This is a genomic window from Geodermatophilus aquaeductus (assembly GCF_900182545.1).
Classification (GTDB): Bacteria; Actinomycetota; Actinomycetes; order Mycobacteriales; family Geodermatophilaceae; genus Geodermatophilus; species Geodermatophilus aquaeductus.
Genome location: NZ_FXTJ01000006.1, coordinates 225,953 through 282,655, shown reverse-complemented (window position 1 = coordinate 282,655; position 56,703 = coordinate 225,953). Strand labels below are relative to the sequence as shown.

The following is a 56,703-nucleotide window of genomic DNA, read 5'->3' as shown; positions in this document are numbered from 1 at the left end:
CGAGGCGTAGCTGACGAGCTCCTCGAACGGCCAGCCCATGTTGGACAGCAGGTCCTGGCCGATCTCGGCGCCGTTGACGCTGACCCGCATGTCCAGGGCCAGGAAGCCCTCGTCGTCGCGGTGGGGCTCGAGCTCGTCGGCCGTCACCAGCCACGGGCCGAGGGTGGTCGCCGAGTCCTTGCCCTTGGCCGGCCCCAGCTTGACCGCCATCTCGCGGAACTGGAGGTCACGGGCCGACCAGTCGTTGAGGACCGTGTAGCCGAAGACGTGCTCGCGGGCCTGCTCGGGGGTGAGCGAGGAGCCGTCGCGACCCACCACCACGGCGACCTCGAGCTCGAAGTCGAACCGCTGCGACCCCGGAGGCACCGCGACGTCGTCGTGAGCGCCGACGAGCGCGTAGGGGTTGGTGAAGTAGAAGGTCGGCGCCTGGTACCACTCCGGCGGGACCGCCTCGCCGCTCGGCGCCACCATGCCCTCGACGTGCTCCTCGAAGGCGACGAAGTCGCGCACCGTCGGCGCCTCGAGCGGCGGCAGCAGGCGCACCGAGTCCACCGGCACGGCCGGGCCCTGCAGGGCCGCCGTCCCGGCCTCGAGCGCGGCGGGCAGCCCCGCCCGGACGAGGTCGAGCACCGTCGTCCGGGCGGGGAGCGCGTGCAGCCCCGTGCTGCCGTCGGGGAGGTCGCTCACGACGCCGGCGGAGACGACCCCGCCGGCCTCCCAGGTGGCGAACCGCATCAGACCGGCGGGGCCACGAAGAGGCCCTTGTCCGGGTCGTTGAACGACTTCTTCGCGACGAACTCGTTCATCGCGTTGGCGGTGCCCCACTGGTCGCTGACCTCGGGGTTGGAGAAGTCGTAGACGTGCGGGTGCCAGGTGTCCTCGTCGAGCTCGTCGAGCTCGGTCGTGTACTCGACGGTGTTGCCGTGCGGGTCGAGGAAGTAGCTGAAGGTGTTGTTGCCGGCCAGGTGGCGGCCGGGACCCCAGATCTTCTCCACGCCCTGGCGCAGCAGCCGGCCGGTGCCGCGCATGTACTCGTCGATGCCGCGCAGCTCGAAGGAGGCGTGGTGCAGCGAGGGGTGCGGACCGCGGGCGATCGCCATGCTGTGGTGCCAGGCGTTGGTCCGCATGAACCACATCATGTTGCCCATGCGCGGGTGCATCAGCGTGTCCGACAGCGCGAAGGCCAGGTGCTTCTCGTAGAAGGCGAGCGTGCCCTCGGGGTCGGCGGAGTTGACCACCACGTGGGAGAGGCGGACCGGGATCGACTCGCCCTCCTCCACGGCGCGGTGCTGCCGTACGGCGACGTCGGAGCTGACCTCGATCGTGCGGCCCTCGTTGTCGAAGAACCGGAAGCCGTAGCCGCCGCCGGGGGTCTGCAGGTCCGTCGGCTCGTGCACCAGCGTCACGCCGTCGCGGGCCAGGTTGCCGGCGAGGGTGTCGACGTCGGCGCGGTCCTTGGCGCCGAAGCTGATGAGGTCGATCCGCTTGTCGGTGGACTCGCGCAGCCGGACGACGTACTGCTCCGGCGAGCCCTCGGCGGCGAGGAACGCCAGCCCGCTGTCGGTGTGCTCGGTGCTCAGCCCCCAGGTGCCGGAGAAGAACTCGAGCTGCTTGGCGAAGTCGGGCACGGCGAGGTCGACGTGCCGCAGGTGGGTGATCAGGCGCTGGGTCATGGTGTCTCCTGCGGTTCAGGCGGGCTGGCTGGTCAGCTGGGCGATCGAGCGCATGAGGCTCGGGATGTCGCCCTGCACGTGGTCGAGCTGCCACTGGGCGAGCTGGTTGGAGGCGTCGACGACGGTCCGCGCGCGCTCGCACCGGCGGGCGTGGAACGCGTCCCAGAGGTCCTGGTCGAGGGCGGACCGCTCGACGAGCAGCTCGGCGAGGACGACGGCGTCCTCCAGGGCCATCGCCCCGCCCTGGGCGATGGTGGGCGGGCAGGTGTGCGCGGCGTCGCCGATCAGCACCACCCGGCCGCGGTTCCAGGGCTCGTCGAGGACGTGCGTCTCGAACCAGGTGTAGTTCACCCGGCTCGGGTCGGTCAGCGTCTCGCGGATCTCGTCCCAGGGACCGTGGTAGGCCCGGGAGAGCTCCCTCATCGTCGCGAGCTGCTCCTCGGGGGTCAGCGCGCTGCGGTCCTGGGCGTCCTCGACGATGTAGGCGTAGAGGGAGTCCTCGCCGGTCGGGCAGTAGCCGGCGATGTAGGAGGGGCCGCCGTAGTAGAGGTCGGTCCGGGTGACGCTCGCCGGCCGCGGGCCGAACGCCCGCCAGATACCCATGCCGACCGACCGGGTCTCCAGGTTCACCCCGAGCGCGCGGCGGGTCCACGACCGGACGCCGTCGGCGCCGACCACCAGGTCGTACCGGCCGGTGGACCCGTCGGCGAAGGTCACGTCCACGCCGTTCGCGTCCTGGCCCACCTCGTTGTGGGTGGCGCCGAAGCGGACCTTGACGCCGACCTCGGTGGCGCGGTCGAGCAGGATCCGGGCCAGCTCCGGGCGGGGCATGCCCATGGCGGCGGGCAGGTCCGGACCCCCGGTCTTGGCGTCGGGGATCTCGGCGACCACGGTGCCGTGCGGGTCGGGGGCGCGGATGCCGGTGACGTCGAAGGCGTAGCCGGCCGCCTGCACCTGGTCCCACACCCCGAGGGCGCGCAGCTCGCGCAGGGCGTTGCCCTGCAGCGTGATCCCGGAGCCGAGCGCGGCGGTGTCGGGCTTGATCTCGACCAGGTCGACGGCGACGCCGGCCTGCGCGAGGTGGATCGCGGTCGCGGCGCCGGCCAGGCCGCCGCCGACGACGAGGACGCTGTTCACAGCGGGCATGTCGGACTCCTACTTGACGGCGATCGGGTTGACGGGGGCGCCGACGGCGCCGGTCACGCGCAGCGGGGCCGCGGTGAGCCAGAAGTCGTACTGGCCGTCCTCGGCGCAGTCCGCGGCGAGCGCGTCGAGGTCCCACATCTCGCCGATGAACAGGCCCATGTTCGGGATGGCGACCTGGTGCAGCGGCTGGAAGGCGACGTCGAACTCGTTGGGCCGGACCTCGAAGCCCCAGGTGTCGGTGGCGACGCCGGCGATCTCGCGGCCGTGCAGCCAGTCGGCGGTGGTGAAGGACAGGCCGGGGGCGGCGCCGCCGGCGTAGTCGCCCCAGCCACGTCCCTCGGCGATGTCGCGCCGCGCGCGGGCGAGCCGCCCGGTGCGCACCACCAGCAGGTCGCCGCGGCCGACCGCCGACGACGCGCCCTGGGCCTCGATGGTGGCGTCGAGGTGCTCGGCGGTGATGGCGAAGCCGTCGGGCAGCTCCCCGTCGGTGCCGATCGCCCGGCCGACGTCGAGCAGGACCCCGCGGCCGGCGATCAGGTCGGCGACGGTCTCGATGCCGGTCACCGAGTCGCCCATGCTGGTCACCACCTCGCCCGCGCGGCGGCCGTTCCAGGCCATGCCGTGGTCGAAGATGTGCCCGAGGCCGTCCCACTGCGTGGAGGCCTGCAGCGGCATGACGATGTAGTCATCAGCGCCGCCGATGCCGTGCGGGAAGCCCTGCACGCCACGCTCGGCGTCGGTGCCGGTGTCGGTCATCGTGTGGACGGGGTTGTTCCGCCGCCGCCAGCCCTTCTGCGGGCCGTCCATGTCGAAGGACTGCGACAGCGAGAAGCTCGCGCCCCGGCGGACCAGCGCCGCGCCCTCGCGCCGCTTGGCGTCGTCGAGGAAGTTCAGCGTGCCGAGCACGTCGTCGGCGCCCCACCGGCCCCAGTTCGAGCAGCGCTTCGCGGCGGCCGCGATGGCGCCCTCCGGATCGGTGCGGTCCAGCCGGTCAGGGGTCTCGTGCATGCCCTCGACAGTGGGCCAGCCCACAGGGGTGAGGGAAGAGCGAATGCCTGATGACCGGCATCAGCGATGTCTATACGGTGCGATCGTGAACCTCGCGAGCCTGGACCTCAACCTGCTCGTGTCGCTCGACGCGCTGCTCCAGCAGCGCAGCGTCACCCGGGCCGCGGCCCAGATGGGGCTGAGCCAGCCGGCCCTCTCGGCGTCGCTGGCCCGGCTCCGCCGCCACTTCGACGACGAGCTGCTCACCCGGGTCGGCAACGAGTACCGCCTGACGCCGCTCGCGGTCCAGCTCCGGGAGCTCGCGCGGATCGCCCTCTCGGGCGTCGAGCGGGTGTTCTCCGCCCAGCCGGAGTTCGACCCGGCGTCGTCCACCCGCGAGTTCACCCTGCTGGTCAGCGACTACGTCGTCACGGTGCTCGGGGACACCGTGGCCGGCCTGCTCGCCGAGGAGGCGCCGCACACCCGGCTGCGGCTGAGCCAGCACTCCCCGGCGATCGTGGACCGGGCGGAGCAGGCGCTGCTGTCGGCCGACCTCCTCTTCCTGCCGCCCGGGTTCCTCACCGACCTGTCCCGCCGTGACCTCTACCGCGACGAGTGGGTCTGCGTGGTGGCCGCCGACAACCCGGTCGCGGACGGGGGCCTGACCGTCGACGACCTGGAGACCCTCCCGTGGGTGGCCACCTACCACGGGCCGACGGCGTCGACCCCCGCCGCGCGCCAGATGCGGATGCTGGGGATCGAGCCGCGCGTCCAGGTGGTCACCGAGAGCTTCCTGACCGTGCCCGCGCTGGTCTCCGGCAGCGACCGGATCGCGCTGCTGCAGCGCAAGCTGGTCGAGCTGCTGCCCCTCAACACCGGCATCCGGGCGCTGCCGTGCCCGTTCGACGCCGGACCGCTCATCGAGGCGATGTGGTGGCACCCCGTCTTCGACGACGACCCGGAGCACACCTACCTCCGCGACCTGGTCGCGCGGGCCGCCGACCTGGCGGTGGGCGGGCATCCGATGGGTATCGATCCCGTCGATGGGGGGCAGTAGAAGAAGTGATTTCCGCCCGGGGTGCGGCGTCCTGACACTCCTCCTCCAGTGATGCCGGTCACCGGGACCGGCACGCCCGTCGATGGAGACGCCCGTGTCGGAGAACGTCCTGAGCCCTGAGCGGCCGGCCGAGGAGCCGCTGGCCGGCGAGATCGCCGTCGATCCCGCCACGGGACGGCCGGCCGGCCGCGCACAGGCGCTGGTCCTGCTGCTGTCCAGCTGCCTGGCCGTCCTGGGCGCCGTGCTGCTCGCGCCCGTGCTGCCCCGCATCCAGGACGCCTTCGCCGGCACCCCCGGGGTCGAGGCGCTGGCGCCGATCGTGCTCACCGCGCCGGCGCTGGTCATCGGCCTCACCGCGATGATCGCCGGCCGGATCGTCGACCGGGTGGGCCGCAAGCGCCTGCTCGTCGGCGCGCTCGTCGTCTACGCCTTCGTGGGCACCGCGCCGCTGTGGCTGCCCTCGCTCGAGCTGATCGTGGCCAGCCGCGTGCTCCTCGGACTCACCGAGGCGGCGATCATGACCTGCTGCACGACCCTGCTGGCCGACTACTTCCACGGCTCCCAGCGGGAGCGGTACTTCGGCCTCCAGGTGGTCTTCACCACCGTCGCCGCGACGGTCTTCTTCGGGATCGGCGGCGCGCTGGGCGCGGCGGACTGGCGGACGCCGTTCTGGCTGTACGCGGTCAGCCTGCCGCTCGCCGTCGCCGCCGCGAAGCTGATCTGGCAGCCGGCCCCGCGGGTGCAGGCGGCCGCACGCGCCGAGAAGCTGCCGGCCCTGCCGTGGCGCCGGCTCGCCGCGCCCCTCGGAGTGTCCCTGGTGGGTGGGCTGGTCTTCTACGTCCTGATCGTCCAGCTGTCCTTCAAGCTCGACGACATCGGCGTCGAGTCCACGGCGGTCATCGGTGCCGCCAGCGCGATCGCGTCGGTCGGCACCGCGGTCGGTGGGATCCTCTTCGCCCGCCTGGCCAAGCGCGGTCCGGCGGTCCTGGTGCCGCTCGCCTTCGGCCTCTCCGGCATCGGCATCATCGGGCTCGGCCTGTCCTCGGCGGTCCCCGCGGTGATCGCGTTCGCCGTGGTCACCGGTTTCGGCAACGGACTGATCCTGCCGTCCCTGCTCACCTGGGCCCTCGGCTCGCTGAGCTTCGAGCAGCGCGGCCGCGGCACCGGGATCTGGACGTCGGCCTTCTTCATCGGGCAGTTCTTCTGCCCGCTGGTCGTCCTCGCCCTCACCGGCGCCCTCGGCGGTCTCGGCACCGCGCTGGCCCTCCTCGGCGCGGTGAGCCTGGTGGCCGCGGCCGGCGTGCGCCTCGCCCGTCCGACGGCGGTCGCCGCCGCGCACTGAGCGCTGCGCACCCGGTGCCCCCGGTCCGCAGCCCGCGGACCGGGGGCACCGTCAGCGGCGGATGCTCCGGCGGGTGCTGATCGCGGCGGTGACGAGGAAGGCGGCCAGGCCGACGACGGCCAGCCAGAACAGGCCCTCGACCACCCACCCGATCACGGTCACGACGATCCAGACGAGGAGCAGCAGGCCGAGCAGACGCAGCAGCACGGGGGACCTCCGGACGCCGGGGGAGTGGGCGGTGCGGCCAGCCTAGGGCTCACTCGCGCAGGAGGGTGACCTCCTCGAGGTCCATCTCGTGCTGCACCCGCCGGAAGACCTCGTCGTCGATGCGCCGCTGGTCGCGGTAGCGCACGAACACCTCGCGCTCGGCCTCGAGCATCGCCCGGCGCAGCCGCCGGTACACCGCGCTCGGCGTCTCGCCCCCGCCGGCGATCGGCCCGCCCAGCCGCTCCCACGCGGCGTTGGTGCGCGCCGCCATGCGCTGCCGAAGCTCGGCCACGGTGGCCGCGTGCAGCGGGTCGCCGTCGTCGAGGTCGTCGAGGCGGGCGACGGCGGCCCGGCCGGCGTCGTTCTGCGCCTGCGCCTCGGCGAGGGCGTCGGCGGCTTCCTCCGAGCCCTGCACGCCGAGCCGCCGGATGAGCGTGGGCAGCGTCAGCCCGTGCAGCAGCAGCGTGCCCACCGTGACCACGAAGGTCAGGAAGACGACCTCGTCGCGGCCGGGGAAGGGGTCGCCGGACATCGTGGTCAGCGGGATGCCGGCGGCCGCGGCCAGCGAGACCACGCCGCGCATCCCGGCCCAGGAGACGACCGCGGGGTACCGCCAGGACGGTGGTGTCCAGTCCGGCCGGCGGCGAGCGACCGGGCGCAGGTAGGTCATGGGGAAGACGAACGCCACGCGGGCGACCAGCGCGACCAGCACCAGCACCAGGCCGACGGCGGTCAGCGTGCCCACCGACGGGCCGACGCCGCGGACCACCGCGGTCAGCTGCAGGCCGATGAGCGCGAACACCGTCGCCTCGAGCACGGTGTCGGCCGCCTGCCAGACCGCGCGGTCCTGGATCCGGGCCACCGGGTGGGCCTGGGGGGAGCGGTGCCCCAGGTAGAGGCCGGCGAGCACGACGGCGAGGACGCCGGAGGCGTGCACCTCCTCGGCGACGACGAAGCCGACGAAGGGCACCAGCAGGCCGAGCGCGCTCTCCAGGACGCCGTCGTGCAGTAGCCGCCGCAGCCGGTGCACCAGCCAGCCCAGTGCCCAGCCGATCGCGGCGCCGCCGACGGCGGCCAGCACGAAGACGCCGAGCCCCTGCACGAAGCCGTAGCCGGCGCCCGCGGCGACGGCCACGGCGACCCGGTAGGCGGTCAGCGCCGTCGCGTCGTTGACCAGGCTCTCGCCGCCCAGGATGGTCATGACCTTGCGCGGCAGGCCCAGCTGGCGGCCGACGGCGGTGGCCGCGACGGCGTCGGGCGGGGCGACGACGGCGCCGAGCACCAGCGCCGAGACCAGCGGCAGGCCGGGCACCAGCCACCAGGCGGCCAGCCCGACGGCGACCGTTGTCAGCAGCACCGCCCCGACGGCGAGCATGCCGATCGGCCGCAGGTTGGCCCGCAGCCGCAGGTAGGAGCTGTCCAGCGCCGCGGAGTACAGCAGCGGCGGCAGGACCAGCGTGAGGATCAGCTCGGGGTCCAGCGCGTAGTCCGGGACGCCGGGCACGGCCGACACGGCCAGCCCGACCAGGACCAGCAGCAGGGGCGGGGAGACCCCCAGCCGCCGGGCCAGCGCGCTGACGGCGAAGGACCCGGCGAGCAGCGCGACGAGCGGCAGCTCCATCAGACGAGTGCCTGGTCCACGTAGCACCAGCGCCAGGACTCGCCCGGCTCGATCGAGCGGACCAGCGGGTGGCCGCTGGCGCCGGAGTGCGCGGTGGCGTGCCGGTTCGGGGAGGAGTCGCAGCAGGCAACGTGCCCGCAGGACAGGCACATCCGCAGGTGCACCCACCTGCTGCCGATGGCCAGGCAGTCGGTGCAGCCCTCGGTCGAGTCCGCCGTCACGTCCTGGATCCGGTCCAGGTGCCCGCAGGTCGTCATCGCGGTCCCCCCTCGTCGCACTCGGTCACCGGGAGTCGACCACCCGCGTGACGGGGGCGGCAACGTCGTCCGGCCGGTCGCCTCTTCCCGTGGCAGGGTCGGCTGGCAGGGTCGGCGGCGAGCGTGCGAGACGGATGGGGGTGCCGTGGACCTCGAGGAGGTCGCCGGGGAGCTCTACGCCCTGCCGCCCGGGGACTTCGTCGCCGCCCGCACCGAGGCCGCGCGCCGGGCCCGCGCCGCCGGGGACCGCGCGCTCGCGCGGGAGATCGGCGCGCTCGGCAAGCCCTCGACCGCGGCGTGGGGGTGCAACGCCCTCGTGCAGGAGGCGCCCGACGAGATCGCCGGGCTGGTCGAGCTCGGCGACCTGCTGCGCGAGGCGCAGAAGACACTGGCCGGCGACGAGCTGCGGCGGCTGGGCACCCAGCGCTCCCGGCTGCTCGCGGCGCTCACCCGCCAGGCCCGGGCGGTCGCCGCGCGGCGCGGGCACCCGCTCAGCGACGCCGTCGCCGACCAGGTGGAGGAGACGCTGCGGGCCGCGTTGGCCGACCCGGACGCCGGTGAGGCGCTGCTGGCCGGCCGGCTCACCGCGCCGCTGTCCACGCGCAGCCTGGGCTTCGGCGGCCGTCCCGACCTGCGGGTGGTGCCGCCCCCGCCCCGCCGGACGCCATCGCGTCCGGGGCGCACGGCTGCCGCTCCGGCGCCGCGGTCCCGGGGGAGCGGGCGGGAGGACGCGGCCCGCCGGGCGGCGGAGGAGCGGCGGCGCGCCGCGCGGGAGCGCCGGGAGCGCGAGCTCGCCGCCGCCCGCGAGGAGGCCGACGAGGCGCGGCAGGCCGCCGCCGAGGCGGAGGAGACGGCCCGCGCTGCCGCCGAGCGGGCGGAGCGGGCCGCCCGCCGGCAGGAGGAGCTCGCCGCGCACGCCGAGGAGCTGGCCGCCGAGCTCGAGCGCGTGCGCGGGCAGGTCGCGACCGCGGAGGCGGAGGCCGCGCGGGCGTCCCGGCGCTCCGCGGCCGCCGACCGGGCGGCGGAGCGGGCGGCCGACGATCGCGACCGCGCCGCCGCCCGCGTCACCGAGCTCGAGCAGGCGCCGCTGGAGGCCTGACGGGGTCGGTCAGCCCATCGTCTTCTGGCCGTCGAGCGACTCCCGCAGGACGTCGGCGTGCCCGGCGTGCTGCGCGGTCTCCGCGACGACGTGCAGGAACACCCGGCGGGCCGAGCGCACCGCGCCCGGCGGGAACCACGGCGCCTCCGGCAACGGGTGCGCGGTGTCGAGGTCGACGGTGCGGACCAGCTCGTCGGTGCGGGCGGCCACCTCCTCGTAGCGCGCGAGGACCGACTCCAGCGTCTCGCCGGGCCGCAGCGTCCACTGCTCGCCCCACTCCTCCGGCGACTGCTCCAGCGCCGCCGTCCCGCGGACCACGAAGTCGGCCCACGACGCCTCGGTGGTGGCCACGTGCTTGACGATGCCGGCCAGGGTGAGCTCGCTCGCGGTGGTGCGGCGGGTGGCCTGCTCGGTCGTCAGCCCCTGCACCGTGAAGCGCAGGAAGTACCGGTGGGTGGCGAGCGTCTCGAGCAGGTCGGCGCGCTCGGCGGTCAGGGTCGGGGCGGTCGGGGCGGTCATCGGGTCCTCCGGGTGGGCGATCGGCTGGTCAGGACCATGCTCTCGGCCATTGCGGTCAGATCCTGTCCGCTGTGTCGGTCAGGATGGGCACGTGAGCGATCCCAGTGCCCGGACCCTGCGGCTGCTGTCGCTGCTGCAGGCGCGCCGCTACTGGTCCGGCGCCGACCTCGCCGGCCGGCTCGGTGTCTCGGTGCGGACGCTGCGGCGCGACGTCGACCGGTTGCGCGAGCTCGGCTACCCGGTGGAGGCCTCCCGCGGCGTCGACGGCGGCTACGCCCTCGCGCCCGGAGCCGCGCTGCCACCGCTGGTGCTCGACGACGACGAGGCCGTGGCGCTCGCCCTGGGACTGCAGTCCGCGGCCGGCTCGGCGGTGGCGGGCATGGCCGAGACCTCGGTGCGGGCGCTGGCCAAGGTCGTGCAGGTGATGCCCGTGCGGCTGCGGCGCCGGGTGGAGGCGCTGCGCGGTGCGACCGTCTCCGGGTGGAATCCGGGGGAGGTCGCCGACGCCGTCGACCCCGCCGTCCTGACCACCGTGGCCCTGGCCTGCCGGGACGCCGAGCGGACCGTCTTCGGCTACGCCCCGCCCGGCCGGGCGCGCACCGAGCGCACCGTGGAGCCGCACCGGCTGGTGTCCCTCGGCCGGCGCTGGTACCTCCTCGGCTGGGACCTCGACCGCGGCGACTGGCGGGTGTTCCGCCTCGACCGGCTCGACGCCCCGCGCGGCACCGGCGCCGTCTTCGGCCCGCGCCGGTTCCCCGCCGGCGACCCCGCGGCCTACGTGCGCGAGCGGATCGACACCGCCTGGACCCGGTACGTCGTGGAGGCCGACGTGGACGCCCCGGCCGACGCCGTGCGCCGCCGCATCGGCCGGTGGGCCACCGTCGTCGGGGAGCGGCCCGGCGGCTGCCGGGTGCGCATCGAGGGCGACGACCTCGACTGGGCCGCGGCCGCGCTCGTGGTCACCGGCGCGCCGTTCAGGGTGGTGTCCCCGCCGGAGTTCACCGCGCACGTGGCGGCGCTGGCCACCCGCTGCGCCGCCGCCGCAGCACCCTGAGCACCGGGCACCCCGGCGAGCCCGCGCATCACGGCACGGCCGTCTCCTCGGCGGGTGCCTCTTCGGCGGGCGCCTCCTCGGTCGGCGTCTCCTCGGTGGGTGCCTCGTCGGTGGGTGTCTCCTCAGGAGATGCCTCGTCGGTGGGTGCCTCCTCCGGAGGCGCCTCGGCCGGGGCGTCGCGAGCCGGCACCTCCGGGGCGGGCACTTCCGGGGCCGGGGCCTGCGGGGCCGGGGCCGGCGGGGCCGGGGCCTCCGGGTCAGGAGTTTCCGGGTCAGGAGTTCCCGGGGCGGGTGCCTCGGGGGCGGGCGCTTCCTGAGGAGGCGCTTCCTCCGCCGGAGCGTCGCGGGCGGGCGGGTCACCGGTGGTCCCGCTGTCCGCGGGCGGCTCGTCCGGCTCTCCCGGGACGTCAGGGCTCGGCGGGTCCGCGTCGGGGGAGCCGCTCGTCCGCGACCCCGGGTCGGGCGCGGTCGTCGTCCCGGGCTCCCCGTCCGCACCTCCCGACGGGCTCGCGCCGTCGGCCGGCGGCTGACCGGTACCGGCCGACCTGTCCGCCGGGGGCGGGTCCGGGACCGACGGTCCGCTCCCGTCGGGGGCCGTGACCGACGGGGTGGCGGACGGTGTGCCGCTCCCCGACGTGGCCGTGCCCTGCTCCGTTCCGAGTGCGCGGGCCTGCTCCGCCAGCACGGGGCCGACCGCCCGGTCGGCGTCCCCGGTGGTGCCCACGGGCCGTGCCTCGACGACGCCGGTCACCTGGTCGACGACGACGAGGGCGGACACGGGTGCCGGGCTGCCCTCCACCACGACGACCGTGTCCCGCCCGAAGCCCGGCCACGGGTTCCCCCGGTACGCGGGCGAGGGGCGGGACGCCGGCGGGTCGAGCGGGTTGCCGCACGTGCAGCGGACCCGCGGGACACCTGAGTCGTCGACCAGCACCGCGGTGCCGGCCTGCAGCACCGACTGGAAGGGGGTCGCCCGGCCGTCGGCGAAGCCGTGGTTGGTGACGGCCGTGTCGAAGCGCAGGACGACGGGGGTCAGCGACGCGAGGTGGTCGCCGATCCCGTCCGTCGGGACGTCCTGCGCGGCGGCGAACGCCGCCGCCCGGTCGGGGTGCCCGGTCAGGAACGCGGTCATCGCCGCGACGTCGCACACCTCCTCGCCACTGCCGCCGTACAGGCCGGGCCGGTCGCCCGCCACCGGACTGCCGGCGGCCCCGACCGGGGTGCCTCCGTCCGGGGTGTCTCCGTCCGGGGTGTCTCCGTCCGGGGTGTCTCCGTCCGGGGTGTCTCCGTCCGGGGTGTCTCCGTCCGGGGTGTCTCCGTCCGGGGTGTCTCCGTCCGGGGTGTCTCCGTCCGGGGTGTCTCCGTCCGGGGTGTCTCCGTCGGGGGTGGTCGGCTCCGGCCCGGTGTCGTCCGTCCCGGACGTGGGGGCCCGGTCGGCTCCCGCGGTCCCCGGCGGCGTCTGCCCCGGCATCGGGACGAAGGGGTCCTCGCCGGGGGCATCGACGGGCTCCAGCGTGACCGGGGTCGCCACCGGGGCGTCGGACGCGTCGGAGGCCAGTTGCGTCGCGGCCACCCCGCCCGCGGTGGCCAGGGCGAGCCCCCCTGCCACCAGGGCTGCCACCAGCCTCCGGCGGCGCCCGGACCGCGTACCCGGCGCCGAGGGACGGTGCCGCCCTGCGTGGGAGGCCGGCGGGGACGGGGCAGGGGCGACCCCGGGTCCGGCTGCGGGCACGACCGCCCGCGACCCGCCGGCGCCGGCGGGCGTCGGCGCCGGTGGCACCGACCGGAGCGGGACGGTGTCCGGCGCCCGCACGAGCGCCGCCCGGGCGGCCCGCGCCAGCTCCCCGGCACTCCGGTGTCGCTGGTCCGGGTCCGCGGCCATGCCCCGCGTCACGACGTCGTCGAGCGCCTCCGGGACGGAGCCGACCACCGCGGAGGGCCGCGGCGGGTCGCCGGGGAGGGGCGGCCGCCCGGTGAGCAGCTCGTACAGGAGACAGGCCAGCGCGTGGACGTCGACCCGGTGGTCGACGGGCCGGCCCGTCAGGTGCTCGGGGGCCACGTACCCGACGCCGCCACCGGCTCCCGCGAGGCCGAAGCCGGTCAGGTGGCAGTCCGGGCGGGTGCTGTGCCCGGACAGCAGGACGTCGGACGGCGTGACGTCGCCGTGCACGAGACCGGTGGCGTGCGCGGCGTCGAGCGCGGCGGCCACCTGGCCCACGACGTCGACGGCCCGGCCCGCCGGGAGCGGCCCCTCGGAGGCGACCACCGCGGACAGGGCCCGTCCGTCGACCAGTTGCGTGTCCGCGTACAGCCGGCCGTCGATCTCGCCGGATCCGTGGACGGCCACGAGGTGCGGCTCGTCGACCTGCGCGGCGCGCCGGCAGTCACCGAGGAAGCGGGCACGGACACCGGCGTCGGCGGAGAGCGCAGGCGACAGGATCCGGAGGGCGACGGTCCGGTGGCGGGAGGTGTCCCAGGCGCGGTGGACCTCGCCCGTGCGCCCGCGGCCGAGCAGTTCGTCCAGCTCGTAGGGCCCGAAGGTCTGGAGGGGCAGGAGCGTCTCCCCGGTGGAGCAGGAGCCGACGCGTCGCTGCATCGGGTCTGCCGAGTGTCGCTCCGTCCCGGCGGGGTGCGACGACGACGTGACGACGCGCGGGCCCGGCGCGTCGGTCGGTCGCGACCGGATCGCGCACGGTGAGGCACCACCCGGCGGACGCCCGTGCCGGGCCCCAGCATGGGGGCATGACGGAGTCTCGGAGCCGCGTCGCGGTCGTCACCGGTTCGGAGTCGGGCATCGGGCGGGCGGCGGCCGTGGCCCTCGCGCAGCAGGGGTGCGACGTCGGCATCACCTGGTTCCGCGACGAGGCGCACGCCCGGGCGACGGCGGAGGAGGTGCGGGCCGCGGGACGGCGCGCGGAGGTGCGGCACGTCGACCTCACGCAGCTGCCACAGGCCGCCGACGTCGTCGACGAGCTGGCCGAGGCGCTCGGCGGGATCGACGTCCTCGTCAACGACGCCGGCACCGGGCACTCGACGCTGATCCTCGACACCGACTACGGGACCTGGCGCGAGGTGCTGGCCACCGACCTCGACGCGGCGTTCCTCTGCCTGAAGCGCGCCGCCCGCCGCATGGTCGACGCCGGCCGCGGCGGGCGGATCGTCAACGTCACCAGCGTCCACGAGCACCAGCCGCGGGTGGGCGCGGCCGCCTACTGCGCGGCCAAGGGCGGGCTCGGGCTGCTCACCCGCGTGGCGGCGATCGAGCTGGCCGAGCACGGAATCACCGTCAACGCCGTCGCGCCGGGGGAGATCGCCACGCCCATGACCGGCCAGGAGGACGAGGACCCGACCGCGCCCGGCCACGAGCGGCCCGGCGTGCCCGTCGGCCGGCCCGGCAGCGCGCACGAGGTGGCCGCCGTCGTTGCGTTCCTCGCCTCCCCGGAGGCGTCCTACGTGACCGGCTCCTCCTACGCCGTCGACGGCGGCATGCTGCAGATGGGCCCGATGGCCGGCTCGCACATGACCGGCGACGACTGGCGCCGTCCCTAGCGGTCAGTCCACCGGCGTCGGGCGTGCGGACCGGCGGGCGTGCTTCTCGCGGTAGAGCGCGGCGTCGGCCCGGACGAGGGCCGCGTCGAGGTCCTCGCCGGGGCGGACGGTCGCCGTACCGGCCGACCATGGCGAGCCCGAGACGGCGTGCAGGCGCTCGAGCAGCTCGGCGCAGCGCACGGCGTCGGTGCCGGGCAGGCACAGCACGAACTCGTCCCCGCCGAGGCGGCCGAGCAGGTCGGAGCGGCGCAGCTCGGCGCTCCACTGGGCGGCGAGCGAGCGCAGCAGCGCGTCGCCGGCGGAGTGGCCGGCCGTGTCGTTGACCGCCTTGAAGCCGTCGAGGTCGAGCACCGCGACCGTGAGCGGCTCCCCGGTGCGCGAGGCGAGCGCGACCAGCCGGGCGGCCTCGGCCTCCCAGGCCCGGCGGTTGGCCACCCCGGTCAGCGCGTCGGTGCCGGCCGCGTACCGGAGCGCGCCGGACTGCCGGATCTGCGCCTCGGTCAGGACCGCGGCGGTGACGACGGCGGCCAGCCACGAGGAGACGAAGCCGCCGGGTGCCGCGGCGAGCGCCCCCACGGTGACGACGGCGACCCCGCCGGCGACGTGCAGGCGGGCTGCCGCCGGCGGCAGCACGTGGCCGGCGAGCACCCCGAGCGCCACCAGCACCGGGCCGAGGCCGACGACGCCGACCGCGGTGACCGAGCGCCAGGCGAGCAGCGCGGTGAGCACCGACAGCAGGGCGAGGGCGGCGTGCACGAGGGCCATCGGCGCGCGGTCGCGCAGGTGCCACAGGGCCGCGGACCCGACCCCGCCGACGGCCGCCAGCGCCGTGAGCAGCACGACCGGCGTCCGCGGGTGCATCGGCCAGAGCGCACCGGCCGCGCACGTGCTCGCGGCACAGCCGTACAACAACGCGAGCAGGCCCAGCCCGCCCCTGCGGTCCCCGTGCACCGGCAGCTCCCCTCCGTCGCGGACGACATCGTCACCGATCCGGACGGTCCTGAGGGCGACGGCGAGCGTCCCCCCTCGGAAGGGGTCAGCCGGTGAGCTCGGTGGGCACCGCGATGACGTCGACCATCGCCCCGAGCCGGTACACCGTCACCGGCAGCTGCCGCCCGATCGCCTCGGTGAACAGCAGCCGCTGCAGGCTCTGCGCCTCGGCCACGGGCGCGCGGCCGGCCTCGAGCACCAGGTCGCCGGCGCGCAGCCCGGCCCGGTCGGCCGGGGACCCCGCGACGACGTCGACCACGCGCAGTCCCCGCCGCTGCCCGGTGCGCTCGGCCAGCGCGGCCGGCAGCGGCGCGGGGCTGCTCACCAGGCCCAGGTAGGCGCGGCGCACCCGCCCGTCGCGGACGAGCGCGTCGACGATGCGGCGGGTGGTGGCGTTGACCGGCACGGCCAGCCCGAGCCCCCATCCGGCGACGGCGGTGTTGATGCCGACCACCCGGCTGGCGGAGTCGGCGAGCGCGCCGCCGGAGTTGCCGGGGTTGAGGGCGGCGTCGGTCTGGATGACGTCCTCGACCACCCGGGCGGTGCGCCCGTCCCGGGTGGGCAGGGAGCGGCCCAGCCCGCTGACGACGCCGGCGGTCACCGACCCGGCCAGGCCCAGGGGGTTGCCGACGGCGACGACGAGCTGACCGACCCGCAGCTGCGCGGCGTCGCCGAGCACCGCCGGCTCCGGTGCCCCGGTGGTCGCGCGGACGACGGCGAGGTCGGACAGCGGATCGGTGCCGACCACCTCGACGGGCGCCTCGCTGCCGTCGGCGAACACGGCCCGGCCGGCGCGCGCCCGCCCGACGACGTGCGCGTTCGTGAGCATCAGCCCGTCGCCGGGGACGACGACCGCGGAGCCGGCTCCGGAGCGGCCGTCGGGACCGGTCACCTGCAGCGCGGCGACGTGCGGGGTGAGGTCGGCGGCCACGGCGGTGACCACCCGGCTGTAGGCGTCCAGGGCGGCGTCGGTGTCCGGTCGGGTCACGGCGCACCTCCTCGAGTGATCACTCCGTGGTCACCGGGTTGATTACATGCTTGCACCGCCCAGTGGACGCCTCGCCGGACCCGCCCGCCAGCGTCTCCGTCACGCCCTGGGCGAACGGGGCGGGACGGGGTGTCCTCGCGGGCGCTCGTGCTCTGCCCCCGATGCGGACCAGAGCACGAGCACGCTGGTCAGCAGGTGCGCCGGGGGAGCGGCGCCCGTAGCGTCGGCCTGCCCGGCGACCGGCCGGCACCGAGGAGGGGCGTGCGCATCGACGGCCTGCAGACGGAGGGCGCCGTGGTCGGGCGCACCCTGGGCGTCGAGGAGGAGTTCCACCTCGTCGACCCGGACACCCTGGAGATGACCCCGGGCCCGCGCGCGTCCGCCGCGGCGCTCGCGGGAAAGGCCGGGGAGCGCGTGCACCCGGAGATCGCGACCACGCAGCTGGAGATCGCCACCGGCGTGTGCACGTCGCTGGAGCAGGTGCGCGCCGAGCTGGTGGCCGCGCGCGCCGAAGCCGCCGCCGCGGCCGAGCGGGACGGGCTCCTGCTGCTGCCGGCCTCCACGCACCCGTGGAACTCGTGGCACACCATGCCGGTCACGCCCGGCGAGCGCTACGAGGCGATGGTCGGCCGGTGGGCGGGCCTGGCGCGGCAGCAGGACATCTGCGGCTGCCACGTGCACGTCGGCATCCCCGACCTCGACACCGCGGTCGCCGTGCTCGACCGCACCCGCCCCTACATCCCGGTGCTGCTGGCGATGACCTGCAGCTCGCCGTTCCACGACGGCGTCGACACCGGCTACGAGTCCTGGCGCACCCTCTGGTGGACGCGCTTCCCGCACGCCGGGGCGCCCGAGCCGCTCGGCGACGCCGACGGCTACCGCCGGGTCCTCGCCGGGCTGGTCGCCTCCGGCGTGGTGGAGGACGGCTCGCACCTCTACTGGGACGTCCGCCCCTCGGCCCGGCTGCCCACCCTCGAGTTCCGGCTGGCCGACGTCTGCACCACCCTCGACGACGCCGTCCTGCACGCCGGCCTGGTCCGCTCGCTGGTGCGGGTCCTGGCCGCCCGGGCGCGGCGCGGCGAGCCGGTGCCGGAGGTGCGACCGGAGCTGCTGCGGGCGGCGCGCTGGCGGGCGGCCCGCTCCGGGCTCGGCGGCCCGCTGTTCGACCCGCTGCGGGGCGAGCTCGTCGACGCCGCCGAGGCGGTGGGCGCGCTGCTGGCCGAGCTGGAGGAGGACCTCACCGCGGCGGGGGAGTGGGACGAGGTGACCGCCCGCGTGCAGGACCTGCTGGGCCGGGGTACCTCCGCGGCGCGGCAGCGGAGCACCTGGCTGCGCACGGGCGACCGCCGGGCGGTCGCGGAGTGGGTCGTCCGCGAGGGGGCGGCCGGGAGGACCTGATGGGCGGCTCCGGGGAGTGGGCCCGCCCGCTGCGCGACGACGCCGACCTCGACCCGCTGCTCGAGCGGATCGGGGACGCGCGGTTCGTCGCGGTCGGCGAGGCGAGCCACGGCACGCACGAGTACTACGCCTGGCGCGCGGCGCTGACCCGCCGACTGGTCGAGGAGCGCGGGTTCGGGCTGGTCGCCGTCGAGGGGGACTGGCCCGACTGCGCCCGGGCCGACCGCAGCGTGCGGCTGCGGCCCGGCGGGGCCGGCGACCCGCGGGAGGCGCTCGACGCGATCAGCCGCTGGCCGACCTGGATGTGGGCCAACGACGACGTCGTCGACTCCCTCCGCCGGCTGCGCGCCTGGAACGCCGACCGCCCCGAGCCCGACCGGGTGCGCTTCGCCGGTCTCGACGTCTACAGCCTCTGGGACTCCATGCACGAGCTCCTGGCCTGGGTCGAGGAGCACGAGCCCGACCACGCCGCGGCGGCGCGGCGGGCGCTGCGCTGCTTCGAGCCCTTCGGGGAGGACGGCGCCGAGTACGCCTTCGCCCAGCGGTTCGCCCCGGCGGCCTGCGAGGAGACCGTCGTCGACCTGCTGCGCCGGCTGTGCGAGGAGCGCGGCGAGGGCGACGACCCCGACGACCGCTTCGCCGCCGAGCAGAACGCCGCGGTGGTCGTCGGTGCCGAGCGCTACTACCGGGCGATGATCGAGGGCTCGGCGGCGTCGTGGAACGTCCGCGACGTGCACATGGCCGACACCCTCGACCGGCTGGTGGCGCACACCGGCGCGAGGACGGTGGTCTGGGCGCACAACACGCACGTCGGCGACGCGCGGGCCACCGACATGGCCGACGCCGGCATGACCAACCTCGGCCAGCTGCTGCGCGAGCGGCACGGCACCGACGACGTCGTCCTCGTCGGGTTCGCCGGCCACCGCGGCGGGGTGGTCGCCGGGCGGGAGTGGGGCGCGCAGATGGAGCGGATGGCCGTGCCGCCGGCGCGCGAGGGCAGCCTGGAGGACCTGCTGCACCGCGAGGTCGGCCACGACGCGCTGGTCGTCGTCCCGCGCGGTGACCGACCCGGGTGGCTCGACGCGCGCCTGGGCCACCGGGCGATCGGCGTCGTCTACCGGCCCGAGCGCGAGCGGTGGGGCAACTACGTGCCCACCGTCGTCGGCGAGCGCTACGACGCGTTGCTCTACCTGGAGGAGACGACGCCGCTGCAGCCGCTGCACCTGGAGCGGCCCGACGAGCACGTGCCGCCGATGGCGCACGCGGTCTGATGGCGCTGCCCGCGGCCGGGATCGGCCGTCTCGACGCCCGCCCCGGCCCGCAGCCGGCCGGCCCGCCGCTGCCGCCGGGCACAACGACGCTCGACCTGGGCGGGCCCGAGGCGCTGGTGGCGGTGCCCGCGGGCGGGGGCGAGCCGCGGCCGCTGCTGGTGTTCTGCCACGGCGCGGGCGGCACGGCGCACCAGTCGCTGGCGGCGGTGGGAGAGGTCGCCCTCGCCCGCGGGGTCGCCGTCCTCGCGACCTCCTCGGCCGCCGCGACCTGGGACCTGCTCACCGGCGGGCTGGGCCGCGACGTCGCCGTCCTCGACGCCGCGCTCGACCGGGTGGCGTCGGGGACGGCGGTCTCCCGGGTCGCGCTCGGCGGGTTCTCCGACGGCGCGTCCTACGCGCTGTCCCTCGGCCTGGCCAACGGCGACCTGTTCGACGCGCTGCTGGCCTTCTCGCCGGGCTTCACCGCCCCGCCCGGGCGCACCGGCCGCCCGCGCGTGTGGATCGCCCACGGCACCGGAGACCGGGTGCTGCCGGTGGACCGCTGCGGCCGCCGGGTGTCCGGGGACCTGGCCGCGGCCGGCTACGACGTCACCTACGACGAGTTCGACGGCGGCCACGTGGTGACCCCCGCCCTGGTCACGGCCGCGCTCGACACGTGGCTCGGCCCGCCCGGCTGAGGCCGGACGGGCCGAGGAGGTCGAGCAGCGGGGTCCTTGCTCAGGCGGTGCGGCGGCCGACGAAGTCGTGCTGCTGCTCGGGGTTGACGTCGTCGGGGGTGTCCGGGTGGTCCTTCGGGCCACCGGTCTTCGACGCCTCGAAGCCGGGGCCGAGCTTCTCCAGGGCCAGCCGGCCGTAGACCTGCTGCTGGGTGGCGACCCGCTGCGACCGGCCGCGGCCGAGGAAGCTGACCATCCAGTGCAGCACCGTGGTGATCCGGCTCTTGAACCCGATGATGTAGAAGAGGTGCACCACCAGCCAGATCACCCAGGCGATGAAGCCCTCGAACTTCATCCCCTTGATGTCGGCCACCGCGGAGAACCGCGAGATGGTGGCCATGTTGCCCTTGTCGCGGTACCGGAACGGGCCCGCGGGGGACTTGCCGGCCAGCCGCCGCTGGATCTGCCCGGCGGCGTAGCGGCCGCCCTGGATCGCGACCTGGGCGACGCCGGGGTACTTGTCCGGGTGGTTGGCCATGTCGCCGACGACGTGGATCTCGGGGTGCCCGGGCAGCGTGAGGTCCGGCTGCACCGAGATGCGCCCGGCCCGGTCGACCTCGGCGCCGGTCTTGTCACCGAGCAGGCGACCCAGCGGCGAGGCCTGCACGCCGGCGGCCCACACCTTGGTGGCCGCGGGGATGCGGCGCAGCTGGCCGTCGGAGTCCTTGACGGTCAGGCCGTCGGAGTCGAGGTCGGTGACCAGGGCGCCGAGCTGGACCTCCACGCCCATCTCGTTGAGGTGGCGGCGGGCCTTCTCGCCCAGCTTCGGCCCGAACGGCGGCAGCACCTGGGGCGCGCCGTCGAGCAGGACGATGCGCGCCTTCTCCGGGTCGATGGTGCGGAAGTCGCGGCGCAGCGTGCGGTGCGCGAGCTCGGCGATCTGCCCGGCCATCTCCACGCCGGTGGGGCCGGCGCCGACGACGACGAAGGTCATCAGCCGGTCGATCTCGGCCGGGTCGGTGGCGAGCTCGGCGAGCTCGAAGGCGCCGAAGATGCGGCCGCGCAGCTCGAGCGCGTCGTCGATGCTCTTCATGCCCGGCGCGAACTCGGCGAACTGGTCGTTGCCGAAGTAGGACTGCCCGGCGCCCGCGGCGACGATCAGCTCGTCGTAGGGGTGCACCGTGGTGCGGCCGAGCACCGTGGAGGTGACCGTGCGCGCGTCGACGTCGACGTCCACGACCTCGCCGAGCACCACGCGCGCGTTCTTCTGGTGCCGCAGCACCTCGCGGGTGGCCGGGGCGATCTCGCCCTCGGAGAGGATGCCGGTGGCCACCTGGTAGAGCAGCGGCTGGAACAGGTGGTGGCCGGTCTTGGCCACGACGGTGATGTCGACGTCGGCACGGCGCAGCGCCTTGGCGGCGAACAGGCCGCCGAAGCCGGAACCGACGATCACCACCCGCGGCCGGCCGGTCGAGGAGCTGGCGGTGGGCGCAGGTGATGTCGTCATGATGACTGATCCTCTCCCGTCGGGGGCTCCGCTGTCGCCCGGCGGGCCGGTCGGGGACGTGAGACCCGTCACGGCCGCCGTCCGCCCGTGGGCTCGCGGTGTCCGTTCCTGCCCGGTACAACCAGGCCGGTGCCCGTCCTCATCCCCCGGCTCGTGCTGGTCCCGGGCCTGGGGCTGGACGCGCGCTCGTCCAGGCGGCTGCGCCGGCGGGTGGCCGCCGACGTCGTCCTCCTACCCGGGATGGGGCGGTCTGCACCTGTGCCGTCCATCGACGACCTCGCCGCCCGGCTGCGCGGCCGGCTCGGGCCCGGTCCGGTCGTGCTGGCCGGCCACTCGCAGGGCTGCCAGGTGGTGGCCGCGGCCGCCGTCGACCCGCGGGTGGCCGGCGTCGTCCTGCTCGGCCCGTCGACCGATCCACGGCTGCGCGCGCCGTCCCGGCTGGCCGGGTGGTGGCTGCAGACGGCGGTGCGCGAGCCGTGGTGGCAGGTGCCGCTGATCGTGGCCCAGTGGCTGACCACCGGTCCGCGGGCGATGCGGGCGCTGTGGCGGGTCGCCGCCCCCGACCGCATCGACGCCCGGCTGCGTGCCGTCGGCGTCCCGGTGACCGTCGTCCGCGGCACCCGCGACCGGCTCTGCCGGGCCGACTGGGCCGCCGCCGTGGCCGACGCGGCGCCGGCGGGGGAGGTGGTCGAGGTGCCCGGCGCGGCGCACATGACCGTGCAGACCCACCCGGACGCCGTCGCCGCCGTCCTGCGGGCGGCCGTCGCACGAGGGGCGGTCGCGGAGGAGGGGGGATGCGCCTCCGGCGTGTCACCATGACCGCATGGCCTCCACCTCCGCCTCGGCCGGCGCACTGCTGCACCACGTGCGCACCGGCCGCGCGCGGAGCCGGGCCGAACTGGTGGCGCTGACCGGGGCCTCGCGCAACACCGTCAGTGCCCGCGTGGACGAGCTCATCGCCTCGGGGCTGCTGCAGGAGGGCGGCCGCGGCGGCAGCACCGGGGGGCGCCCGCCGACCCTGCTGCGGTTCAACAGCGGCGCCGGCTGCGTGCTCGCCGTCGACCTCGGGGTCACCAGCGCCGACGTCGCCGTCACCGACCTGTCTGCGCAGATCCTCGCCACCGTCGGCCACCCGATCGACATCGCCGACGGCCCCGACGTGGTGCTCGCCGAGGTCGACCGGCTGGCGCAGAAGGCGCTCGCCGAGGCGGGGCTGACCCCGGCCGACGTCTGGGCCGTCGGGGTGGGCGTGCCGGGGCCGGTGGAGTTCTCGACCGGCCGGCCGTCGCACCCGCCGATCATGCCGGGCTGGCACGACCACCCGATCCCGAGCGCGTTCGGCCGCTACGGCTGCCCGGTGTTCGTCGACAACGACGTCAACGTGATGGCGCTCGGCGAGATGGGTGTCGAGGGCTCGGCGCAGGACGTGCTGGTCGTCAAGGTGGGCACCGGCATCGGCTGCGGGGTCATCGTCGACGGCGAGGTCTACCGCGGCGCCCAGGGCAGCGCCGGCGACATCGGGCACATCCACGTGCCGACGCCGGACGGCCGCACCGTGCTCTGCCGGTGCGGCAACGAGAACTGCCTCGAGGCGCTGGCCGGCGGCGGAGCGTTGCTGCGCGACGCCCTCGAGGCGGGGCTGCCGGTGACCAGCACGCGGCAGGTCATCGAGCTGGCCGCGCAGGGCGACGGGCCGGCGCTGGAGCTCGTCCGTCGGGCCGGCCGGACGATCGGCACGGTGCTGGCGGCGCTGGTCAACTTCTTCAACCCGCACCGGATCGTGATGACCGGCGGGGTCGCCGCCGCCGGCGCGCCGCTGCTGGCCGGCATCCGGGAGGCGGTCTACGGCCGCTCGATGCCGCTGGCCGCCCGCGCGCTGGAGATCACCGTCAGCGACGCCCCGGACCTCTCCGGCCGGGTGGGTGCCGCGCTCATGGCCATCCAGGGCTACCTCGACGAGGACTCGGTCCACCAGGCCCTCGCCCGCTGAACCGGCTCGGCGCAGCCGGGGACGCCCCTGGCCGCGGTGCGGTCCGGAGGACCGCGTCAGGAATGGCCATTTCTGCCGCCGGGGTCACCCCGCCAGGTCTCGGTTCGGTGACACCGCTCACGGACCCTTGACCCCCTGTGACTCCGTTCATATGGTCACGCCTGCACAGACTAATGGTCAGCGTTGAGCAGAAGTCCGAGGTGAGGCCATGCGCCCGACCGAACCGCCTCTCCTGGAGATGCACGGCATCGTCAAGACGTTCCCGGGTGTCCGGGCGCTCGGCGGCGTCGACCTCGACGTCCGCGCGGGGGAGGTCCACTGCCTCCTCGGCCAGAACGGCGCCGGCAAGTCGACCCTGATCAAGGTCCTCGCCGGTGCGCACCAGCCGGACGAGGGCACGATCACCTGGCGCGGCGAGCCGGTCCGGCTGCACGACCCGCAGTCCGCGCTGTCCCTGGGGATCGCCACGATCTACCAGGAGCTCGACCTCGTCTCCGGCCTGACCGTGGCCGACAACGTCTTCCTCGGCCGGGAGCAGTCCCGTTTCGGGCTCACCTTCCCCGGCGAGATCAACCGGCGGGCCGCCGCGCTGCTGACCCGGCTCGGCCACCCCGAGATCCGGCCGGGTGCCGAGCTGGGCTCGCTGTCGGCGGCCTCGCAGCAGATGGTCAGCATCGCGCGGGCGCTGTCGCAGGACGCGCGGCTGATCATCATGGACGAGCCCTCCGCGGTCCTCGACAACGAGGAGGTCCAGCGCCTCTTCACCGTCATCCGCGACCTCACCGCCGAGGGCGTCGCGATCGTCTACATCTCCCACCGGCTCGAGGAGATCCGCGAGATCGGCGACCGCATCACCGTCCTCAAGGACGGCCGCACGGTCGCCACCGGGCTCCCCGCGCGGGAGACGCCGACCCGCGAGGTCATCACGCTGATGACCGGCCGCACCATCGAGTACGTCTTCCCCGAGCGCCGCCAGCCGGTGTCCGCCACCCAGGAGCCGCTGCTCGAGGTCGAGGACCTCGGGCTCTACGGCACCTTCGGCGGCGTGTCCTTCGCCGTCCGGCCCGGCGAGATCGTCGGACTGGCCGGGCTCGTGGGCTCCGGCCGCTCGGAGATCCTCGAGACGATCTACGGCGCCCGCCGGGCCACCGGCGGCGTGGTCCGGGTCGACGGGCGCGCGCTGCGGCGCGGCGACGTCGGCGCCGCGGTCGCGGCCGGCGTGGGCCTCGCGCCCGAGGAGCGCAAGAGCCAGGCGCTGCTGCTCGGCGAGTCCGTGGCCCGCAACATCACCATCTCCAGCCTGGCCCGCTTCGCCAAGGGTGGCCTGCTGTCCGGCGCCGCCGAGCGGGCCGCCGCGCGCGAGCAGGTCCGCTCCCTCGACGTGCGGCCCGCCGACGAGACCCGCGAGGTGCGCACCCTCTCCGGCGGCAACCAGCAGAAGGTCGTCCTGGCCCGCTGGCTGCTGCGCGACTGCAAGGTGCTGCTCCTCGACGAGCCCACCCGCGGCGTCGACGTCGGCGCCCGCTCGGAGATCTACGCGCTGGTGCGCGACCTCGCCGACCGCGGTGTCGCCGTCGTCGTCGTCTCCAGCGAGATCCCCGAGGTGCTGGGGCTAGCCGACCGCGTCCTCGTGATCGCGGAGGGACGGGTGCTGGCCCAGGAGCCGGCCGACGCACTCGACGAGCACCGCGTGCTCGACCTGGTGATGCAGGGGACGACCACCCACGGCCAGGGCCCGGTCCTGCACGACACGACACACCTCGAGAAGGCCCAGCACGAAGGGACCGTGGCATGAGCAGCAGCACCAGCGGCGGCAGCACCACGCTGACGACGGGGACGGGGAAGTCCGACGCCGGCCGCCAGAGGGGCTCCGGCGGCTCCTTCATGGCCGGGCCGGTGGGCCGCAACCTCGGCCTGGTCGTCGCGCTCGTGATCCTGTGCGCCGTCGGCATCTACACCGCCGGCGACCGGTTCGCCGACGTCGACAACATCCTGACCATCCTGCGGCTGGCCTCGGTCATCGGCGTCGTCAGCATCGGCATGACCTTCGTGATCATCGGCGGTGGCATCGACCTGTCGGTGGGCGCGCTGGTCGCGCTGGCGTCGGTGTGGGCGACCACGCTGGCCACCCAGCAGCTGGCCGAGGACGTCCACTGGATCGTCATGGTGTTCACCGCGCTGGTGGTGGGTGCGGTGGCCGGCCTGGTCAACGGCGTGGTCATCGCCTACGGCAAGCTCGCCGCCTTCATCGCCACCCTGGCGATGCTCGCCGCCGCCCGTGGCCTGGCCGAGATCATCGCCAACCGCCGGACGCAGATCGTCCGGGACAGCGACTTCCTGGCCTTCTTCTCCGGCGACGTCCTCGGCGTCCCGACGCTGGTGCTGATCTTCGCGCTGGTCGCCGTCGCCGGGTGGGTGCTGCTCAACCGCACCACCTTCGGCCGGCGCACCTTCGCCGTCGGCGGCAACGCCGAGGCCGCCCGGCTGGCCGGCATCCGGGTGCAGCGGCACACGGTCAAGCTCTACGTGCTCTCCGGCATCACCTGCGGCATCGCGGCCGTGATGATCATGGCGCGGACGACGACCGGCAGCTCGACGCACGGCGGTCTCTACGAGCTCGACGCGATCGCCGCGGTGGTCATCGGCGGCACGCTGCTCATCGGCGGACGCGGCACGATCGTCGGCACCGTCCTCGGCGTCCTGATCTTCACCACGCTGGGCAACGTCTTCACGCTCAACAACCTGTCGAGCTCGGCCCAGGCCGTCGCCCGCGGCGTGATCATCATCCTCGCCGTCATGCTGCAGCAGCAGCTGGCCACCGGCGGCCTCAACTTCCGCCGTCGGCCCTCGTCCGGGGTGTCCTCCGGCGGCCCGGCCGTGACCGGCTCGCCCTCCGGCTCGGTGTCCGGCGGCACCACCGCCGAGGGCGGCCCGGGCGGCACCCGCCCGACCGCCACCGGCACCGGCACCGGCACCGGCAAGACCCTCTGACCCACCCGGCGCGCGATCGCGCGCCGGGGTGCACCACCCACCGGACCTCCCGTCCGGTGGCGCGTCCTGCTCCCGGACAAGGGGGCGACTATCGAGGAGAGAGCATGTCTGCAACGAGGCAGCGTCCGTTCCGCCGCCTGCCCTACGCCACGGTCGCCCTGCTCAGCGCAGGCGTGCTCGTGGCCGGCTGCACCAGCAACACCCCGGAGGAGTCCGGCGGTGGCGGCGGCGCCAACGAGGCCGCCAGCGCCAACGACGAGCCCGGCGAGACCGTGACCATCGGCTTCTCGGCCCCCGCGGCCGACCACGGCTGGATGGCCGGCATCACCGAGGCCGCCCGCGCCGAGGCCGAGAAGTACGAGGACGTCGAGCTGGTCGTCGCGGAGGGGACCAACGACGTCAGCACCCAGATCAGCCAGGTGGAGACGTTCATCAACGACGGCGTCGACGCCATCGTGCTGCTGCCCTTCGACGGTGCCGCGATGACCCCGGTCGCGCTGCAGGCGATGGAGGCCGGCATCCCGGTCATCAACGTCGACCGCGAGTTCGACAGCCCGTTCGCCGCCCGCGCCACCATCCTGGGCGACAACTACGGCATGGGTGTCTCGGCCGGCACCTACGTCTGCGAGCAGCTCGGGGACAACCCCGACGCCGTCGTCGCCGAGATCGCCGGCATCGACTCGCTGCCGCTGACCCAGGACCGCAGCCAGGGCTTCGCCGACGCGCTGGCCGACTGCGGCCTGAACGTCGACAACCGCGTGGCCGCGGACTTCACCGTCGAGGGCGGCGAGGAGGCGGCGGCGAACCTGCTGCAGGCCGCGCCGCAGATCGACGCCATCTGGAACCACGACGACGACCAGGGCGTCGGCGTCCTGGCCGCCATCCAGAACGCCGGCCGCGACGAGTTCTTCATGGTCGGCGGCGCCGGCTCGGCCAACGCCATGCGGGCGATCCAGGAGGGCAACTCGGTCCTGCAGGCGACGGTCATCTACCCGTCGACCCAGGGTGCCGACGGCATCGCGCTAGCCCGCCTGGTCGCGCAGGACAAGAACCTGTCCGACGTCGCCTCGCAGGAGGTCCCGCGGCAGATCGTGCTGAACGCGCCGGTCGTCACCGCGGACAACGTCGACCAGTACATCGACAGCGCCTTCGAGTCCTGATCCGCCGGAACGGGGCCGCCGGTCGAGCGCCGGCGGCCCCGTTCCACTCCCCGAGGAGATCTGAGATGACCTCGCCCGACCGGCCGACCCTCGGGGTGGGCCTGATCGGCTACGCCTTCATGGGCGCGGCGCACTCGCAGGCCTGGCGCACCGCCCCCCGCTTCTTCGACCTCCCGCTGCGCCCCGAGCTGCGGGTGCTCGCCGGCCGCGACGCCGCCCGCGTCGCCGAGGCCGCCGGCAAGCTCGGCTGGGCCGGGACCGAGACCGACTGGCACCGCGTCGTCGAGCGCGACGACGTCGACCTCGTCGACGTGTGCACGCCCGGTGACACCCACGCCGAGATCGCCATCGCCGCCCTCGAGGCCGGCAAGCACGTCCTGTGCGAGAAGCCGCTGGCCAACTCCGTGGCCGAGGCCGAGGCGATGGCCGAGGCCGCCGCCCGGGCCGCCACCCGCGGGGTCCGGTCGATGGTGGGCTTCACCTACCGCCGCGTCCCGGCCATCGGGCTGGCCCGCACGCTCGTGGCCGAGGGCCGGCTCGGCCGCATCCGGCACGTGCGCGCGGCCTACCTGCAGGACTGGATCGCCGACCCGTCGGCGCCGATGTCGTGGCGGCTGGAGAAGGACAAGGCCGGCTCCGGCGCGCTCGGCGACATCGGCGCGCACGTCGTCGACCTGACGCAGTACATCACCGGCGAGACGGTCACCGGGGTGAGCGCGCTGCTGGAGACCTTCGTCAAGGAGCGCCCGCTGCCGGCCGCCGCCGGGTCGCTGTCCGGCGTCGCCGGCGAGGGCATGGGGCAGGTGACCGTCGACGACGCGGCGGTGTTCCTGGGCCGCTTCTCCGGCGGGGCGGTGGCCACCTTCGAGGCCACCCGCTTCGCGCTGGGCCGCAAGAACGGCATCCGGATCGAGATCAACGGGTCCGAGGGCAGCCTGGCGTTCGACTTCGAGGACATGAACGTCCTGGAGTTCTTCGACGGCACCGAGCCCGCCGAGCGCGCCGGCTTCCGCCGCATCATCGTCACCGAGCCCGAGCACCCCTACGTCTCCGCGTGGTGGCCGGCCGGGCACGGCCTCGGCTACGAGCACGGGTTCACCCACCAGGTCGTCGACCTGGTCACCGCGATCGCCAAGGACGAGGACCCGACGCCGTCGTTCGCCGACGGACTGCAGGTCCAGCGCGTCCTGGACGCCGTGGAGCGCAGCGCCGCCGCCGACTCGACCTGGACCCCCGTCGTCCCCGCCTGACGAAGAGAGGACCTCCCTCATGCCACGCCCCGTCACCCTGTTCACCGGCCAGTGGGCCGACCTGCCCTTCGAGGAGGTGTGCCGGCTCGCCTCCGAGTGGGGGTACGACGGCCTGGAGATCGCCTGCTGGGGCGACCACCTCGACGTCGTGCGCGCCGCGGAGGACGACGCCTACGTCGCCGACCGCAAGGCGCTGCTCGAGAAGTACGGCCTGCAGGTCTTCGCCATCTCCAACCACCTCAACGGCCAGGCCGTCTGCGACGACCCGATCGACGAGCGCCACCGCGGGATGGTCCACCCGCGGGTCTGGGGCGACGGCGACCCCGAGGGCGTGCGGCAGCGCGCCGCCGAGGAGATGAAGGCGACCGCCCGCGCCGCGGCGAAGCTCGGCGTGACGACCGTCGTCGGGTTCACCGGGTCGAAGATCTGGAAGACCGTGGCGATGTTCCCGCCGGTCCCCGAGTCGATGATCGAGGACGGCTACCGCGACTTCGCCGACCGCTGGAACCCGATCCTCGACGTCTTCGACGAGGTCGGCGTCCGGTTCGCCCACGAGGTGCACCCCTCGGAGATCGCCTACGACTACTGGACGACCGTCCGCACCATGGAGGCGATCGGGCACCGCGAGGCGTTCGGGCTCAACTGGGACCCGTCGCACTTCGTGTGGCAGGACCTCGACCCGGTGTCGTTCATCTGGGACTTCAAGGACCGGATCTACCACGTCGACTGCAAGGACGCGAAGAAGCAGGTGGGCAACGGCCGCAACGGCCGGATGGGCTCGCACCTGCCGTGGGCCGACCCGCGGCGCGGCTGGGACTTCGTCTCCACCGGCCACGGCGACGTCCCGTGGGAGGCCTGCTTCCGGATGCTCAACACCATCGGCTACGACGGGCCGATCTCGGTGGAGTGGGAGGACGCCGGCATGGACCGCCTCGTCGGCGCGCCCGAGGCGCTGGCGTTCGTCCGCCGGCTGGCCTTCGACCCGCCGGCGGCCGCGTTCGACGCCGCCTTCGCCAGCGGCAACTAGGCCCCGCCTCGTCGGGAGGGGGACCGCGGAGGGCCGGGCGCGGACGCGCGCCCGGCCCTCCGTGCGTTCACACCGCGGCGCGCTCGAGCCCGGTCACGGCCCGGCACCACCGGACGACGGCGCCGAGCACCTCGGGGTCCACCGGCCGGCGCAGCTCGCCGCGGTAGGCGCGCAGTGACGCCGGCCCCGGCTGGCGGCGCAGCGTGTGGGTGAGGTCGGGGACGAGCAGCGTCTCCACCGGCCCGGGGACGGCGTCCGCGATCTCCGCGAGGTCGCCGGGGCGGACCTGCAGGTCCTTGCTCCCCGTGACCGCCAGGACCGGCACGGTCAGCCGGGCGAGGTCGGTGCGCGGGTCGTGGGCCAGGAACTCCCGGTGCCAGCGCGCGTTGAGGCGCACCCCGCCGATGCGGGCGACGTCGGTGGTGGTCGCGCGGATCCGCTCGTGGTTGGCGGCCACCTTCGCCTCGAGGTCGGTGCGCAGCAGCCGCAGCAGGCCGCGCACCGGGGCGGGCAGCGTCGGGCCGATCTGCCGGGCCTGCCAGCGGAGCAGCTCGTCGCCCGGGGTCGCCGACCCTGCCAGCAGCACCACCCCGGCCACCGGGGCGCCGCGCGCGGCCGCCATCGCGGCGAGCAGCGCGCCCTCGCTGTGGCCGGCCAGGACGATGCGGCCGGCGTCCACCTCGGGGCGGGCGGCCAGGGCGTCCCGTGCCCGGACCAGGTCGTCGGCGTTGTCGTGCAGGCCGGCCCGCCGCCAGTCGCCGGGGCTGCCGCCGACGCCGCGCTTGTCGTAGCGCAGGGAGGCGAGCCCGCCCTCGGCCAGGGCGGCCGCCAGCTCCCGGGTGACGCCGAAGCGCGCCCGGTGGTGGTTCGAGTCCCGGTCCAGCGGCCCGGAGCCCGGCGCGAGCAGCACCGCGAGGACGGGGCCGGGGGAGTCCGGGAGGGTCAGCGTGCCGGCCAGCGGGGGATCGCCCGGCACGGTCACGGGGACCTCGCGGGCGCTCACCGCCCCACCGCCGCGACGACGGAGGCCGCGTCGTCGACGGTCACCAGCGCGGTGTCGAAGCGCTGGCCGGTGAGCTCGAGGCGGACGGCCGGGCCGCGACGGACGCTGACGAGGGTCTTCGTCCCCCGCCGGCGCCACGTGCCGATCCGGCGGGTGGGGAGGCCGAGGCCCGGGGCACGCAGGCCGCGCAGGGCGTCCAGGCCGTCGGGGACGACCTCGGCCGAGCGCACCGCGGCCAGCGGGACCTCGAGGTCGCGCAGCAGGCCGAGCACCTTCTCGGCCGGGGTGAGGGTGATCCGCAGGGTCGTGGGTGTCGTCTCGATCGCCGCCATGCCATCATCGTTCTCAAGAGCGAGACCGTTGTCAAGGATGAGAGAGGTGAGTGCGTGGCGTCAGCGGACCTGCTCCTGCACCCGGTGCGCCTCCGCGTCGTGCAGGCGCTGCTGGGCGATCGGACCCTGACCACAGGCGACCTGCACGCGGAGCTGCCCGACGTCGCGGTGGCCACGCTGTACCGGCACGTCGGGGTGCTCGCCGAGGCCGGGCTGCTGGAGGTGGTGGGGGAGCGCCGGGTGCGCGGCAGCACCGAGCGCACCTACCGGCTCGTGACCGCGGCCGCCTCCGTCGGGCCGGAGGAGGCGGCGGGGATGACACCCGAGCAGCACCGGCGCGCGTTCGGCACCTTCGTCGCCGCCCTGCTGGCCGACTTCGACCGCTGGGTCGACACCGGTACCGCCGTCCCGGGCGGACTGGACGCCGCCCGGGACGGGGTGGGGTACCGGATGACCGGCCTGTGGCTGGACGACGAGGAGTTCGCCGCCCTGGTCACCGACCTGCGGCAGGTGCTGGGCGACCGCCTGGCGAACGAGCCGGGCGGGCAGCGCCGCCGTCGCCTGGTCGGGACGGTGTTCCTGCCGGGCTGACTAAGCGGCGGCGCGGGCGGTCCTGCGCTCAGCCCTCCGCTCGGCCCGCGAGACCCGCTTGTTGGCCTTCGCCAGGGTCTTCGCGGCCTTCTCCACCCGCTTGGTGCCGCGGTCCACGGTGCCGCGGGTGAGCAGGCCGACGCCGATCCCGAGCAGCCACACGTCCTTGGCGACCGTCAGGCCCTGCTCGGTCGGGGCCAGGCTGCCCTCCTTGCGCATGCCGGGCGTGCGCAGGTAGAGGCCGAGCAGGCCGCCGGCGAACCCGGTCAGCACGGCGCCGGCCAGCGCGGTGGGCACGAACGGCGTCAGCAACGCGGCGCCGACCGCGATCTCCGCCGTCGACAGCAACTGGACGAACTGCTTCGGCTCGACGTTCTTGAGGAACGGGTAGGTCCCGCTGGCGAAGCCGTGCAGGCCGGCCGCGGTCTGGTCGTCAGCTGCACGCTTGCCCAGCCCGCTGTTGAGGATGAACGCGCCGGCCGAGATCCGCGGACCGATCTCGGACAGGGTGATGGGCAGGGCCATCGGGCACCTCGCAGGGTCGTCGGGGACGGTCGGGAGGACTCTTCCCGACCGCCCCCGCCACGACACCCCTGGGGGTCAGCGGCCTCCGCGCCGGCTGCGCCCGCTGAACGACGACGCCGAGTGCGTGCCGGCCCGTGCGGCCAGCTCGGCGCGGGTGCGCGCCGGGCCCGCGGTGCGCGAGCCGCCCCGGCCGCCGGCCGCGGGCTTCGCCGCCGCCGCGGTCCCGCCGGTGGCGGCACCCGAGCCGCCGCGGCGACGCCGTCCGCCGCCGCCCTGGCCCTGCGGCTGGGGGGCGGGGGCCGGGGCCGGCTCGACGAACGGCGCGGCGGGGCCGGTCAGCGTGGTGATCTGCTCCGCGCCGGGACGGACCTGGCTGACGACGGGCGTGATCCCGGCCTGGCGGGTCAGCGTGCGCACCTCGCCGTTCTGGTCCGGGGTGGACAGCGTGACCACCGTGCCGCCGGCACCGGCGCGCGCGGTGCGGCCGGAGCGGTGCAGGTAGGCCTTGTGCTCGGTCGGCGGGTCGACGTGCACGACCAGCGCGACGTCGTCGACGTGGATGCCGCGGGCGGCGATGTCGGTCGCGCACAGCACGCGGGTGCCGCCGTTGCTGAACGCCTCGAGGTTGCGCTCGCGGGCGTTCTGGCTGAGGTTGCCGTGCAGGTCGACGGCGGGGATGCCCGACGCGGTGAGCTGCTTGGCGAGCTTCTTGGCCTGGTGCTTGGTGCGGGTGAACAGCACGCTGCGGCCCAGCCCCGAGGCGAGCTGGCGCACGACCTCGGGCTTGTCGGCGGCCGACACCTGGAACACGTGGTGGGTCATCGTCGACACCGGCGCCACGGCCGGGTCGACCGAGTGCGTCACCGGCGAGTGCAGGTAGCGCTTGACCAGCACGTCGACGCCGTTGTCCAGCGTGGCGGAGAACAGCAGCCGCTGCCCGCCCTGCGGCGTGCGGTCCAGCAGCCGCTTGACGCCGGGCAGGAAGCCCAGGTCGGCCATGTGGTCGGCCTCGTCGAGCACGGTCACCTCGACGGCGGACAGGTCGGCGTGGCCCTGGCCGATGAGGTCCTCGAGCCGGCCGGGGCAGGCGACGACGACGTCGACGCCGGCGGCCAGCGCCTGCACCTGCGGGTTCTGCCCGACGCCGCCGAAGACGGTGGTGCAGCGCAGGCCGAGGGCCGTGGCCAGGGGCTCGACGGTCGCCATCACCTGGTTGGCGAGCTCGCGGGTCGGCACGAGCACCAGGGCGCGCGGCCGGCGCGGCTGGCGGCGGGTGGTGGAGGCGGCCAGCCGGGAGACCAGCGGCAGGGCGAAGGCGATGGTCTTGCCCGAGCCGGTGCGGCCGCGGCCGAGCACGTCACGGCCGGCCAGCGAGTCGGGCAGCGTCGCGACCTGGATGGGGAACGGCGCGGTGATGCCGCTGGCGGTCAGCACCTCGACCAGCGGGGCGGGGACGCCGAGCTCGGCGAAGGTGGTGTCGGTGGGCAGCACGGTGGCGACGTCGCCGGCGGGGATCTCCACGGCCGGGACGCTCTCGGTGCTGGTGGTCGCCGTCGTGGCGGTCGTCGTCGTGGCGGTCGTCGTCGTGGCGGGGGCCGCCATGGCGGTCGTCGTCGTGGCGGTACCCGTCCCGCGGCCGCGGCCACGGCCGCCGCGGCGGCGCGGCCGGGAGGTGCCGGCGGGGGAGGGGGGGTTCGGGGAGGTCATCGGTTCCTCGGGCGTTTCGGGTCGCCGTCGTCGGTCACCGTGCGCAGGCGCTGGCCCCGGATGCGGGGCGGAGCGCGCCGGCGGCGACGTCGGACAGCCGGGCGCGCCTCCGTGGCGCTGCACCAGCCCGACGTCGAGTCCTGCAGCTCCGGATGAGCGAGGGCAACGCCGGTATGCCCCACTCAACCAGACGCGGCTGCCGATCCTGCCGTCCGCGGAGGAGTCGCGTGTCACACCCGACTCCTCCGGGTGACGCCTCAGGCGCCGCGGTAGGTGCGCCGGTAGGCCCCGGGCGCGACCCCGATCGAGGCGCGCAGGTGCTGGCGCAGCGACGCGGGGGTGCCGAACCCGGCGTCGGCGGCGACCCGGTCGATGGAGGCGTCGGTGGACTCCAGCAGCCGGCGGGCCAGCGCGATCCGCTGCTGGGCCAGCCAGCGCAGCGGCGACAGGCCGGTCTCCTCGCGGAAGCGGCGGGTGAACGTGCGCACGCTCATCCGCGCGTGCGCGGCGAGGCCGGCGAGGGTGAGCGGCTCGGTCAGGTGCTCGAGCGCCCAGGCGCGGGTGGCCGCGGTCCCGGTGTCGCCGGCGTCGGGCAGCGGCCGCTCGACGAACTGCGACTGCCCGCCCTCCCGCCACGGGGCGACGACGTTGCGCCGCGCCACCCGGTTGGCCACCTCGCTGCCGTGGTCGCGCCGGACCAGGTGCAGCAGCAGGTCGATGCCCGCGGCGTTGCCGGCGCTGGTGAGCACGTCGCCGTCGTCGACGAAGAGCACGTCGGGATCCAGGCGCACCGAGGGGAACAGCCGGCCGAAGGCGGCGGCGTGCATCCAGTGCGTCGTTGCGGGCCGGCCGTCGAGCAGGCCGGCGGCGGCGAGGACGAAGGCGCCGGTGCAGATCGACAGCATCCGGGCGTGGGCGGCGGCGTCGCGCAGGGCCGTGCACAGCTCCTCGGGGACGCGGCCGTCGGCCATCGCCGGCCCGCCCTGCACGCCGGGGACGACGACGGTCGCCGCGGTCTCCAGCAGCGTGGCGTCGTGCTCGGGCGTGATCGAGTACCCGGCCGAGGTGCGCACCGGGCCGCCGTCGAGGGTGGCGACGCGGACCCGGTAGAGCGGGCGCTCGTCGGCGTCGACCGCCCCGCCGAGCAGCCGGTGCGGGAGGCCGAGCTCGAAGGCGATGGTGCCGGGGAGGGCGAGGACGGCGACCTCGTGGCGGGGAGGGCCTCCGGTCACGGCCGGACCCGGGCCTCCTGTCACGGCCGGACCCGGGCCTCCTGTCATGGCCGGATCTTTGCACGTGTTGGCCGTCGGGCCACTGTCGCCCCGGGGCCGGCGTCGGTCATGCTCTGCAGCCGTGACGACGCGGACCGCCCGGATCCACCCCGCCTGGTGGGTGGCCGCGGTGACCTTCCTGGCGCTCGTGGGCGCCGCCGCCTTCCGGGCGGTGCCCGGCGTGCTCATCGACCCGCTGCGCGAGGAGTTCGGCTGGTCGGTGTCGACGATCTCGGCGGCCGTCGCGGTCAACATGGCGCTCTACGGGCTGACCGCCCCGTTCGCCGCGGCGCTCATGGAGCGCTTCGGCATCCGGCGGGTCGTGGTCTGCGCGCTGCTGCTCACCGCGCTCGGCAGCGGCCTGACCGTGTTCATGACGGCGAGCTGGCAGCTGGTGCTGCTGTGGGGCTTCGCGGTCGGGCTCGGCACCGGGTCGATGGCGCTGTCGCTGGTGGCCACGGTGACCGGCCGCTGGTTCGTCGCCCGCCGCGGGCTGGTCAGCGGGATCCTCACCGCGGGCGGCGCGACCGGGCAGCTGGTGTTCCTGCCGCTGGTCGCCGCTGTCGCGGAGACCAGCGGCGGGTGGCGGGCGGCGTCGCTGGGGACCACGGTGGCCGCGCTCGCCGTCGTCCCGCTGGTGGTGTGGCTGCTGCGCGACCGCCCGCGCGACGTCGGCGCCGTCCCCTACGGCGGGACCGCCGCCGACGACGTCGACCCGGTGCGCACCGGTGCCGCCCGCAACGCCCTGCGCGGGCTGGCGGAGGCGGCGCGGTCGCGGCCGTTCTGGCTGCTGGCCGGCGGGTTCTTCATCTGCGGGCTGTCGACCAACGGGCTGGTGCAGCCGCACTTCATCCCGGCGGCGCACGACCACGGCATGCCGGTGACGACCGCGGCGACGCTGCTGGCCGTCGTCGGGGTCTTCGACATCGCCGGGACGGTGTTCTCCGGCTGGCTGACCGACCGCGTCGACCCCCGCGTGCTGCTGCTGGCCTACTACGGGCTGCGCGGGCTCTCGCTGTTCGCGCTGCCGACCCTGTTCGGGCCGGACCTGCACGTCAGCATGATCGCGTTCATCGTCTTCTACGGCCTGGACTGGGTGGCCACGGTGCCGCCGACGCTGGCGCTGGTCCGCGAGCACTTCGGCGCGCGGGCGCCCGTCGTCTTCGGGTGGGTGTTCGCCTCGCACCAGCTCGGGTCGGCGTTCGCCGCGTTCGGTGGCGGCGTGATCCGCGACGTCACCGGCTCCTACGACCTCGCGTGGTTCCTCGCCGGCGGGCTGTGCCTCGCCGCGGCGGCGATGTCGCTGTCGATCCGCCGTCGCCCAGCTCCGCCGGCCGTCCCGCCCGCCGTCCCCACCGAGCCGACCACCGCCTCCGCCGCCACCACCCACGGCTGACGGACCCGGGCGGCAGGGATGGCCGTCCCCGCCGCCCGACGGGTCAGTCGAGCCGCTCGAGGGTCATGCGCACGGTCTGCAGCCGGATCTCGCCGTCGCGGATCACGAACGTGTCGACGCCGTCGAGCACCCGGGCCTTCTCGGCGACCGCCGTCCACTCGATGAACAGCACGTCGTCCTCGAAGACCCGGGTGGGGATGTCCCACGCGGCGTCGGGGAGCTCGCCGAGCAGCACGGTCAACAGCTGCCGGATGCCGTCGCGCCCGCGCACGACCTGCTCCGGGGTGATCAGCACGGCGTCCTCGGCGTAGTCGGCGGCGATGGCGTCGGCGTCACCGGCGCCGATCGCGGCCACGTGGTGCTCGAAGACCTCCTGGGGCGTGCGCGCCATGGCTCCTCCTCGTTGCTGGTCCTGGCGGGACCCGAGGATGCTCCGGACGGCGGGCTGCGGACAGCCCCTCCCGCACGACCTCTCAGGCGGTGGCGACCAGGGCGGGGTCGACGGTGCGGCCGGCCAGGAGGTCGGCGGCACGCTCGGCGATCATGATCGTGGGCGCGTTGGTGTTGCCGCGGACCAGCGTCGGCATCACCGAGGCGTCCACCACCCGCAGCCCCTCGAGCCCGTGCACGCGCAGCTGCGGGTCCACGACCGAGTCGTCGTCGGTGCCCATCCGGCACGAGGACACCGGGTGGTACAGCGACTCGAGGGTGTCCCGCACCGACTGCCGCAGCCCCTCGCGCGTCCGCACCGAGCTCCCGGGCGACCACTCGCCGGCCAGCACCGACGCGAGCGGCCCCACCGCGGCGATCTCTCGGGCCTTCTCCACGCCGGTGACCAGCGCGTCGAGGTCGCGCTCGTCGGTGAGGTAGCCGGCGTCGATGGCCGGCGCCCACGTCGGGTCGGCCGAGCGCAGCCGCACCGAGCCGCGGGAGTGCACGTGCACCAGGACGGCGGCCGCGGTGAACGCGTCGACGTCGGGGTCGACCTCCGCCTGCCGCCAGAACTTGACCGGCAGGAAGTGGTACTGCAGGTCGGGGTGCTCGAGGTCGGGGCGCGAGCGGGTGAACAGCCCCGCCTCGGCCAGGTTCGACGACAGCGGCCCGCGCCGGGCGCCGAACCACCGCGCGTACCCCGACGGCGACTCCGCCCGCAGCAGCGACCTGCCGGACCGCACGTCCCAGATGACCGGCACCAGCGGGTGGTCCTGCAGACCGCCGCCGACACCGGGCAGGTCGTGGACGACGTCGACGCCGACCTCGCGCAGGTGGGCGCCGGGCCCGATGCCCGAGAGCATGAGCAGTTGCGGGGAGTTCACCGCACCGCCGCTGAGCACGACCTCGCCGGCCGCGTGTGCGGTGTGCGTCTGCCCGCCGCGCCGGTACTCCACGCCGGTGGCCCGCCCGCCCGACAGCAGCACCCGGGTGGTGAGCGCCCCGGTGAGCACGGTGAGGTTCGGCCGGCCCAGTGCCGGGCGCAGGTAGGCGTCGGCGGCCGACCAGCGGCGGCCGCGCCGCTGCGTCACCTGGTACTGGCCCACGCCGTCCTGGGTGGCGCCGTTGAAGTCGTCGTTGCGCGGGTAGCCGGCCGCCAGCGCCGACCCGACCACCGCGCGGGTCCACGCGTGCGGCGAGCGCAGGTCCTCGACCCGCAGCGGCCCGCCGACGCCGTGGAAGCGGTCGGCGCCGCGCGCGTTGTCCTCCATCCGCCGGAACAGCGGCAGCACCGCCTCGTAGGACCACGCCGGGTCACCGGTGAGCTGCGCCCACTCGTCGTAGTCGGCGGCCGCGCCGCGGACGTAGATCATCGCGTTGATCGACGACGACCCGCCCAGCAGCTTGCCGCGCGGCCAGAACAGCCCGCGGCCGCCGAGGCCCGGCTGCGGCTCGGTCGTGTAGTTCCAGTCCCGGCGGGTGCGCCAGACCTTGTACATCGCGGCCGGGATCTGCACCTCGAGGACGTCGTCGGAACCGCCGGCCTCCAGCAGCAGCACCCGCACCGAGGGGTCCTCGGTCAGCCGGGCGGCCAGCGCGCAGCCGGCCGACCCGGCCCCCACGACGACGACGTCGTACTCCGTCCCGGGTGCCGGGTCCTGCACGTCGGTCACCGGTGCCGCCCGTGCACCATGCCCATCACCCGCGCCAGCGCGTCGGCCGCGGCCGGCGGGCGGGTGAACGACATGAGGTTCACCGGCAGCGCGTACCTCTGCCGGGTGATCGCCTTGGCGCGGGTGAACTCCTTGAGCCCGTCCTCGCCGTGGATCCGGCCGAAGCCGCTCTCGCCCACGCCGCCGAAGGGCAGCGCCGGGATCGAGGCGAAGGTCAGCACGGAGTTCACGCTGGTCATGCCGCTGCGCATCCGGCGGGCGAGGTCCATCGCGCGCGCCTTCGACCGGCTGAACACCGCGCCGGCCAGCCCGTAGGACGTCGCGTTGGTCCGCGCCAATGCCTCCTCGGCGTCGGCGACCCGGGTGATGGTGAGCGTCGGCCCGAAGGTCTCCTCGCGCACCGCGGAGGAGGACTCGGGGACGTCGAGCAGCACGGTCGGCGGGATGAACCCGCCGTCGACGGTGCCGCCGAGCACGGCCCGGCCGCCGGAGGACGTCGCGTCCTCGAGGTGCCGCTTCACGACGTCGGTCTGCGCGGCCATCGTCATCGGGCCGTAGGCGGCCTCGTCGTCGGAGCCGGGGCGCAGTCCGCGCACCCGCTCGGTGACCTCGGCGACGAACCGGTCGTACACCGGCGCGGTGGCGTAGACCCGCTCGATGCCGATGCAGGTCTGCCCCGCGTTGCTCATGGCGCCCCACACGGCGGCGTCGGCCGCGGCGGCGACGTCGGCGTCGTCGTCGACGATCATCGCGTCCTTGCCGCCGAGCTCCATGAGCACCGGGGTGAGCGTCTCGGCGCAGGCGGCCATGACCTTCCGCCCGGTGGGCGCCGAGCCGGTGAAGGCGAGCTTGCCCACGCCGGCGCGACACAGGGCGGCCCCGGTCTCGCCGAACCCGGTGACGACCTGGAAGGCGTCGGCGACGTCGGGGACGGCGGCCCGCCAGGCGGCGGCCAGCCACGCGCCGACGGCGGGCGTGTACTCCGAGGGCTTGAAGACGACGGCGTTGCCCGCGGCCAGCGCGTAGGCGATCGAGCCCATCGGCGTGAACACCGGGTAGTTCCACGGGCCGATCACGCCGACGACGCCGAGCGGCTGGTACTCCAGGTACGCGGCGTGGTTGGCCGCGAGCATCCCGGCGCGCACGCGGCGCTCGCCGAGCGTCTTCCGTGCGTGCGTGCCGGCCCAGGCCAGGTGGTCGATGGCCAGGGTGATCTCGAGGATCGCGTCGGCGTGCGGCTTGCCGTTCTCCCGGTGCACCAGGTCGGCGAGCTCGTGCAGCCGGCGGGCCAGGTAGCCGCGGTAGGCGGCCAGCCGCTGCCGGCGCCCGTCGAACCCGAGCTCGGCCCAGCGCTGCGCGGCCGGGCGGGCCCGCTCGACGGTCTCCTGCACCGCGGAGTCGTCGTGCACGGGGAAGACGCCGACGACGGCACCGGTGGCCGGGTTCGTCGACTCGAAGGTCTCGGTGGTGGCGTGCCGGTCGACCGTGCCGGCGGCGCCTGCGGTGACCGTGTCCATCTGCTCGGCGAGCGACATGTGGCGCAGGTTACCCGGCAAGTTACTCATGCGTAGCTCCGGCCGGGGACCCGTTCGGGGGACCCGCGCGCTGCCATGCTGACGCCCGTGGCCGACCCCTTCGACACCGCGGGCGTGCGCCGCCGCGTGCTGGCGGCGTGGGCCGGCTCCCCGGCGCGCTTCCGCGAGGACGCCAACGCCGAGGAGGACCTGGTCCGCGGCGGGTACCGGGACCGGCTGCTGGTCGAGCTGGCGCAGAACGCCGCCGACGCCGCCCTCCGCGCCGGCGTGCCCGGCCGGCTGCGGCTGGAGCTGGTCGACGTCGGCGGCGGGGGAGAGGTGCTGCACGCCGCCAACACCGGGGCGCCGCTGGACGCCGACGGCGTCACGGGGCTGGCCACCCTGCGCGCGTCGGCGAAGCGGGACGAGGTCCAGACCGTCGGCCGCTCCGGAGCCGCGGGTGGGCGCCGGCTCCAGACCGTCGGCCGCTTCGGGGTCGGGTTCGCCGCCGTCCTCGCCGTCAGTGACGAACCCGCCGTCCACTCCACCACCGGCGGCGTGCGGTTCAGCGCGGCGCACACCCGGGCCGCGGTGGCCGACGTCCCGGCGCTCGCCGCCGAGCTGGGCCGCCGCGACGGCGCCGTCCCGGTGCTGCGGCTGCCGTGGCCGGCCGAGGGGCCACCGCCGGAGGGATACGCCACCGACGTCGTCCTGCCGCTGCGCGCCGGCTCGCGGGCCGCCGTCCGCGCCGCGCTCGAGCAGCTGGAGGCCGAGCTGCTGCTCGCGCTGCCGGGGCTCGCCGAGGTCGAGGTCGTCGTCGACGGGACCGCGCGCCTGCTCACCTGCACGTCCGAGCCGCCGCTGGCCCACGTCCGCGACGGCGACCGCACCACCACCTGGCGCCTCGCGACCCGCAGCGGCGAGCTGCCCGCAGACCTGCTGGCCGACCGCCCGGTCGAGGAGCGCGCCCGCCGCGGCTACACCGTGACCTGGGCGGTCCCCCTCGACGACGACGGCCGGCCGGTTCCCCTGACCGGGCGCCAGGTCCTGCACGCGCCCACCCCGAGCGACGAGCCGCTGTCGCTCCCGGTGCGCCTCGTCGCGCCGTTCCCGCTGGGGCCCGACCGCCGGCACGTGGCGCCCGGCCCGGTCACCGACGCGCTGGTCACCGTCGCCGCGGACACCTACGCCGACCTGGTCACCGCGCTCGCCGGCGACCCCGCGGTGCTGGCCCTGGTTCCCCGCATCGGCCTGGCCGCCGCCGAGCTCGACGCGGCGCTCGGCTCGGCGGTCCTCGACCGGCTGCGCGCCGCGCCCTGGCTGCCGCAGGCCGACGACGCCGGCGCCCGGCAGCTCCCTCCCCGCGCCGCCGTGCTCGACGACGACCGGGAGGAGCCGGTCGAGGTCCTCGCCGGCGTCCTGCCCGGGCTGCTGCCGGCCGGCTGGTCCCGCCGCGACGGCGCCCCCGCGCTGGCCGCCCTGGGCGTGCGGCGGGTCGGCCCGGCCGCGGTGGTCGAGGCGGTCGCCGGGATCAGCCGGCCGCCGCAGTGGTGGGCCCGGCTCTACGCCGCGCTCGACGGCGCCGACCGCGAGGAGCTCGGCGCCCTGCCCGTGCCGCTGGCCGACGGGCGCACCGCCTCCGGCCCGGCCGACGTGCTCCTGCCCGCCGACGACCTGCCGGTGGCGCACCTGGGGCCGCTGTCCCTGCGGGTCGCCGAGCCCGCCGCGGTGGCGCCCCCGGCCGCGCGGCGGCTGCTCGAACGGTTGGGCGCGCGCCCGGCCACCGCCGCCGTCCTGCTCGCCGACCCCGCCGTGCGGGCCGCGGTGGAGGAGTCGGTGGACGCCGTCGAGGAGGGGTGGGACGACGGCGACCCGGCCGCGCTGGCGCGGGCGGTGCTGGCGCTGGTCGCCGCCGCCGGCACCGCGCCCGGTGAGCTGCCGTGGCTGGCCGAGCTCGCGCTGCCCGACGCCGACGGTGCGTGGGCGCCGGCGGGGGAGCTGCTGCTGCCCGGCACGCCGCTGGCCGCGGTGCTCACCGACGGCGCCCTCGGGACGCTCGACCCGGACTTCGCCGCGGAGCACGACCCCGCGACCCTGCGCGCGGCCGGGGTGCTCGCCGACTTCGCGCTGGTCCGCGCCGAGGACCCCGACGACCTCGACGTCGACGCCGCCGACGAGTGGGCCGACGCCGTCGTCGACCGGCTGCCACCCGGCGCGCCGCCGCCGTCGTGGCCGCCGCTGACCGCCGTCCGGGACCTGGAGCTGGTCGCCGACTGGGCCGCCGCGCTGCCGCTGCTGGCCGCGCTGCCCGACGAGGCGTGGGCCGACGTCGTCCTCGACGGCGTGCCGGTGCCCGGCTACCTGCGCTGGTGGCTCGGCACGCACCCGGTGCTCGGCGGCCGCCGGCCCGACCGGCTCTGCGCGCCGGGCAGCCGGGAGCTGCAGGGGTTGTACGACGCCGCCACCGGTCCGGAGGCGGTGCTCGGGCGGCTGCGCCTGCCGGCCACCGTCGAGGACGTCCTCGCCGACGTCGACACCGCGCTCGACCTGCTCGAGCGGCTGGGCGACCCGGACCGCACCGTGCCGGCGCCGGTGCTGCGGACCGTGTACGCCCGCCTCGCCCGGGCGCTCGACGGCGTCGACGTCGACCCGCCTGCGGGCGTGCGGGTGGCGCCGGACCGCGTGGCCGACCCCGGGCGCGAGGCCGTCCTCGTGCTGGACGCGCCGTGGCTGCAGCCCCTGGCCGGCGCGCTGCTCGTGCCGGCCGGCGGCGCGCCCGGGCCGGTGGCCGACCTGCTGGACCTGCCGCTGGCGAGCGAGCGGGTGCGGGCGGAGGTCAGGAGCACGCCGGTGCGCCGCCAGCGGTGGGCCGCGGTGCCCGGTGCCGACCTCGCCGCCGCCCGCCTCGGGGTGCCGGAGCTGACGGGGGAGGTCGCCGTGCACGAGCCGCTGCTCGCCGGCGGCCGGGCGGTGCCGTGGTGGCCCGGCGAGGCGGTCGACTGCGTGGACGGGAGCCCGGGCGCGCTCGGCCGGGCGCTGGCCTGGCGGGCCGGCGCCTGGCCGCTGCGCCAGGCGCTGGCCGAGGCCTTCGCCGAGCCCGGCCGCTCGGCCGACCTCGCCGCGGAGGACGCGGTCGAGTGAGGACCCCCCTGCCCCCCGACGCTCGCGAGCTCGCGTCGGGCCCCTGCAGGGGGGCCTTGATCGACCGGGCGGCCGTCAGTGCCAGCGGGGAGCGGCCAGGGCGCCGGGCGCGTGCCCGTGCGCCGAGGTCCGCCCGCCGCCCCGGCGGGCGGGGAGGCCGCCGGCCGTCGGCGCGGCCGCGGTCGACCGCCAGCAGGAGAACAGCGACGTCCACTGCTCCGCCGTCAGCGAGCCGGCGCGGGCGGTCGGCGCCAGACCGGCGGTGCGGAGCCAGCGGATCCCGGCGGTCCCGGGGAGCTGGGCGCGCAGGACCGGGCCGAGCGCCGCCCCGGGGGAGGCGAGCACCGAGGAGGCGAGCCGCTCGAAGGCGGCGGCGTCCGCGGCGGGGAGGGCGTCGCGCGCGGCAGCGGCCTCCGATGGCAGGGAACGGGCGGGCAGGGAACGGGCGGGCAGGGAACGGACGGGCAGGGAACGGACGGGACGTGACACGGGGGCCTCCGGGAGGGAGGTCGGACCGGCCGCGGGCAGCCGGCAGCCAGGGAGGGGAACGCCCGGGAGGGCGGACGGGAGCGGGGAGGGGAACTCGACCCGCGGGCGCCCCGGTCGGGGACGCGGACGTCGCAGCGAGGCGGACGGCTCAGGAGCGCATGCCGCGACGGTAGGGCGCCCGGGCGCGCCCCGTCGAACGGTTTACCGCTGCTCGTCGGTGGCGCGGGCGGCGCGGCGCGCCTGGTGGGCCTCCCAGCGCTCGCGGTCGCGGGCGCGGGACCCGGCGGTGCGCTCCCAGCGGGCCTTGCGCCGGCGGGCGCGCAGCATCTCGCGCTCCTCGAAGGAGGCGTGCGCGTCCCAGTCCTGCGCCATTGCGAGGACGAGCAGCAGGACGGCGCCGAAGATGACCAGCCCCGCGCTGACGATGACGTCGGGGATCGCGAGGAACGCCACGACCGAGACCGCCGCCCAGACCGCGATCGCCAGTCCCAGTCGCGTCTTCACGACGACCAGTATCCCCGCCGTCGCGAGCGGGCCGGCGGGGCCGGGGGAGGCGGCGGGAGGAGGTCTGCGCCACGCCCGGCCGCCGTGGCCCGGCTGCCCGTCCCGCGGGGGCCGCCGGCGGTGGTGTGCCTGGTCACGGCCCCGGTCGGGAGTGGGCGACACGCCGGGACGCGACGGGGGGCACCCCGGCGCGGACCTTGCGTCCCTCCGGCACCGGGCCTACCGTCCGGGTTGCGGTTCAACATCCAGCCGTGCATCCCCATGCCGGACTCCGCGCCGTGGTGTGGCCTTCCCAAGCCGCTGTCCTCCGCACGGGTTCGCTCTCCACAGAGGAGCGCACCGTGACCACTCTCTCCCAGGGCCCACCCGCCACCCCAGGCCCGCTCGACGACCTGCTCACCGTCGACACCGTGATCTCGGACGACGTCGTCCGCCTCGTGCTGTCCGGTGAGGTCGACTGCGCCACCGCGCCGATGCTGCGCCGCGCGCTCGACACCGCCTTCGCCTCCGGCCCGCGTGTGGTGACCGTGGACCTCGTGGCCGTGACCTTCCTCGACTCCGCCGGCCTCTCCGCGCTGGCCGTCGCCCACCGCACCGCCGCCGGCCAGGACACCCGTCTGCGGGTCCTCGTCGGCACCCGCGCCGTCAGCCGGGCGCTGCAGGTCACCGGCCTGTGGGACCTGCTCGGCGTCGAGCAGGTCGGGTCCGGGGCGGGCGTCGGCGCCGCCTGACCGGGGAGTCGCCGGCCCGGGAGGGGCCACCCTCGCCGGTCCGTCCGGCGGGGAGCAGACTCGGTGTCGAGGGCGGGGCCGTGCCCGCACCGACGAGCCGAGGAGGACGCCGTGCGTGACGCGGTCATCTGTGAGCCGCTGCGGACCCCGGTCGGGGGCTTCGGGGGGTCCCTGCGGGACGTGCCCGTGCAGGACCTGGCCTCGACCGTCGTCAAGGCGCTCCTCGAGCGCACCGGCCTGCCGCCGGAGTCGGTCGACGACGTCGTCCTCGGCCACTGCTACCCGACGATGGAGGCGCCGGCCATCGGCCGCGTCGCCGCGCTGGACGCCGGCCTCCCGGTGACCGCCGCGGGCATCCAGGTCGACCGCCGCTGCGGGTCGGGCCTGCAGGCGGTGCTCTACGCGGCGATGCAGGTGCAGACCGGCTCGGCCGAGGTGGTGCTGGCCGGCGGTGCCGAGTCGATGAGCAACGCGCCGTTCTACTCGACCGCGATGCGGTGGGGCGTCAAGGCCGGCCCGGGCGTCCTGCTGCAGGACGGCCTGGCCCGCGGCCGCGTCACCGCCGGCGGGGTGAACCACCCGGTGCCCGGCGGCATGCTCGAGACCGCCGAGAACCTGCGCCGGGAGTACGGGATCGGGCGCGAGGAGCAGGACGAGTACTCCGTCCGCAGCCACCAGCGCGCCGCCGCCGCCACCGAGGCCGGTCGCTTCGCCGACGAGATCGTCCCGGTGACCGTCAAGGGCCGGAAGGGCGACACCGTCGTCGACCGTGACGAGCACATCCGCCCCGACTCGAACGTCGAGACGCTGGCGAAGCTGCGCCCGATCATGGGGAAGGACGACCCCGAGGCCACCGTCACGGCCGGCAACGCCAGTGGCCAGAACGACGGCGCCGCGATCTGCGTCGTCACCTCGCCGGAGAAGGCGGCCGAGCTCGGGCTGCGCCCGCTGGCCCGCATCGTGTCGTGGGCGGTGGCCGGCGTGCCGCCGAAGACCATGGGCATCGGCCCGGTCCCGGCGACGGCGAAGGCCCTCGACCTCGCCGGCCTCAAGCTCTCCGACATCGACCTCATCGAGCTCAACGAGGCCTTCGCCAGCCAGGTGCTGGCGGTGACCCGCGAGTGGGGCTTCACCGAGGCCGACTTCGACCGGATGAACGTCAACGGCTCGGGCATCTCGCTCGGCCACCCGGTCGGCGCCACCGGCGGCCGCATCCTCGCCACGCTGACCCGCGAGATGGACCGCCGCGGCGCCCGCTACGGCCTGGAGACGATGTGCATCGGCGGCGGGCAGGGCCTGGCCGCCGTCCTCGAGCGGATGTGAGGACCCCGCTGCCCCCCGCCACTCGCAGGCTCGCGGCGGGACCCTGCAGCGGGGCCGGGAGCCCACCCGGCGGGGCCGGGGGCTGCCGGGCATGATCGGCCGGCAGCCCCCGATCCCGAGGAGAGCCTCCCCATGAGCGAGTCCACCGCCCGCGTCGCGATCGTCACGGGCGCCGCCCGCGGCATCGGTGCGGCCACCGCGCTCCGCCTGGCCGCCGACGGTTTCGCCGTCGCGGTCATCGACCTCGACGAGTCCTCGACCGCCGGCACCGTGCAGGCGATCGAGGCCGCGGGCGGTCGCGCGCTGGGAGTCGGCGCCGACGTCGGGGACGCCGAGCAGGTGCAGGCCGCCGTCGACCGGGTCGCCGCGGAGCTGGGCCCGCCGGTGGTGCTCGTCAACAACGCGGGTGTCACCCGCGACAACATGCTGTTCAAGATGACCGACGCCGACTGGGACCTGGTCATGCACGTCCACCTGCGCGGCTCGTTCCTCATGGCGCGCGCCTGCCAGAAGTACATGGTGGACGCGAAGTGGGGCCGCGTGGTCAACCTGTCCTCGACGTCGGCGCTGGGCAACCGCGGGCAGGCGAACTACGCCACCGCCAAGGCCGGGCTGCAGGGCTTCACCAAGACGCTGGCCATCGAGCTGGGCAAGTTCGGCGTCACCGCCAACGCGATCGCGCCGGGGTTCATCCAGACGGAGATGACGAAGGCCACCGCCGAGCGGATCGGCCGCGACTGGGAGGAGTACGTGGCCGAGCGCGCCGCGGCGATCCCGGTGGCCCGCGCCGGCGTCCCCGAGGACATCGCGCACACCGTCTCGTTCTTCGTCAGCGAGGGCGCGGGCTTCGTGTCCGGCCAGGTCGTCTACGTCGCGGGCGGCCCCCGCACCTGACCGCACGCGGGGCGGCAGACATGGCCATCTCTGCCGCCCCCGGTCAGGACGAGGGGTCCCGGTCGGGGTAGCGGGCGCGGGCCAGGGCGTAGACGCCGAACGCGGCGAACCCCACCGCGACGACGGTGAGCAGTGCCGGGCCCGCCCCCGTGCGGCCGATCGCGGTCACGGCGCCGTCGAGACCGGTGGCGGTGGAGACGTCGGCCGTCGTCGCCGCCCGCCACAGCAGCACCCCGACGACGCCGAACGCCACGCCCTTGGCCACGTAGCCGATCCGGCCGACGACCTCGATGAGTGGCTCCCAGCGGTCGGGCGCGGCGGGCAGGTCGATGTCGCGCATGAAGCCGCCCGTGGCGCCGCGCCACGCCGAGTAGGCGCCCACCGCGAGGACGCCGGTCGCGGCCGCCGCCACCGCCACCGCGCCGCCGGGCACCTCGAGCGTCTCCCCGGTCAGCTCGCGCAGCCGCTCGTCGGCCTCGTACTCCGCGCCGACGCCGAACAGCAGCGCGGTGACCCCGAGGACGGCGTAGACGGCCGCCTTGGCCAGGCACTTGGCGCAGACGACGGCGGTGCGGACGCGGTGCTCGGCGTCCAGCAGCCCGTGCCACCACAGCAGCACCTCGCCGGCCTGCCACAGCGCCAGCGCGAGCAGCCCCAGGGCGATCGCCCACAGCAGCACCGACCCGCCCGGCGTGCCCGCGACGGTCTCCAGCGCGCCGGTCTGGTCGGCGTCGGTGCCACCGGCGCCGCGGGACACCCGCCAGGTCAGCCAGCCGATCAGCAGGTGCACCACGCCGTAGGCCACCAGGCCGACCCGCGCGACGGCGGCCAGCACGGGGTGGTCGGTGACCTCCCGGGCGGCCGCGACCGCCCGGTGCACCGGGTCGAGCGGGCCGGGCACCCCTAGGTGCGCTCGGGGTAGCGCGCCCGGACGAAGCAGAAGGCGCCGAACGCGGCGATGCCGAGGGCGACCAGGGTCAGCAGGGCCTTGCCGAACGGGGCGTCGAGGACCGTGCGCAGGGCGCCGTCGAGACCGGAGGCCTTGGCGGGGTCGAAGGTGACCGCCGCCCAGACGAACAGCGCGCCGACCACCGCGAGGGCCACGCCCTTGGCCGGGTAGCCGATCTGGCCGAGGCGGGTGACCGTGCGCTCGGCGGCCGGGGGCGCGGAGGCGAGGTCGATCTCCTTGAGGAAGCTCTTCTTGGCGCCCTTGATCACGTGGTGGACGCCGACGGCGATGACCACCAGGCCGAGCAGCCCGACCAGCCAGCGACCGCCGGGCCAGCCGAAGACGCCGGCCGCGGTCTGCTGCTGTTGCGCCGAGCTCGACGAGCCGTTGCCGGTGGCGAAGCGGAACGCGGTGTACGCCAGGGCCGCGTAGACGACCGCCTTGGCGACGGCCTTGACCGTCTTCTTGACCGCCCGCTTGCGGGTCTCACCGGTCGCCGACCAGCCCGACCGCCAGCGCAGCACCTCGGCGATCTGCCACAGCGCGAGGGCGACGAGCCCGATGCCCAGCACCCACAGCAGCGGCTTGCCGACCGGCGAGGAGGCCACCGTCTCCATGGCGCCGGACTGGTCGGCCGACTGCCCGCCGCCGCCCCAGGCCAGCTGCAGCGCCAGCCACGCGATGAGCAGGTGCACCACGCCGTAGGCGATCAGCCCGACACGCGCGAGGTTCTCGAGGGCGTCGCTGTTCCCGGCCCGGCCGGCCGCGCCCGTCGCCGTTCCCGGACCACTCATGGAACGCCTCCTCTCGGCTCCCCTGGTGCGACGGACCAGCGTGGCACACGGGCGGCTGCCGCGCCGGGTCGCGGATCAGCCCACCGGCGCGCGCGCGGACCGGTCCGCCGGGCACGTCCGCGGATGCGGGACACTGGCGCCGTGGCGAACGCGACGACGGCAGCACCCGCGCCCCTCCGGACCGAGCGGGAGACCGCCCGCCGGGCGTGGCCGCTGCGCGCCGCCCTCGGCGCCGGGCTGGTCGTGCTCGCCGTGGTCGCCGTCGTCACCGGTGACCTCGGCGCCCGGCTGCTGCTCGGCGGGCTCGGCCTGCTCGCCGCGGTGCGCGGGGCCGGGCTGCTGCGGGCGGGCGCGGTGCCGCCCGGTGCGGCCTCCGTCGCCGGCGGGCTGGCCGCGGTCGCCGTGGCGGTCACGTCGGCTCCGGTCACCGGCTGGGTCCTGCTGGCCGGGGTGCCGCTGACCCTCCTGGCCGGCGCGGGCGTCGCGCTCGCCCGCGGCGGGGCCGCCCGTCGCGCCGGCGCCGCCCTGCTGGTGTGGACGGCACTCGTCGGCGCCCTGCTCGCCGGAACGCTCGCCGTCCAGGGCGCAGACCGCGCCGCCGCCGTCGCCACCGTGGTCGCCGCCCTGGCCACCGGCCTCGCCGCGGTGCCGCTGCTGGTCGCCGCCGCCGGCCTGCGCGCGGTCGCGTCGGCCCCCGAGCCGCCCCGCGCCGCCGGCTGTGCGGGCTGCGCCTGCTCGGGCGGCGGCTGCGGCATCCCGCGCGACTAGCGGGCCACCCGCCAGACCGTCGCCCGCGCGCAGGTGGCGACGACGACCAGCGAGCCGTCGGCCGCGGCGCCGAGGCCGTCGGCGCTGCCGTCGTCGCACAGCCGCAGCTCACCGGTGACGGTGCCGCCGTCGTTGTCCAGCCGGGTGAGGCCGACCCGGTCGTGCAGCACCCACAGCTCCCCGTCGACGACGGCCAGCTCGGCGGGTGCGGTCTCCACGGGCAGCAGCGTCTCCGGCGCGTCGGCCCCCGGGGCGACGGCGACCACCGCCGCGGAGCCGGAGTCGGCCGCGACGACCGCGTAGGCGGTGCCGTCGGGGCCGACCGCCAGCCCGGTGGGCGCCGACCCCTCGCCGGGCAGCAGGGCCACCGGGTCGCCGGCCGGCGCGAGGTCGGCGTCCAGGCGCAGGAGCACCGCGGCGGTGGTGTCGCCGTCGGCGCGGGGGACGACCGCCGTCACCACCACCGAGCCGTCGGGCGCGGCGGCCACGGCCTCGACGCCGGACCCCGCGGGGACCGGCAGGTCCGCGGTGGCGGTGACCCGCGCGGTGGCCGGGTCCACGCGCACCAGCACCGGGGCGCCGTCGGCCCGCTCGACGCCGACCAGCAGCCCGCCGTCGGGGATGGCCGCGGCGACGGTGTCGGTGGCGTCGGCGGGGAAACCCGCGACGGGCTCGGACCCGCCGAACCGGCCGGCCGCGGGATCCACCCGCCCCAGCGCGTAGCCCGAGGCGTAGTCGCCCGCCACGAGCGTGCCGCTGTCGGTGACGAGCACAGCGTCGGCGCGGGTGTCCTGCGGCAGCGTCACCTCGCCGGTGACCTCGCCGGTGGCGGGCGAGACGACGGTCAGCCCGCTGCCGCCGTAGGGGTCGGCGACCAGCAGCAGCGTCTCCTCGCCAGTGATCGTGACCCCGGTGACCAGACCCGGCGTGCTGCTGGTCGGCGTGGTGGAGCCCAGCACGCTCAACGGGACGGCGCCGGCGCGGTCGATCGCCCCGGCGACGGTGGAGGTGCAGCCGGTCAGTGCCGCTGCGGCGAGGACGAGCAGGGTGGCCGGGAGGGAGCGGGGTGGCATGGCGTCACCCTCGGATCGGGACCTCGGAGCGGGCTTGCGCCCGGCTTGAGGCCGTTCCGCTGACGGGGCGGTGGGTAGGGGAGCGGGCGTGAGTGGACACGTCTTCGTCGTCGGCGCCGACCTCACCCGCCTGTCCTGCGACGACGTGCTCGTGCCCACCGGCCGCACCCTGCGGATCGCGCGCAGCTGGCGGGCGCTGCTGCCCGACGACCTGGTGACCGACGAGGACGCCGAGGGCGTCCGCGTGCACCTGGCGTGGCACGGCGAGGAGCGGGTGCTCGCGGTCCCCGGGAGCGGCGCGCGGCAGGCCTGGCTGCTCGACACCGTCGACGACTGCGGCCGCGGGCTCGGCTGGCTGCTCGACGGCGCCCGCGAGGCGCTGGCCGCCGTCGCCCGCCGCGAGGTGGCCGAGCCGGTGCACGGCCGGGCGCGGCGGCTGGTCGGGCTGCCGGCGCTGGGCACCGGCTGGGGCGGGGCGGCCGGACGGCGCGGCGACCTGCTGCAGCAGCTGTTGCCGGTGCTGCGCGAGGCGGCCGACGAGCACGGTTTCGACGTCGCGCTGGTGCTGCGCGGGCCCAGCGACCTGGCCGCCGCCCAGCGCATCCGCCGGGAGGACACCGCCGGCTGGGACCTGCCCGATCCGCTGCGTGTGCTGGCCGAGCAGCTGGGAGAGCGGGCCCGGCGCGGCCAGCTCGCGCTGTTCATCGGCGCCGGGGTGAGCGCGGCGGCCGGGCTGCCCACCTGGGAGCAGCTGCTCGACGAGCTGGCCGGGCACTCGGGCCTCGACGACGACCTGCGCGAGGGGCTGTCCCGGCTGCCGCCGCAGGACTCCGCGGCGCTGCTGGCCCGCGAGCTCGGCCGGGAGCGGCTCGAGGACTTCGTGCAGGAGCGCTTCGGCCCCGGCCCGTACGCGCTCGCGCACGCGCTCATCGCCGACCTGCCCGTGCAGGAGTTCGTGACCACCAACTACGACCCGCTGGTCGAGCTCGCCGCCGCCGACATCGGCCGCGACCTGTCGGTGCTGCCCTACGACGAGGCCCGGCCCGGGCGGCCCTGGCTGCTCAAGCTGCACGGCGACGCCGCGCACCCCGAGAGCATCGTCCTCACGCGCGAGGAGTACCTGCAGCTGGGCGACTCGCGGGCCGCGCTGGCCGGCGTCCTGCACTCGCTGCTGCTCACCCGGCACGTGCTCTTCGTGGGCACCTCGATGCTCGACGACGACCTCATCCGCATCGCCCACCAGGTGCGCAGTGCCGTGCAGGGCTCCGACGGAGGGGCGCGGCACCCGTCGGGCACCGTGCTCGCGCTGCAGGAGGACGCCGCGCGCAGCCGGCTGTGGGAGCAGGACGTGGAGACGGTGGCGATGGCGCGGGGCGACACGCCCCCGGCGGAGGCCGCGCGCCGGCTGGAGGTGCTGCTCGACCTCATCGGCTGCCTGTCCACCCCGCCCACCGGCTACCTGCTCGACCCGGCCTACCGCGGGATGCTGTCGGACGAGGAGCGGGTGCTGGCCGAGGCGCTGCAGGAGGTGTCCGAGGTGCTGCCCGAGGGCGCGGGGACGCCGTCGGCGGCCGGGGAGGTCGCCGCCCTGCTGCGCCGGCTGGGCGCCGGGCGCTCCGCGGGGCGCCAGGACGGGCCGGGCGACGGCGCGGACGCCGACGGGCCGGCCGACGAGGCGACCGACCGCCGCGACGACCGGCTGCAGGCCCAGCGTCCCGGGTGAGCGGTTGACCCGTCCTCGCGAGGGGAACGGCGAGACGCATGCGTCTCGAGAACTCGATCGCCCTGCTCACCAAGGGCTACGCCTGGCTGCCCGACCTGCGCCGCGCGCACGGCAGGCAGGCGGTCGGCACGAGGCTGGGCGGACTGCCCGCGGTCGGGATCCAGGGACCCGAGGCGGCGCGGTTCCTCTACGACGAGGACCACGTGAGCCGCGCGCACGCCATCCCCGAGCCGGTGCAGGGCACGCTGTTCGGCAAGGGCGCCGTGCACACCCTCGACGGCGAGGCGCACCGGGTCCGCAAGGCGATGTTCGTGGCCATGCTCATGGACGGCGCCGGCATCGACGCGCTCACCGCCCGGGCCACCGCCGCGTGGGACGACGCCGCGCGGGAGTGGGCGACCCGTCCGGAGTTCGTGGTCTTCGACGAGTCGGCGCGGGTGATCGCCGGCGCCGTCACCCGGTGGGCCGGCGTCCCGCTCGACGACGCCGAGGTGCCCGCGCTGACCCGCGACCTCCTCGCGATGGTCGACGGCTTCGCCACCGGCGGGCCGCGGCACTGGCGCGCCCGGCGGGCCCGCGGCCGGCGCGAGGACTGGCTGGCGACGGTCGTGCGCGAGGTCCGCTCGGGCCGGACGGCGACGCCGCCGGGCTCGGTGCTCGAGACGGTCGTCCGCCACCGCGACGCCGACGGCGGGCACCTCGACCCGCGGCTGGCCGCCGTCGAGCTGCTCAACGTCATCCGCCCGACCACCGCCGTCGCGTGGTTCATGGCCTTCTCCGGGCACGCGCTGGCCCGCTGGCCGGAGTACCGGAAGCGGCTGGCCGGCGCCGACCCGGCGTTCGCCGAGGCGTGGGCGCACGAGGTGCGGCGGTTCTATCCCTTCGCGCCGTTCATCGGCGGCCGGGCGCCGCAGCGGCTGGAGTTCGGCGGGCAGTCGATCCCGAGGAACGCGATGGTGCTGCTCGACCTCTACGGGCAGAACCACGACCCGCAGCTGTGGGAGGACCCCTACGCCTTCCGGCCCGAGCGCTTCCTCGGCCGCGAGATCGGGGAGTTCGACCTCGTGCCCCAGGGCGGCGGGGACGCGCGCACCAACCACCGCTGCCCGGGCGAGCAGATCACCGTGGCGCTGCTCGCCGCGCTGGCGCCCCGGTTGGCCGCGCTGGAGGCCGACCCCGCACCCGACCAGGACCTCACCATCGCGCTGCACCGGATCCCGGCCCGCCCGGCCAGCGGTGTGGTGATGCGCCCCCGCTGACTCCTCCCGCGCACGCTCGTGCTCTGCCCACAGTTGTGGGCAGAGCACGAGTCGCCGCGGGAGGAGTCCTGCCGGGCGTCAGCGGGGCTCCAGCAGCCACAGCACGGCCTCGCCGTCGCAGCGGGCGGCGAACGCGACCCGGCCGTCGCTGCCGGCCGCGACCGAGCCGACCCCGTCGTCGCACAGCGTCAGCGGATCGCTGACGTCCCCGGTGGCCGCGTCGGCGGAGCTCAGCAGCGCGCCCGCGACCGTGCCGCCGGCCAGCCAGATGGTCCCGCCGGCGACGGCGAGGTCCGCCACCGCCACGTCGAGGTCGTCGTCGCCGGTCAGCGACGTCGCGGTGTCCCCACCCGGCGCGATCGCCCAGAGGGACTCGACCGACCGGGTGCCCTCGGGCCGGCCGGAGGCCGTCGCGTACACGGTGCCGTCGCGCCCGACGTTCACCGCCGAGGCGAGCGAGGAGGACCACTCCGGCGCGATCACCACCGGGTCCCGCAGCGGCGCGAGGCCGGCGTCCACGGTCAGCACCACCGCGTGCTCGTCGGAGCGCCCGGCTCCCTGCCGGTCGAGGACCTGCGCCACGACGGCCACCGTCTCTCCGTCCGGCGCCACGGCGAGGTCGGTCACCGCGACGAGGTCGGCGCCCTCGCCGGGGTCGCCGAGGTCGAGCGGGGCGGAGGCGAGGACCTCGCCCGTGGCGGGGTGGACGGTGAGCAGGACCGGGCCGTCGTCGATCCGGGACACCGCGAGGTACAGGACGCCGTCGGAGCCGAGCACGGCCGAGGTGCCGCTCAGCGTCGCGCCCTCGGGCAGCTCGACCGGCACGGTCGCGGTGACCGCGCCGGACGCCGGGTCGACCACCTGCAGCGCGTAGGCGACCGGTCCGGACCCCGGCCACACCACCCCCGCCACGACCGCCGACCCCTCCCAGCCGAACGCGGTGTCGGGGTCGGTGCCGGGAGCGAGCGGGGCGACGGACCGGACCGCGGCGTCCGCGGTGCCGACGACGGCCAGCGCCGCGCCGGCCTCGGGCACGGCGCCCGCCACGAGTACCAGCAGCGTCCCGTCGGGCCCGGGCAGCACCGCCCGCGGGTCGGCGTGGTCGCCGGCCGGGGCGTCGCCGGGCACCGTGACGACGATCCGCGCGGCCTCCTGCACCGGCGGGGCGGCCGTGCAGGAGGCCGTGGCGAGGACGACGGCGGGCAGCAGGAGGAGCGGGCTCAGCAGACGGGACCGGGACACGCTGCCCAGCCTCCGGACCCGCCTTGTGAGCCGCTGCCGCGCCGGTTGCGGACGGCCGCTAGACGACGGCGGGTGCCAGCCGGTCGAGCACCGCGGGCAGCGGGCCGGGGGAGAGCACGGTCAGCCGCTGGGTGGCGCGGGTGAGCGCGACGTAGAGGTCGTTGAGCCCCCGCACGCCCTCGTCGAGCACGCCCTGCGGATCGGCGACCACCACCGAGTCGAACTCCAGGCCCTTGGCCTCGCCCGGGACGAGCACGACCGGTCCCAGCGAGGAGTCCGCGCCCGGGCCGGACTGCACGTCCGGCCGCAGCGCCCCGAGCGCCGCGACGACGCCGGCCCGCCGTGACGGCGGCACGAGCACCGACGTCGTCCCCTCCCGGCCGGCCAGGTCCGCGGCCACCTCGGCCACCCGCTCGGCCAGCTCCGCCTCCCCGGTCACCTCGGCGACCGGCGGCGTGCCACCGGTGCGCACCGACCGCGGCGGCGTGAGCCCGGTGCCGGTGGCGGCGAGCACGTCGGCGGCCACCTCCATGACCTCCGCCGGCGTCCGGTAGTTGACCGTCAGCTCCTCCAGCCGCCACGCGTCGCCCACGTGCGGGCGCAGGACGGCGTCCCAGCGCTGCGCGCCGGCCAGGCTGCCGGTCTGCGCGACGTCGCCGACGACGGTCATCGACCGGGTCGGGCACCGGCGCACGAGCAGCCGCCAGGCCATCGGGGACAGCTCCTGGGCCTCGTCGACGACGACGTGGCCGAAGGTCCAGGTGCGGTCGGCGGCGGCCCGCTCGGCGGTGGTGCGCAGGTCCAGCTCGCGCTGCCGGTCGGCGAGGTCCTCGGCCGACAGCAGGTCGCCGGCGCTGAGCACCTCGGCCTCCAGGTGCTCGTCCTCGAGGTCCACCGAGCGGGAGCCGTGCAGCACGTCGAGGGTCTCCTGCGCGCGGCGCAGCGCCCGCTGCCGGTCCCGGTCGGCGCGGGCCCGCTGCGCGCTGTCGTCGAAGCCGAGCAGCTCCTCCGCCTCCTCCAGCAGCGGGACGTCGGCCGGCGTCCACTGCGACCCGCGGGGACGGTGCAGCAGCGCGCGGTCGACGTCGGACCAGCCCGGCGTGGCCGCGGCGATGCGCGCGGGGTCGGCGAACAGGTCGGTGAGCAGCCGCTCCGGGGTGAGCACCGGCCACAGCTCGGCCAGCAGCGAGCGCACGGCCGGGTGCTCGGCCACCTCGCGGCGCAGCGCGGCGACGTCCTCCCGGTCCAGCAGTTCCGCGCCGGCCTGCACGTCGCGGCCGAGCCGGTCGGCGTACCGCTTGGTCAGCGTGTCGACGACCCGCCGCACGAAGAACGGCCGGGCCAGGTTGTGCAGCGGGTCGGCGCGGCGGGCGGCGGCCTGGGCGCGCGTGACGTCGATCGGCCGCAGCCGCAGCCGGAACCCGTCGACCTCGACCTCGCGGGGGCCGTCGGGCACCACCTGCCGGCCGGCGATCGCGGCGCGCAGCACGTCGACCATCTCCAGCCGGCCCTTGACCGCCGCCGTCTGCGGTGACTCCTCGCCGCGCGCGTCCAGCCCGGGGCGCAGCTGGCCGAGGCCCGACAGCAGCACGCCGGTCTCGCCGAGGGAGGGAAGCACGTCGGCGATGTA

Annotated in this window: 51 protein-coding genes (2 of these 51 only partly in view); 24 read left to right on the top strand and 27 right to left on the bottom strand. The window is 76.1% G+C overall.

Translation table 11 applies throughout. The features are described 5' to 3' along the window. The 4 genes in view from FN207_RS16705 to FN207_RS16690 are tightly spaced (at most 15 nt apart) and all read right to left on the bottom strand, a layout consistent with a single transcriptional unit that may run on beyond the window. Positions 1-735, bottom strand: partial view of a fumarylacetoacetate hydrolase family protein gene (locus FN207_RS16705; protein ID WP_142459595.1) — the 5' portion only. 243 nt of this gene lie to the left of the window's left edge; 735 of the gene's 978 nt are visible here — the first part of the coding sequence; the start codon lies at positions 733-735; the stop codon falls past the left edge of the window. Then, complete coding sequence (locus FN207_RS16700; RefSeq protein ID WP_142459594.1) at positions 735-1,673, bottom strand: VOC family protein; 939 nt, start codon at positions 1,671-1,673, stop codon at positions 735-737. The genes FN207_RS16705 and FN207_RS16700 overlap by 1 nt, the downstream gene beginning before the upstream one ends. Positions 1,674-1,688: 15 nt before the next feature. Further along, positions 1,689-2,819 carry an FAD-dependent oxidoreductase gene (locus FN207_RS16695; RefSeq protein WP_142459593.1) on the bottom strand — a complete coding sequence of 377 codons (1,131 nt, stop codon included), beginning with the start codon at positions 2,817-2,819 and terminating at the stop codon, positions 1,689-1,691. A gap of 9 nt (positions 2,820-2,828) precedes the next feature. After that, a complete protein-coding gene (locus FN207_RS16690) occupies positions 2,829-3,827 on the bottom strand; it encodes a cyclase family protein (RefSeq protein ID WP_185938385.1) in 999 nt (332 codons plus the stop codon). An 85-nt stretch (positions 3,828-3,912) separates the two neighbouring features. Here FN207_RS16690 and FN207_RS16685 point away from each other — a divergent pair, with 85 nt between their 5' ends. Together FN207_RS16685 and FN207_RS16680 are read left to right on the top strand one after the other, a co-directional pair. Next, positions 3,913-4,863, top strand: a complete 951-nt coding sequence (locus FN207_RS16685) for a LysR family transcriptional regulator (RefSeq protein WP_142459592.1) — start codon at positions 3,913-3,915, stop codon at positions 4,861-4,863. A 94-nt stretch (positions 4,864-4,957) separates the two neighbouring features. Then, a complete protein-coding gene (locus tag FN207_RS16680; RefSeq protein ID WP_221888245.1) occupies positions 4,958-6,205 on the top strand; it encodes an MFS transporter in 1,248 nt (415 codons plus the stop codon). Between the two features lie 51 nt (positions 6,206-6,256). Here the strand turns inward: FN207_RS16680 and FN207_RS26360 are convergent, their stop codons facing one another. The 3 genes from FN207_RS26360 to FN207_RS16670 are packed head-to-tail and all read right to left on the bottom strand — an operon-like array spanning position 6,257 to position 8,290. Then, positions 6,257-6,412, bottom strand: coding sequence for a hypothetical protein (locus FN207_RS26360; RefSeq protein ID WP_185938384.1), 156 nt, complete (start codon positions 6,410-6,412; stop codon positions 6,257-6,259). 49 nt (positions 6,413-6,461) lie between these two features. Then, a complete protein-coding gene (locus FN207_RS16675) occupies positions 6,462-8,033 on the bottom strand; it encodes a Na+/H+ antiporter (RefSeq protein ID WP_142459590.1) in 1,572 nt (523 codons plus the stop codon). Next, a complete protein-coding gene (locus FN207_RS16670; RefSeq protein WP_142459589.1) occupies positions 8,033-8,290 on the bottom strand; it encodes a ubiquitin carboxyl-terminal hydrolase 14 in 258 nt (85 codons plus the stop codon). Before FN207_RS16670 ends, FN207_RS16675 begins: the two co-directional genes overlap by 1 nt. Positions 8,291-8,435: 145 nt before the next feature. On the opposite strand from FN207_RS16670, the gene FN207_RS16665 reads away from it, so the two are divergent. Beyond that, on the top strand, positions 8,436-9,389 hold the full coding sequence (locus FN207_RS16665) for a hypothetical protein (protein WP_142459588.1): 954 nt from the start codon (positions 8,436-8,438) through the stop codon (positions 9,387-9,389). 9 nt (positions 9,390-9,398) lie between these two features. Here the strand turns inward: FN207_RS16665 and FN207_RS16660 are convergent, their stop codons facing one another. Further along, positions 9,399-9,908 carry a DinB family protein gene (locus FN207_RS16660; protein WP_142459587.1) on the bottom strand — a complete coding sequence of 170 codons (510 nt, stop codon included), beginning with the start codon at positions 9,906-9,908 and terminating at the stop codon, positions 9,399-9,401. A gap of 91 nt (positions 9,909-9,999) precedes the next feature. On the opposite strand from FN207_RS16660, the gene FN207_RS16655 reads away from it, so the two are divergent. Continuing rightward, positions 10,000-10,962 carry a helix-turn-helix transcriptional regulator gene (locus FN207_RS16655; RefSeq protein ID WP_142459586.1) on the top strand — a complete coding sequence of 321 codons (963 nt, stop codon included), beginning with the start codon at positions 10,000-10,002 and terminating at the stop codon, positions 10,960-10,962. 28 nt (positions 10,963-10,990) lie between these two features. Here the strand turns inward: FN207_RS16655 and FN207_RS27335 are convergent, their stop codons facing one another. Beyond that, on the bottom strand, positions 10,991-13,558 hold the full coding sequence (locus tag FN207_RS27335; RefSeq protein WP_142459585.1) for a serine/threonine-protein kinase: 2,568 nt from the start codon (positions 13,556-13,558) through the stop codon (positions 10,991-10,993). A gap of 146 nt (positions 13,559-13,704) precedes the next feature. Between FN207_RS27335 and FN207_RS16645 the strand changes: the two genes are divergently transcribed. Beyond that, on the top strand, positions 13,705-14,511 hold the full coding sequence (locus tag FN207_RS16645; RefSeq protein WP_142459584.1) for an SDR family oxidoreductase: 807 nt from the start codon (positions 13,705-13,707) through the stop codon (positions 14,509-14,511). A 3-nt stretch (positions 14,512-14,514) separates the two neighbouring features. On the opposite strand, the gene FN207_RS16640 is transcribed toward FN207_RS16645, so the two are convergent. Together FN207_RS16640 and FN207_RS16635 are read right to left on the bottom strand one after the other, a co-directional pair. Then, positions 14,515-15,462 (bottom strand): GGDEF domain-containing protein, encoded by a 948-nt coding sequence (locus FN207_RS16640; protein ID WP_142459583.1) that lies wholly within the window; start codon positions 15,460-15,462, stop codon positions 14,515-14,517. A gap of 85 nt (positions 15,463-15,547) precedes the next feature. After that, positions 15,548-16,489, bottom strand: a complete 942-nt coding sequence (locus FN207_RS16635) for a S1C family serine protease (protein WP_142459582.1) — start codon at positions 16,487-16,489, stop codon at positions 15,548-15,550. Between the two features lie 261 nt (positions 16,490-16,750). On the opposite strand from FN207_RS16635, the gene FN207_RS16630 reads away from it, so the two are divergent. The 3 genes from FN207_RS16630 to FN207_RS16620 are packed head-to-tail and all read left to right on the top strand — an operon-like array spanning position 16,751 to position 19,835. Next, positions 16,751-17,887, top strand: coding sequence for a carboxylate-amine ligase (locus FN207_RS16630; protein WP_185938383.1), 1,137 nt, complete (start codon positions 16,751-16,753; stop codon positions 17,885-17,887). Continuing rightward, positions 17,887-19,158, top strand: coding sequence for an erythromycin esterase family protein (locus FN207_RS16625; protein ID WP_142459580.1), 1,272 nt, complete (start codon positions 17,887-17,889; stop codon positions 19,156-19,158). Before FN207_RS16630 ends, FN207_RS16625 begins: the two co-directional genes overlap by 1 nt. Next, positions 19,158-19,835, top strand: a complete 678-nt coding sequence (locus tag FN207_RS16620) for an alpha/beta hydrolase (protein WP_142459579.1) — start codon at positions 19,158-19,160, stop codon at positions 19,833-19,835. The genes FN207_RS16625 and FN207_RS16620 overlap by 1 nt, the downstream gene beginning before the upstream one ends. Positions 19,836-19,875: 40 nt before the next feature. On the opposite strand, the gene FN207_RS16615 is transcribed toward FN207_RS16620, so the two are convergent. Next, positions 19,876-21,321, bottom strand: a complete 1,446-nt coding sequence (locus FN207_RS16615) for an NAD(P)/FAD-dependent oxidoreductase (RefSeq protein WP_142459578.1) — start codon at positions 21,319-21,321, stop codon at positions 19,876-19,878. 129 nt (positions 21,322-21,450) lie between these two features. Between FN207_RS16615 and FN207_RS16610 the strand changes: the two genes are divergently transcribed. From FN207_RS16610 to FN207_RS16580, 7 genes are all read left to right on the top strand, one after another. After that, positions 21,451-22,140, top strand: coding sequence for an alpha/beta fold hydrolase (locus FN207_RS16610; protein ID WP_185938382.1), 690 nt, complete (start codon positions 21,451-21,453; stop codon positions 22,138-22,140). Positions 22,141-22,144: 4 nt separating this feature from the next. Beyond that, positions 22,145-23,311, top strand: coding sequence for an ROK family protein (locus tag FN207_RS16605; protein ID WP_142459576.1), 1,167 nt, complete (start codon positions 22,145-22,147; stop codon positions 23,309-23,311). Positions 23,312-23,519: 208 nt separating this feature from the next. Continuing rightward, positions 23,520-25,106 (top strand): sugar ABC transporter ATP-binding protein, encoded by a 1,587-nt coding sequence (locus tag FN207_RS16600; RefSeq protein ID WP_142459575.1) that lies wholly within the window; start codon positions 23,520-23,522, stop codon positions 25,104-25,106. Further along, complete coding sequence (locus FN207_RS16595) at positions 25,103-26,302, top strand: ABC transporter permease (protein WP_142459574.1); 1,200 nt, start codon at positions 25,103-25,105, stop codon at positions 26,300-26,302. Before FN207_RS16600 ends, FN207_RS16595 begins: the two co-directional genes overlap by 4 nt. Before the next feature lie 104 nt (positions 26,303-26,406). After that, positions 26,407-27,462 (top strand): substrate-binding domain-containing protein, encoded by a 1,056-nt coding sequence (locus tag FN207_RS16590; protein ID WP_110908627.1) that lies wholly within the window; start codon positions 26,407-26,409, stop codon positions 27,460-27,462. A 65-nt stretch (positions 27,463-27,527) separates the two neighbouring features. Next, on the top strand, positions 27,528-28,712 hold the full coding sequence (locus FN207_RS16585) for a Gfo/Idh/MocA family protein (RefSeq protein ID WP_142459573.1): 1,185 nt from the start codon (positions 27,528-27,530) through the stop codon (positions 28,710-28,712). 19 nt (positions 28,713-28,731) lie between these two features. Continuing rightward, complete coding sequence (locus FN207_RS16580; protein WP_142459572.1) at positions 28,732-29,739, top strand: sugar phosphate isomerase/epimerase family protein; 1,008 nt, start codon at positions 28,732-28,734, stop codon at positions 29,737-29,739. 67 nt (positions 29,740-29,806) lie between these two features. Here the strand turns inward: FN207_RS16580 and FN207_RS16575 are convergent, their stop codons facing one another. Both FN207_RS16575 and FN207_RS16570 read right to left on the bottom strand, forming a co-directional pair. Next, positions 29,807-30,742, bottom strand: coding sequence for an alpha/beta hydrolase family protein (locus FN207_RS16575; RefSeq protein ID WP_142459571.1), 936 nt, complete (start codon positions 30,740-30,742; stop codon positions 29,807-29,809). Beyond that, entirely contained in the window at positions 30,739-31,074 is a 336-nt protein-coding gene (locus tag FN207_RS16570) for a hypothetical protein (protein WP_142459570.1), read from the bottom strand. Before FN207_RS16570 ends, FN207_RS16575 begins: the two co-directional genes overlap by 4 nt. Positions 31,075-31,128: 54 nt before the next feature. Between FN207_RS16570 and FN207_RS16565 the strand changes: the two genes are divergently transcribed. After that, positions 31,129-31,665, top strand: coding sequence for a helix-turn-helix domain-containing protein (locus FN207_RS16565; protein ID WP_142459569.1), 537 nt, complete (start codon positions 31,129-31,131; stop codon positions 31,663-31,665). Here the strand turns inward: FN207_RS16565 and FN207_RS16560 are convergent, their stop codons facing one another. From FN207_RS16560 to FN207_RS16550, 3 genes are all read right to left on the bottom strand, one after another. Beyond that, on the bottom strand, positions 31,666-32,190 hold the full coding sequence (locus tag FN207_RS16560; protein ID WP_142459568.1) for a hypothetical protein: 525 nt from the start codon (positions 32,188-32,190) through the stop codon (positions 31,666-31,668). A 75-nt stretch (positions 32,191-32,265) separates the two neighbouring features. Next, a complete protein-coding gene (locus FN207_RS16555; RefSeq protein ID WP_246066113.1) occupies positions 32,266-33,792 on the bottom strand; it encodes a DEAD/DEAH box helicase in 1,527 nt (508 codons plus the stop codon). A gap of 362 nt (positions 33,793-34,154) precedes the next feature. Continuing rightward, positions 34,155-35,129 (bottom strand): GlxA family transcriptional regulator, encoded by a 975-nt coding sequence (locus FN207_RS16550; protein WP_246066112.1) that lies wholly within the window; start codon positions 35,127-35,129, stop codon positions 34,155-34,157. A 121-nt stretch (positions 35,130-35,250) separates the two neighbouring features. Between FN207_RS16550 and FN207_RS16545 the strand changes: the two genes are divergently transcribed. Then, complete coding sequence (locus FN207_RS16545) at positions 35,251-36,564, top strand: MFS transporter (protein WP_246066111.1); 1,314 nt, start codon at positions 35,251-35,253, stop codon at positions 36,562-36,564. Positions 36,565-36,607: 43 nt separating this feature from the next. Here the strand turns inward: FN207_RS16545 and FN207_RS16540 are convergent, their stop codons facing one another. From FN207_RS16540 to FN207_RS16530, 3 genes are all read right to left on the bottom strand, one after another. Beyond that, positions 36,608-36,955, bottom strand: coding sequence for a nuclear transport factor 2 family protein (locus tag FN207_RS16540; RefSeq protein WP_142459565.1), 348 nt, complete (start codon positions 36,953-36,955; stop codon positions 36,608-36,610). 82 nt (positions 36,956-37,037) lie between these two features. After that, complete coding sequence (locus tag FN207_RS16535) at positions 37,038-38,669, bottom strand: GMC family oxidoreductase (protein WP_246066110.1); 1,632 nt, start codon at positions 38,667-38,669, stop codon at positions 37,038-37,040. Continuing rightward, positions 38,666-40,204, bottom strand: a complete 1,539-nt coding sequence (locus FN207_RS16530) for an aldehyde dehydrogenase family protein (protein ID WP_142459564.1) — start codon at positions 40,202-40,204, stop codon at positions 38,666-38,668. Before FN207_RS16530 ends, FN207_RS16535 begins: the two co-directional genes overlap by 4 nt. Positions 40,205-40,291: 87 nt before the next feature. On the opposite strand from FN207_RS16530, the gene FN207_RS16525 reads away from it, so the two are divergent. Then, positions 40,292-43,324, top strand: a complete 3,033-nt coding sequence (locus FN207_RS16525; protein WP_246066109.1) for a sacsin N-terminal ATP-binding-like domain-containing protein — start codon at positions 40,292-40,294, stop codon at positions 43,322-43,324. Between the two features lie 75 nt (positions 43,325-43,399). On the opposite strand, the gene FN207_RS16520 is transcribed toward FN207_RS16525, so the two are convergent. Continuing rightward, entirely contained in the window at positions 43,400-43,813 is a 414-nt protein-coding gene (locus FN207_RS16520; RefSeq protein ID WP_142459562.1) for a hypothetical protein, read from the bottom strand. 201 nt (positions 43,814-44,014) lie between these two features. Next, positions 44,015-44,317: a hypothetical protein gene (locus FN207_RS16515; protein ID WP_142459561.1), complete on the bottom strand. Its 303-nt coding sequence runs from the start codon at positions 44,315-44,317 to the stop codon at positions 44,015-44,017. 341 nt (positions 44,318-44,658) lie between these two features. Here FN207_RS16515 and FN207_RS26355 point away from each other — a divergent pair, with 341 nt between their 5' ends. The 3 genes from FN207_RS26355 (at position 44,659) to FN207_RS16495 (ending at position 47,265) form a co-directional block, all read left to right on the top strand. Continuing rightward, positions 44,659-45,048 carry an STAS domain-containing protein gene (locus FN207_RS26355; protein ID WP_185938381.1) on the top strand — a complete coding sequence of 130 codons (390 nt, stop codon included), beginning with the start codon at positions 44,659-44,661 and terminating at the stop codon, positions 45,046-45,048. Positions 45,049-45,159: 111 nt separating this feature from the next. Beyond that, positions 45,160-46,371, top strand: a complete 1,212-nt coding sequence (locus FN207_RS16505; RefSeq protein ID WP_142459559.1) for an acetyl-CoA C-acetyltransferase — start codon at positions 45,160-45,162, stop codon at positions 46,369-46,371. A 132-nt stretch (positions 46,372-46,503) separates the two neighbouring features. Then, on the top strand, positions 46,504-47,265 hold the full coding sequence (locus tag FN207_RS16495) for an SDR family oxidoreductase (protein WP_142459558.1): 762 nt from the start codon (positions 46,504-46,506) through the stop codon (positions 47,263-47,265). Between the two features lie 43 nt (positions 47,266-47,308). Here the strand turns inward: FN207_RS16495 and FN207_RS16490 are convergent, their stop codons facing one another. Continuing rightward, entirely contained in the window at positions 47,309-48,166 is an 858-nt protein-coding gene (locus FN207_RS16490) for a DUF1206 domain-containing protein (protein ID WP_142459557.1), read from the bottom strand. Between the two features lie 2 nt (positions 48,167-48,168). Continuing rightward, positions 48,169-49,008 carry a DUF1206 domain-containing protein gene (locus tag FN207_RS16485; RefSeq protein ID WP_142459556.1) on the bottom strand — a complete coding sequence of 280 codons (840 nt, stop codon included), beginning with the start codon at positions 49,006-49,008 and terminating at the stop codon, positions 48,169-48,171. Between the two features lie 141 nt (positions 49,009-49,149). Between FN207_RS16485 and FN207_RS16480 the strand changes: the two genes are divergently transcribed. Beyond that, complete coding sequence (locus FN207_RS16480; protein ID WP_142459555.1) at positions 49,150-49,776, top strand: hypothetical protein; 627 nt, start codon at positions 49,150-49,152, stop codon at positions 49,774-49,776. On the opposite strand, the gene FN207_RS16475 is transcribed toward FN207_RS16480, so the two are convergent. Then, entirely contained in the window at positions 49,773-50,849 is a 1,077-nt protein-coding gene (locus tag FN207_RS16475; RefSeq protein WP_142459554.1) for an NHL repeat-containing protein, read from the bottom strand. The genes FN207_RS16480 and FN207_RS16475 overlap by 4 nt on opposite strands. Before the next feature lie 88 nt (positions 50,850-50,937). Here FN207_RS16475 and FN207_RS16470 point away from each other — a divergent pair, with 88 nt between their 5' ends. Beyond that, the gene (locus FN207_RS16470) at positions 50,938-52,572 is read left to right on the top strand and encodes an SIR2 family NAD-dependent protein deacylase (protein WP_142459553.1); all 1,635 of its coding nucleotides are present in this window, start codon (positions 50,938-50,940) and stop codon (positions 52,570-52,572) included. A 38-nt stretch (positions 52,573-52,610) separates the two neighbouring features. Further along, positions 52,611-53,831 carry a cytochrome P450 gene (locus tag FN207_RS16465; protein WP_142459552.1) on the top strand — a complete coding sequence of 407 codons (1,221 nt, stop codon included), beginning with the start codon at positions 52,611-52,613 and terminating at the stop codon, positions 53,829-53,831. Positions 53,832-53,909: 78 nt separating this feature from the next. Here the strand turns inward: FN207_RS16465 and FN207_RS16460 are convergent, their stop codons facing one another. Both FN207_RS16460 and FN207_RS16455 read right to left on the bottom strand, forming a co-directional pair. Continuing rightward, positions 53,910-55,073: a hypothetical protein gene (locus FN207_RS16460; protein WP_142459551.1), complete on the bottom strand. Its 1,164-nt coding sequence runs from the start codon at positions 55,071-55,073 to the stop codon at positions 53,910-53,912. A 58-nt stretch (positions 55,074-55,131) separates the two neighbouring features. Continuing rightward, on the bottom strand, positions 55,132-56,703 hold the 3' portion of the coding sequence (locus FN207_RS16455; RefSeq protein ID WP_142459550.1) for a HelD family protein. It continues 741 nt past the right edge of the window; the window shows 1,572 of its 2,313 coding nt (coding positions 742-2,313); the start codon falls outside the window, past its right edge; it ends in the stop codon at positions 55,132-55,134.

What these genes read in the sequence shown, in the direction of transcription:
- FN207_RS16700 (WP_142459594.1), bottom strand. Translation starts at nt 1,673, where the DNA reads ATGACCCAGCGCCTGATCACCCACCTGCGGCACGTCGACCTCGCCGTG.
- FN207_RS16695 (WP_142459593.1), bottom strand. Translation starts at nt 2,819, where the DNA reads ATGCCCGCTGTGAACAGCGTCCTCGTCGTCGGCGGCGGCCTGGCCGGC.
- FN207_RS16690 (WP_185938385.1), bottom strand. Translation starts at nt 3,827, where the DNA reads ATGCACGAGACCCCTGACCGGCTGGACCGCACCGATCCGGAGGGCGCC.
- FN207_RS16675 (WP_142459590.1), bottom strand. Translation starts at nt 8,033, where the DNA reads ATGGAGCTGCCGCTCGTCGCGCTGCTCGCCGGGTCCTTCGCCGTCAGC.
- FN207_RS16670 (WP_142459589.1), bottom strand. Translation starts at nt 8,290, where the DNA reads ATGACGACCTGCGGGCACCTGGACCGGATCCAGGACGTGACGGCGGAC.
- FN207_RS16660 (WP_142459587.1), bottom strand. Translation starts at nt 9,908, where the DNA reads ATGACCGCCCCGACCGCCCCGACCCTGACCGCCGAGCGCGCCGACCTG.
- FN207_RS27335 (WP_142459585.1), bottom strand. Translation starts at nt 13,558, where the DNA reads ATGCAGCGACGCGTCGGCTCCTGCTCCACCGGGGAGACGCTCCTGCCC.
- FN207_RS16645 (WP_142459584.1), top strand. Translation starts at nt 13,705, where the DNA reads ATGACGGAGTCTCGGAGCCGCGTCGCGGTCGTCACCGGTTCGGAGTCG.
- FN207_RS16625 (WP_142459580.1), top strand. Translation starts at nt 17,887, where the DNA reads ATGGGCGGCTCCGGGGAGTGGGCCCGCCCGCTGCGCGACGACGCCGAC.
- FN207_RS16620 (WP_142459579.1), top strand. Translation starts at nt 19,158, where the DNA reads ATGGCGCTGCCCGCGGCCGGGATCGGCCGTCTCGACGCCCGCCCCGGC.
- FN207_RS16615 (WP_142459578.1), bottom strand. Translation starts at nt 21,321, where the DNA reads ATGACGACATCACCTGCGCCCACCGCCAGCTCCTCGACCGGCCGGCCG.
- FN207_RS16605 (WP_142459576.1), top strand. Translation starts at nt 22,145, where the DNA reads ATGGCCTCCACCTCCGCCTCGGCCGGCGCACTGCTGCACCACGTGCGC.
- FN207_RS16600 (WP_142459575.1), top strand. Translation starts at nt 23,520, where the DNA reads ATGCGCCCGACCGAACCGCCTCTCCTGGAGATGCACGGCATCGTCAAG.
- FN207_RS16595 (WP_142459574.1), top strand. Translation starts at nt 25,103, where the DNA reads ATGAGCAGCAGCACCAGCGGCGGCAGCACCACGCTGACGACGGGGACG.
- FN207_RS16590 (WP_110908627.1), top strand. Translation starts at nt 26,407, where the DNA reads ATGTCTGCAACGAGGCAGCGTCCGTTCCGCCGCCTGCCCTACGCCACG.
- FN207_RS16585 (WP_142459573.1), top strand. Translation starts at nt 27,528, where the DNA reads ATGACCTCGCCCGACCGGCCGACCCTCGGGGTGGGCCTGATCGGCTAC.
- FN207_RS16580 (WP_142459572.1), top strand. Translation starts at nt 28,732, where the DNA reads ATGCCACGCCCCGTCACCCTGTTCACCGGCCAGTGGGCCGACCTGCCC.
- FN207_RS16570 (WP_142459570.1), bottom strand. Translation starts at nt 31,074, where the DNA reads ATGGCGGCGATCGAGACGACACCCACGACCCTGCGGATCACCCTCACC.
- FN207_RS16560 (WP_142459568.1), bottom strand. Translation starts at nt 32,190, where the DNA reads ATGGCCCTGCCCATCACCCTGTCCGAGATCGGTCCGCGGATCTCGGCC.
- FN207_RS16555 (WP_246066113.1), bottom strand. Translation starts at nt 33,792, where the DNA reads ATGGCGGCCCCCGCCACGACGACGACCGCCACGACGACGACCGCCACG.
- FN207_RS16540 (WP_142459565.1), bottom strand. Translation starts at nt 36,955, where the DNA reads ATGGCGCGCACGCCCCAGGAGGTCTTCGAGCACCACGTGGCCGCGATC.
- FN207_RS16530 (WP_142459564.1), bottom strand. Translation starts at nt 40,204, where the DNA reads ATGTCGCTCGCCGAGCAGATGGACACGGTCACCGCAGGCGCCGCCGGC.
- FN207_RS16495 (WP_142459558.1), top strand. Translation starts at nt 46,504, where the DNA reads ATGAGCGAGTCCACCGCCCGCGTCGCGATCGTCACGGGCGCCGCCCGC.
- FN207_RS16485 (WP_142459556.1), bottom strand. Translation starts at nt 49,008, where the DNA reads ATGAGTGGTCCGGGAACGGCGACGGGCGCGGCCGGCCGGGCCGGGAAC.
- FN207_RS16475 (WP_142459554.1), bottom strand. Translation starts at nt 50,849, where the DNA reads ATGCCACCCCGCTCCCTCCCGGCCACCCTGCTCGTCCTCGCCGCAGCG.
- FN207_RS16465 (WP_142459552.1), top strand. Translation starts at nt 52,611, where the DNA reads ATGCGTCTCGAGAACTCGATCGCCCTGCTCACCAAGGGCTACGCCTGG.